Genomic DNA, 57,461 nt, shown 5'->3' with positions numbered 1-57,461 from the left:
ATCTTCTTTGAAAGTTCCAAAATCTTTTACCGTTTGGCTTAATTCTACATCATTTCTTATAGGAAATTCATAATTACTATCAGTAAGAATTTTTTGAATTTCAGGACTTAACATAAATTCCATAAATTTTTTAGCCGCATCTTGATTTTTACTTGATTTTGTCATAGCAATACCGCTAATGTTAATATGCGTTCCTCTATTGTCTTGATTAGGAAAAATAATACCCAAAGAATTCCCCACTTCTACATCTTTTAGATTTTTAGAATTCTTTAAAAGCCCTATATAATAAGTATTCATAACTGCAAATTTAGCTTCGCCTGCAAATACTTGTCTAGCTTGATCTCTATCCCCACCCTTTGGGTTTGTCGCAAGATTCTCAAGTACACCTTTAGCCCATGCTTTAGCCTCTTTACTTCCATCATTAGCTATAATAGATGCTAAAAGAGTTTTGCTATAAGGAGCTGTAGCACTTCTCATGACAATTTCTCCTTTAAATTCAGCTTTTGCTAAATCTTCATAATTTTTCATTTTGCTAATGTCGATATTTGCGTTTTTATTGTAAGCAATAATTCTTGCTCTTTTTGTAATCGCAAACCATTCTTTATCCTTATCTCTTAAATGAGCAGGTATAAATTCTTCTAAATATTTTGATGAAACAGGGGATAAAAGTCCTAAATTTTTAGCTTCTGTAAGATTTGAAATATCAGCTGTGATGAAAATATCAGCAGGAGAGTTATTTCCTTCAAGAGAAAGCCTTTTAATAAGTTCTGAAGCTTTAGCTTGAGTATGATTGACCTTAATGCCTGTTTTTTCTTCGAATTTTTTTATGATTTCAAAATCAGCATCATAATGTCTTGCTGAGTAAATATTAAGCTCACTAGCACCTAAAAATGAAACAGCTGTTAAAAACATAAAGAAGATTTTTTTCATATTTTATCCTTTATTGAGAATTATACTCGGTTTTATTAAGATCTTTAAAATCAGTATGAGAATGTTCAGAGCAAGCAAAAGCAAAGCCAAAGCATAGTAAAAATAAAATTATTTTTTTCATAGGCATTAATTCCTTTTTAGATATTTTGATAAGAAATATTAATATTAAAAAGTAAATATGACGTAATCTTTATATTTTTATATTTCTTTAAAGAATAAAGAAGTTTATTTTTGACACATGTGTTGATAAATTTATGATTTTTAATAAACTCTTGATTAAATAAAGTTGATTAAAATTTTTCTTTTAAAAGGTGGTAGCATGTTTTCTTCATTTTTTGCAAGTAAAAAATGGGCTTTATGGGCTTATTTAGGACTTTTTTTACTCTTATTTTTTCTTTTTATTCAAACAAGTCTTAATGTTGCTATAAATTCATGGTATAGTGATTTTTACAATGTTTTACAAAAGCCAAAAATAGAACTTTTGGATTCTAATTCTACGCAAAAAATAGAAACTAATTTCGAAAATAATGCCACTTTAATCCAAGAGGCTAATCAAAGAGCTGAGCAAAATTTCCAAAAAGCTAATTTTATCAATAAAGGCGCATTGTATTATTATCAAAATTTATTAGAATATTTTTTCAACTCTAGGGCTATGATTGAAAAGCCGAATTATTCAGCAAATGATTTTTATGCTTTGATTTTAGTTTTTTTAGCTATTGCTATTCCTTATGTTTTAATCGCTACGATTAATATTTATTTTGCTAGTGTATATGCTTTTAAGTGGCGTGAGGCTATGACTTTTTCTTATTTAAAATTTTGGAAAAATAAAGATGATAATATAGAAGGAAGTTCACAAAGAATTCAAGAAGATACTTATAATTTTTCTAAAATCGTAGAGAGTTTAGGACTTAGTTTTATAAAAGCTTTGATGACCCTTGTAGCATTTATTCCGATTTTATGGAGTTTAAGTGATGTTGTGAGTAAAGCTTTATTTGCAAATTTAAGTGAAAATTCTTCTTTTTATTTTTTAAAAAACATTGATGGTTTGCTTGTTTATATTGCACTTTTGATTTCTTTAGGAGGCTTGGTTGTGTCATGGTTTGTAGGTATTAAGCTTCCTGGACTTGAATACAATAATCAAAAAGCTGAAGCAGCTTTTAGAAAAGAGCTTGTTTATGCTGAGGATAATCGCAAAGAATACGCTAAAAATGAGACTATGATAGAGCTTTTTACAGGACTTAAATTTAACTATAAAAGACTTTTTTTACATTATGGATATTTTAATATTTGGCTCATTTTATTTGAGCAAATGATAGTTATAGTGCCATTTTTAATCATGGCACCAGGGCTTTTTGCTGGAGCTATAGGACTTGGTATTGTAATGCAGATTAACAATGCTTTTGATCAAGTACGAAGCTCTTTTAGTGTTTTTATCACAAACTGGACAACTATCACTCAACTTAGAAGCATATATAAGCGTTTAAAAGAATTTGAGAAAAATATTTCTTATAAGTCTTAGCTTTTATCTTAATAAGATACAAGAAAAAATTCAAATATTAAATTTACTTTTAATTGTGTATAATAAGGTTTAATAATATTTTATTTCTTAAGGAGCTTCATTGGACCCCAGTCAGGTTTTGGATTTAAACCAAACTTCTACAGCATCTTTTGATGCAGGATATTCTATACTTATGGTTGTTGTTGCACTTGCTCTAGTGTTTTTAAATGGTTTTTTTGTTTTGTCTGAATTTAGTATTGTTAAAGTACGTCGTTCCAAGCTTGAAGAGATGGTAAAAGAAAAAAAAGCTGGTGCTAAGAAAGCTTTGGAGGTTACTTCAAGACTTGATACTTATCTTAGTGCTTGTCAATTAGGAATCACTTTAAGTTCTCTAGCTCTTGGTTGGATAGGTGAACCCGCTATTGCAAAAATGCTAGAAATTCCGCTTATTAATCTTGGTTTTAGCACTGTTATTATCCATACTATAGCTTTTATTATTGCTTTTAGTATTATTACTCTTTTACATGTGGTTTTAGGAGAACTTGTGCCAAAAAGTATAGCTATTGCAGTTGCGGATAAAGCGGTTTTATTTATAGCTAGACCGCTTCATTGGTTTTGGATACTCTTTTTGCCTTGTATTAAAATTTTCGATTTTTTAGCAGCTATAAGTTTGAAACTTTTTGGAATAAAACCTGCTAAAGAAAGCGAACTAACTCATAGCGAAGAAGAAATTAAAATCATAGCAAGTGAGAGTCAAAAAGGTGGAGTTTTAGATGAATTTGAAACAGAGATCATACGCAATGCTGTTGATTTTTCAGATACTGTTGCTAAAGAGATTATGACTCCTAGAAAAGATATGATTTGTCTAAATAAACAAAAAAGTTACGAAGAAAATATGCAAATCATTTGTGAACATAAACATACTCGCTTTCCTTATATTGACGGTTCTAAAGATACTATTTTAGGGATGATACACATACGAGATATAATACAAAATGAATTAAGCCATAAAAGTCAAAATTTAGATACTTTTGTTAAACCTTTGATTTTGGTTCCTGAAAATATCAGCATTTCAAAAGTACTTGTAATGATGAATAAAGAACGCTCTCATACTGCATTAGTAGTTGATGAGTATGGTGGAACTGCTGGAATTTTAACCATGGAAGATATCATGGAAGAAATTATTGGCGAAATTAAAAGCGAGCATGAAGAAGACAGCTATAAAAAACTTGCTGAAAATATTTATGAATTTCAAGGACGATGCGATATAGAAACTGTTGAAGAAATGCTTGTAATAAACTATGATGAGGATTTAGAACAGGTTACTATAGGTGGATATGTATTTAATCTTTTAGGACGCTTGCCTATAGTAGGAGATCGCATTGAAGATGAACTTTGTTACTATGAAGTTAAAAAAATGGATGGGAATTCTATAGAGCGTGTTAAGGTAGTTAAAAAAACAAATAAAGATGAAGAATAAGCCTCTTTAGGCTTATTTCTTTTTGTAAATTTGATTTTTAATTTCAATACACTCAAAACCTTTTTTATCTAGTGTAACTACGCGTAAATATCCACCATCATCTATTTTACCCTCGCATAAAAATACTCTTTTGGCTATTTTCATAGGAAGTTTTTCTTTATTTCTGTGTCCAAAGATTTGATAAAGATTGTCCGAGGTGAAATTGCAAAATTGATTTGCTACTTTTTGACTGTCTTCATATCCACCTACACCATAAATAAAATCATGGCTTGGTATAAAACTTATTTTTTCAGGTTTGGAGGGTATAAAATTTACTCCTCCATGTGAACAAAATATGAATTTATTTTGGAATTTGTAGTATAAACATTCTTTTAGATGAGGATAGAGTTTTCTAGCATCTCTTGGAGTAAGTTTTTCTTTTCTAAAATCCTTTAAAGTATTTTCATTAAATTCTTTGGAATTTGACAATTCTCCATTAGCCCATTTTATAAGATGTCTTTCGTGATTTCCTTCTAATAAGCATACATTTTCTTTTTCGCAAATTTTTAAAAGAAATTTTATTACTTTGCCATTTTCTATACCTCTGTTGATATAATCTCCTAAAAATATATAAAATTCATCTTCTTTGATTGTTTTAATGTATTCTTTTAAAACACTATAGCAACCTTGTAAATCTCCTATATGATGAATTTTTTTGTATTTGCTTAAATTTGGCATTTGGTAAAGACATTTTTTCCAGTCACTTGAGTCTAAAATTGGGTATTTTTTTAGATTTTTTTTGAGCAAATCTTGAGTTTTTTCCAAAAGAGCATAAGGGATGATATATCCATTTTTTTTAGCTTCTAAAAGATTTTTTTCTTGACATTGTTTTAAAGAGCTATCAAAAACAATAACATACATTTTATAGCGATGTTGTTTAGCTAAGTCTTTATAAATTTTTAATGTTTCATTGTAAGCGTTTATGATGCAAAACTCACCTTTTTGCATACGCATTTCTAGAAGTTTGAGTAAAATTTTACTCAAATCTTCATCATTTTTAACATTTAAAATTTTATATTCACTGACTATATTTTTAACGCTTCCTGATAAAAGACGCAAAGCATTTAAATCAAGTGTATAATTTTGAAGTTTATTATTTTTGATAAATTCTTCTTGTCCTGCGTAATAATTCCCTCTTAAAACAAGTAAGATTCGCACATTCTTTGCCTAGATTTTCTTTAAAAATTCAGTTTTTAAAACAATAACGCCAAATTTATCTACTCTAGCCTCAATTTCACCTTCTTTAGAAGTGAGCTTAATATTTTTTATAGTAGTTCCACGTTTTAAAGTTGTACTTGCACCTTTAACCTTAAGATCTTTTATTACACTCACGCTATCACCTGCGTTAAGTTCTGTTCCATTAGCGTCTTTAGCCATTTTTTTCCTTTCTTTGATCTAAAATATTTAAAATTTGCACCACTAAAGCAAAAGCCATAGCAGTATAAATATATGCCTTATCAATATGAATATCAAAACTTTCAGCAACTAAAACTACGCCTATTAACACCAAAAAAGCTAAGGCTAAAATTTTAATGCTTGGATATTTTTCAACAAAATCTGCTATAGGTTTAGAAGCAAAAAGCATCACAGCTACTGCGATAATAACAGCGATAATCATGATGGTTACATCTTGAGCAATTCCTACTGCGGTAATCACACTATCAAGCGAAAATACTATGTCAATCACAGCAATTTCAGCTACAACTATCCAAAGTTTATTGCTTGCTTTAAAATGACTTTGACTTTCTTCTTGATGAGAAATTTGCACTTTAATTTCTTTAATAGACTTTACAATCAAGAAAAGCCCACCTAGTAAAAGAACTAGATCTCTACCTGAAATTTCATTGCCCAATACGCTAAACAAAGGTGTTACAAGTTTCATCACCCAAAAAAGAGACAAAAGAAGTAAAATTCTTGTAATCATTGCAAAAGCTAAACCTAAGATACGTCCTTTATCACGATGTTCAGGGGGTAGTTTACTTACTAAAATAGCTAAAAAAATGATATTATCTATCCCTAGTACAATTTCAAGAGCACTTAAAGTAGCTAAAGTAATCCAAGCATCAATACTAAATATCCATTCAAACATAAATTTCCTTGAAAATTTTAAAATTTTTTTAAAGCGATATTTTATAGTTTTAAAGCAAATACCTTTAATTCTTTAAGAAAAAATTTCAATCACACTTAAGGGTAAAATTTCATGTTCTAGGCTATGAATTTTTTCTTCAAATTCTTCAAAACTCAAATTTCTTTTTTCAAAAGCTTTTTGAGCTATAATCATCCCACCATCAAGTTCTTCATTGACCCAATGCACACTCACGCCAGCTACTTTCATATCACTTTCATAGCTTTCTTTAATCGCATGTGCTCCTTTAAAAAGTGGCAATAAAGAAGGATGAAGGTTAATTGCCTTAATATTTTTTGTAAAAACAGGACTTAAAATTCTCATAAAACCTGCTAATACAGTAAGATTTGCTCCACTTTCTTTGATTTTTTGTACTAAAATCGTATCAAATTCTTCACGAGTATTATAAGCCTTATGATCAACAATGATAGTATCAAGACCAAATTTTTTTGCCCTTTGTATACCAAAAGCATCTTTTTTATTGCAAAGGCAAAGTACTACTTCATAGGTATTTTCCCCTATGGTTTTTTTATGAAGTTTTTCTAAAATATTTTCTAAATTACTTCCATTTCCACTAAAAAGTATAGCTAATTTTACAAGCATTTTAATCCTTTGATAAGTTTTAAAGCATCAAAGCTATTTTTATTAAATTTATATTTTTTTGCAACAAGCCCATGAGCTAAAGTAGCATTTTTTGCTGCTTCTAAAGCACTAAAACCAAAACCTAAATGCGTAGCAATCATTCCACTTAAAACATCTCCACTCCCACCTTTAGCTAAGGCTTGATTTCCCAAATTTACAACAAATAATTTTTCTTTTTGCACAATAATAGGATTTGCTCCTTTTAAAACAAGAACACAATCATAATTTTGCGAAAATTTTCTAGCATAGAAAAAGCGATTTTTTTGCAATGCTTCTATATCTAAATCCTCATCAAAGCACATTTTATAAAGTTTTATAAATTCTTTTGGATGAGGGGTTATAACAACATCTTTTCTGTTTAAATACCAAAGCAAAGCTTCACTTAAAAAGCAGTTTGCATCCAAGATCAAAGGAGTGTTTTGCAAAATTTCATCTTTTAGAAAATCCAAATTTTCAAGCCCCATACCTAAAGCAATAGCACTTGCATTATTTTCAATTTTTTCTTTTAACATCAAAAGAGGTGAGAAGCTTTTTTGTGCTACTAAAGAAACAAGACCTGCTCCAAAATTTAAGGCTCCAAGTCCTGCTAAAGTTCCAGCGCTTGCATTGGCAACTATATAAATATGGCCAAAATTTCCTTTATTAGCGTTGATTTTTCTATCTATAGTTTTTAAATCTTTTTTTTCAAGCAAAAAAGCTTGAGAATTAGGGTAAAATTTCTTAGAGCTAATGCCTAAATTGGCTATTTTAATCCTTCCTACAAATTCCTTAGCAAAATCTTCAAGTAAAATTTCCTTTAAAGCTCCCATGCAAAGTGTAATATCAGCTTTAAAACAAGGATAAAATCCCAAATTTGTAGGCATATCGCAAGCTATTTTTAAAGCCTTGCTTTGATTAACTTTTTGAATTATTAAACTTGTTTTTTCATCTAAACAACGATTTAAGCCTGTGCCTAAAATACAATCAATAATAATATGAAATTTTTTAAAATTGGGTTCTTTTTTACAAAATTTAAAAGCATAATTTTGTAAAATTTGCTCTTGTTTTTTAAAAAGCGTATTTTCTTTAAATCCTATTTTATAAGCTTTAGCGTGTTTTAAATTTCTTAAAGCCACCAAGCCATCTGAAGCGTTGTTACCCCCGCCTAATAAAAAAAGTATTTTTACTTTTTTAATCTTGCGTTGAATGCAGATTTTTTTAGCTTCTTTTTTAATTAGTTTGGCTAAATTTAATCCCGCATTTTCCATTAAAATAAGATCATCTAAGCCTTTATTTATAGCATTTTGTTCTAAAATATTTATATTATCAATAATAGCTTTCATAATCTTTTTTCACCAAAAAATATATATTTTTTTCTCTTTCTTCTTCAAATTTTTTCATTTTAGGTAAAAATTTCTGGATCAAAGCACGAAAATTCTTAAAACCATAATTTTGCGGATGAAAATCCGAGTATTTGCGGTTCATATTAGTGCGGATTTGTGCGTATTCGGCACGCCCCTTTTCATCGATGAGCTGTTCGGTGATATTGATTAAAGCTCTTAAATAATCCTTACTTAAAATATCTTCTTTTTTACTCTCATCTTTATCTAAATAAAAAAATTCACTAAAGGCATTTACATAGGATTTTATAGATTTTTCAAGCCCCATTCCTACAACCTGTTTTTTATTTTCTCTTAATTTTTGAATGAGTGAAGTATAATCGCTATCGCTTGAAACAATAACAAAAATATCTATATTTTTTTCATAAAATATGGACATGATTTCAGTGATTAAATACATATCGCTTGAGTTTTTGTTGGCTGCAAAATTAAATTGTTGCATAGCGATTAAAGAATATTCAGCAATTTGCTCTCTCCAACCTTGTATATTTTTTTGAGTCCAATCCCCATAAATGCGTTTAATGATAACCTCTCCATAATCTGAAGCGATATCAAAAATACTTTTAGCGTATTTTGCAGGGATATTTTCTGCATCTATAAAGATAGCTATACTTTTATTTTCCATTTTAATTCCTTGCTCTAAAGCTTAAAGCTTCTAAAATATGGGTTTTGTTAATATTAAGACTTTGTTCTAAATCCGCTATACTTCTTGAAACTTTTAAAATTTTATTAAGCGATCTCAAAGAAAGATTATAACGTGAAATTGCTAAATCTAGCGTATCTTTAGCATCTTTTTCCAATACACAAAAACGACTCAAATCTTCATCTTTTAACTTCCCATTAAATTCTTTTTGCCCTCGTTTTTTACCAAAAATAAAAGCTTGTAAAATTTTTTCACTCATTTCTTTAGAACTTATACTCGTTTTATCATCCTTACTAATCTCATCCATAGCTACATAAAGATCAATCCTATCAATAATAGGAGCTGAAATGTGATTTTTGTATTTTTTAATCTCATTTTCACTACAAACACAAGAAAGATTTTTAGAAAATAAATTTCCGCAAGGACAAGGATTTTGAGCGGCTATAAAGCTAAATTTTGTTTCATAAGTGATTTTAGAATTTACTCTTGAAATATGAATTTTATAATCCTCTAAAGGTTCTCTTAAACTCTCTATGATTTGCTTGTTAAAATGTGGAAATTCATCAAAAAACAATACTCCACCATTTGCAAGTGCGACTTCTCCAATTCTAGCATTTTTTGTTCCTCCGCCAAAAATACTTGCTCTTGTAGAAGTATGATGAGGATGACGAAAAGCACGAATTTTAGTAAATTCACAATCTTTTGAATCTAAAGACATATAAGCATTTTGCATTAAAATTTCACTTAAACTTTGAGGAGGCATGATATAAACAAGGCGTTTAGCACACATACTTTTACCACTTCCTGGACTTCCTTCAAATAAGATATTATGCATACCTAAAGCAGCTATTATACAAGCTCTTTTAGCTTTTTCCTGCCCTTTGATATCTTTAAAATCAAGTTTAAAATCCATATTTTGTAAAAAAATTTCATTTTCTATTTGTAAAGGACTTGCGAATAAAGGATGATTGTGAGAAAAACGAAAATTTTCATAATTTTTTTCTTTAAAAAACTCTATTGCTTCATTTAAATTTTCAAGTCCATAAACCTCCAAATTTGGTATCATGGAAGCTTTTTGTGCTATACTTTTTGGAACAACGATTTTAGCTTTTTTAATTTTAGCAGAAAGAAACAAAAGCAAAGAAAAAAGCTCATTTGTGCTTTTAATACTTCCATCAAGTCCTAATTCTCCTACTACAAAAAAGTCATCTAATTCTTCATTTTGCAAAAGGATTAATAAAGCGATAGCCAAATCAAAATGCGATCCCTTTTTTGGGATGCCTGAAGGACTAAGATTGATAGTAATTTTTTTAGCAGGAAAAGCAAAATCACAACTTAAAAGCGTGGCTTTGATGCGTTCGACACTTTCCTTAATCGCTACACTTGCAAGTCCTACTATGCTTAAATTTGGCAAACCTCTTGTAAAAGTGGATTCTACCTCTATAATGTCTAAGCCTTCATGAAAGCTTATGCACTTTAGTTTTTTCATTTCTCTTTTTTATGATTTTTCTTCTTTTTCTTAAATTCTTTATCGAATTTTTGACGCTTAGCAAAAGAAATTTTTTCTATAAATAAATGTCCATTTAAATGATCATTTTCGTGTTGAATGGCCACAGCTAAAAAACCTTTTGCTTCAAGTTCTTTAAATTCTCCAAAGCGATCTTGATATTTAAGTAAGATATGATTATAGCGTTTTACTTCTTCGAAAAAATCTGGCACACTCAAACACCCTTCTGTGCAAGTGATCATTTCTTCATCTAAAGGAATAATTTCAGGATTAATAATCTCTAGCAAATCTTCTTTTTTTTGTTCATCATTTTCATCAAAAATATTCACAAGTAAAGCACGCAAAGGAATATCCACTTGAATAGCTGCTAAACCTACTCCATTACTTGCTATCATAGTTTCATACATATCATCAAGCAAGGTGTGAAGTTCTGTATCAAATTTATTTACAATTTCAGAGTTTAAAAAAAGTCTAGGATTAGGATAAGTGATAATTTTTCTAACCATTAAAAAACCTTTGTTTTAAATGATCTCCAAAGAAATCATTTAAAACTTTTTTCCAAAACCTTATCAATCAGTCCATATTCTTTAGCTTCTTGTGCTGACATGAAAAAATCTCTTTCTGTATCTTTTGCTATTTTTGTAACTTTTTGCTTAGTATTTTTTGCCAAAATATCATTAAGTATAGTTTTAAGTCTTAAAATTTCTTTAGCTTGAATTTCAATATCTGTGGCTTGACCTCTAGCTCCACCTAAAGGTTGATGAATCATAATGCGTGAATTAGGCAAAGCAAAACGCTTTCCTTCTGCGCCACAACTAAGCAAAAATGCTCCCATAGAAGCAGCTTGTCCTATGCAAATCGTACAAACATCAGGTTTGATATAGTTCATAGTATCATAAATACTAAAACCACTTGTAATGACACCGCCTGGAGAATTAATATAAAGATAAATATCTTTTGTAGGATCTTCAGCTTCTAAAAAAAGAAGTTGTGCTACGATAGAAGCAGCAAGTTCATCATGAATTTCGCCACTTAGCATAATAATTCTATCTTTTAAAAGGCGTGAATAAATGTCATAACTTCTTTCACCACGACTGGATTTTTCAATAACATAAGGAATAAACATTATTTATCTTCTTTCTCTTTTTTGCTCGCTTTTTCCGATTTTTCTGTTTTTGGCATAAAAATATCATTAAAAAGTTTTTCTTCAATCAAAGCCATTTTCACAGCAGGTAAAGCTCCTTGTTTTTTATAGTTTTCTAAATGCTCTTTTGGATTCATACCATAGCGATATGCTTCAAAATAAATCGCTTGAATCAATTCTTGATCATTTACCTCAATCTTACGTAATTTTGCAAGCTCATCAATAATAAAAGTAAGTTTTACACTTTTTTGCGCTTCTTCTTTAAAAGAATCACGTTTTTCTTGGTATTTTTCTTTACTTGCTTTAAGCTCTTCGATTTCTTTTTCACTAAAAGTATTAAAAGCTGCACGCATTTGCATATCAGTTTCTTGTTCTACTATGCCTTTAGGTAAATCAAAATTATATTTTTCAATCAAAGCATCTGCAAATTTACCTTTTAATTCGTCATTTACAAGTTTAAAAAGCTTTTCATTTTTGATTTGCTCTTTTAATTTTTCATCTAAAACTTCAACACTAGCTTTTTCTTCTCCTGGTAAAAGTTTTTTAAGCATTTCTTCATCAAGTTCTGGAATTTTAAGCTCTTGAATTTCATGTAGTTTTACTTTAAATACGGCATCTTTACCCGCTAAATGCGCTGCACCGTATTCTTTAGGGAAAGTTACTTTGATATCTTTTTCTTCACCTATTTTCATTCCTACCATACCATCTTCAAAACCTGGAATAAATTGCTTAGAACCAATTTCTAAAACATAATTTTCAGATTTACCACCTTCAAAAGCTTTATCATCTACAAAACCTTCAAAATCAAATTTTGCAAAATCACCTTCTTTTAAAGCTCTTTTTGTTTTTATAGCTTCAGGAGTAGCAAAACGCTTTAAAAGTTCATCTTTTTTCTCATCAATTTCTTTTTTACCTACTTTTGGAGTTTGGTATTCAGGAATGAGCTTTTCATAACCCTCAAGTTTGATTTCAGGTTTAAAAGAAAGTATTAACTCAGCAATAATTTCTCCATCTTTACGATCAAATTTTTCAAAATATGGCTCACCTACAAGCTCTTTACTTTCTTTTTTAAGTTCTTGTAAAGCACTATTTACAGCAGATTTAAAAAGATTTTGTTCCGCGTCTTGAGTGAGTTCTCTTTCATATCTTTTAAGTACAGCACTTACAGGAACTTTTCCTGGTCTAAACCCATCCATTTTTACACTTTTAGAAGCTTTTTTTGCTAAATTTTCTACTTCACTTTTGATCATTCCTGAAGGAATTTTTACACTAGCAGTCGCATTAACAGAATCTAGTTGCTTTGCCTTTACTTCCATAGTTTTTTTCCTTATAAAATAAAATTTGCTTTCAATGATAGCAAATTTTTCCTTATTGCTTGCATAAAATTTTAAAGTAATTTATGATAAAATTGCAATATTACATTATTATTAAAATATAAAAATATTTTTGGAGAAAAATTTGCAAAAAAAATTTGAAGATTGTGTTAAAACTATGCTTGAAATTATAGGAGAAAATCCAAATCGTGAAGGACTGATTAAAACACCAAATCGTGTTTTTAAAGCTTATGAATTTCTTACTAGTGGTTATACGCAAAATGTCAAAGAAATTTTAAATGACGCTTTATTTGAAAGCTCTAATAATGAAATGGTTTTAGTGCGTGATATAGAATTTTATAGTCTTTGCGAACATCATCTTTTACCTTTTTTTGGGCGTGCTCATGTAGCCTATATCCCTAATAAAAAAGTAGTAGGTTTAAGTAAAATTCCACGCCTTGTAGAGGTGTTTGCAAGAAGACTTCAAATTCAAGAACAACTTACCGAACAAATCGCACAAGCTTTAATGGAAAATGTCGATGCAAAAGGTGTGGGTGTAGTCATAGAAGCAAGACATATGTGTGTTGAAATGCGTGGAGTGCAAAAAGCTAATTCCACCACTACAACTTCAGCTTTGCGTGGAATTTTCTTGAAAAATGAAAAAACCAGAGAGGAATTTTTTTCTCTCATAAACTCTGCTAAACAGGTAAGATTTTAATGAATCTTGAAAAACTACGCTCCAAACTTGGTAAAGAAAATTTAAGTGCTATCTTTGGAGAGATTACAAAAATTTCTGCTACAAGTATAGAAATTCGTGGGCTTAAAACAGGGGTTGGAGATATAGTGAAGTTAGTTTCCAATGAAAATGAAAATTTAAACACTCTAGCTATGGTCGTAGAAATCAAAGAACAATTTAGCTATTTAAGCCCTTTTTCTTTTATAGAAGGTTTTAAAATAGGCGATCGTGCTTTCATAAGTGATGCAGGTATGCAAATAGGCGTTAGCGATGAACTTTTAGGCAGAGTAGTAGATCCTTTTATGCGTCCAAAAGATGGTAAAGGAGCTATAGAAGTAAGTAAATATATGCCTATAATGCGTGCACCTATTGATGCGATGAAAAGAGGGCTTATAGAAGAAGTTTTTCCCGTGGGTGTTAAAACCATAGACGCGCTTTTAACTTGTGGTGTAGGGCAAAAACTTGGTATTTTTGCAGGAAGCGGGGTAGGAAAATCCACCCTTATGGGAATGATAGTTAAAAATTCCAAAGCTCCTATAAAGGTAGTGGCGCTCATAGGAGAAAGGGGGCGTGAAATTCCTGAATTTATACAAAAAAATTTAGGTGGAAAGCTCGATGATACAGTGATTATTGTTGCTACAAGTGATGATAGTGCTTTAATGCGTAAATACGGTGCTTTTTGCGCAATGAGTGTGGCAGAATACTTTAAAGAACAAGGTAAAGATGTACTTTTTATCATGGATAGTGTAACGCGTTTTGCTATGGCGCAAAGAGAAATAGGACTAGCTCTTGGAGAACCTCCTACAACCAAAGGTTATCCACCAAGTGTTTTAAGTCTTTTACCTCAACTCATGGAAAGAACGGGTAAAGAAGAAGGTAAAGGTACTATAACAGCCTTTTTTACCGTTTTAGTAGATGGAGATGATATGAGTGATCCAATCGCCGATCAAAGTCGTTCTATCTTAGATGGACATATTGTTTTAAGTCGTGAATTAACAGACTTTGGAATTTATCCTCCTATCAATATACAAAACTCCGCTTCAAGGGTAATGAGCGATATTATAAGTGCTGAGCATAAACTTTGGGCAAGAAAATTTAAGCGTTTAAACTCGCTTTTAAAAGAAAATGAAGTATTGCTTCGCATCGGTGCTTATCAAAAAGGAAGTGATAAAGAACTTGATGAAGCTATTTCTAAAAAAGAATTTATGCAAAAATTCTTAGGACAAAATCCTGAAGAAAGCTTCGAATTTAATCAAACTTTAGAGCTTTTAAGTCAAATTGATACACCAAATACTCCTTTGCCACCAACTCAAAATATAAATGTAGGAAGTGCAAGTGCAACCTTGCCTAATCCTAATTTAAAATAAAATTATTTAATAAAATAATCTCCATCAAAACTGATTAAAGAATATTTCCTTTCATCGCCTATGCTTTGGGTTAATTCTTCTATGCTTAAAAAGCTTAGCGTATCAGCTTCTACATATTCACGCACTTCTTCAGCATTTTTATTTGCACTGATAAGTTCTTCAAAAGTTGGAGTATCTATGCCATAAGTATCAGGAAACTTGATTTCAGGACAAGCTATGGCAAGATGGATTTTGCTCGCTCCTGCAGCACGAAGTAAAGAAATTATTTTTTTAGAAGTAGTGCCACGCACCAAGCTATCATCAATGACTACTATTTCTTTGCCTTCTAAAACTTTACGCATAGGATTAAGCTTTAATTTTACTTTTAAATTTCTAAGCTCTTGAGTTGGCTCTATAAAAGTTCTTCCTACATAATGATTTCTTACTATTGCCATTTCAAGAGGGATTTGTAAATATTGCGCAAAACCTATAGCTGCACTTACTCCACTATCTGGCACAGGCACGACAAAGTCTGCTTTATAAGCAAATTTTTTAGCTAAAGCTTCGCCCATTTTTTTACGCACTTCATACACGCTTTTGCCTTCTACTATACTATCAGGTCTAGCAAAATAAATGTATTCAAAAGCGCAAATTCTAGGAGTTTGAGAAAAAAGTTCTATGCTTTCAAATTTATCATTTCCCTGAGTAAAAATAAGCATTTCCCCTGGTTTAACATCACGAATAAATTCAGCCTCTATAAGATCAAAAGCACAAGTTTCACTAGCAACTATATAGCCTCCATCTTTTAAACGCCCTAAAGACAAAGGACGCACCCCATGAGGATCTCTTACAACATAAAGTTTATCTTTGCTTGCTAAAACAAAACAATAAGCTCCTATACATTCTTTTAAACTCTCAATAAATCTATCTTTTAGACTTTCTTGCTTACTTCTTGCGATAAGATGGACAACATTTTCTGTATCCATATTGGTTTGAAAAATAGCCCCATCTTGAATAAGTCTTGATCTTACTTCTTCTTTATTAACTAAATTTCCATTATGCGCTAAAGCAATATCACCTAAAACCGAAGTAGCTGCTATGGGCTGAGCGTCATTTAAACTTGAATTTCCTGCTGTAGAATAGCGATTATGCCCTATAGCGATTTTACCTTCTAAAGTTTTTAGATTATCAGGATTAAAAATTTGACTCACTTCACCTTTAGCTTTAATAGTCTTAATATTTTTACCATTACTCACACTAATACCACTTGCCTCTTGCCCACGGTGTTGCATAGCAAAAAGCGCATAATACGCATAAGTGCTAGCATTTTTTGAATTGATAACTCCTACAACTGCACACATTTTAAATTCCTAAAAAATCATTGATTGAATACATTTTTGCTTCTTGCTTACTAAGCCAAATAGCGATTTTAATCGCACCTTTAGCAAAAGTCGCCCTTGAAGTAGCGGTATGATTAAGTTCTAAAAATTCTCCATCTTCATAAAAACCTACTGTATGGCGTCCTACTATATCGCCACCCCTTAAACTCATCACGGCAATCTCATCTTTGCTTCTTTCACCTATAATGCCATCTCTTCCACTTACTCTTACTTTTTCAAGTTCTAAATTTCTAGCTTTTGCTACACTTTGGGCTAAAGTCATAGCTGTACCACTTGGGGCATCTTTTTTATGGCGATGATGCATTTCTAAAATTTCTATATCAAAATTTCTTAGCATTTGACTCGCTTTACTAGCAAGATAGTTTAAAACTGCAACACCTAAAGACATATTGGTCGCATAAAAAATCGGCATCACTTCACTAGCACTTTGCATCAAATGTAAAATTTTCTCATCAAGTCCTGTTGTACCTATTACCAAAGGTTTAGGCATAGTTCTTGCATAATTTAAAAGTTCATGAGTTCCACTTGGGGAAGAAAAATCAATAATCACATCGCTTTTTTCAAAAAGCTCTTCTAAATTTCCACCCTTATTATAAAGTATCGAAATTTGTGCTTGCGTTTCGCTTTTTAAACATTCTTCAATCTGTTTTCCCATGCGTCCTTTAGCGCCATAAATTCCTATTTTAATCATCTTTTTCCTTGAAAATAAAATATTGATTTTAGCATTTATTTTGTAAATTTTAAATAATAAAATTAAGCTTTATAATTTTTTAATTTATATAAATTATCTAACAATTTTGCTTCTTCTCCTAAGCCCTTGCTATGATAAAATTTTAAATTTTTACTAAGATATTTTTGCTCTACCCAGCCACCAAAATCATGTGGATAAAGATAGTTTTGTTTTTCTTGATGATTGTTGTTAAGATAATTAGGTATTTCTAAAGCTTCATTATTTTTTACATAGTTTAAAGCTTCATTGATAGCTTTGTAGCTTGCATTAGATTTGATTGTGCTTGCTAAATAAACTACGCATTGGGCTAGGATAATTCTTGCTTCAGGATAACCTATATTTTTAACAGCCTCTAGAGTCGAAACCGCTAAATTTAAAGCATTTGGATCGGCATTTCCGACATCTTCACTTGAAAAAATCACCAAACGCCTAGCGATAAAATCCGCACTTTCTCCTGCATCAATAAGTCTTGCAAGATAATAAATAGCTGCATCAACGTCACTTCCGCGTAAACTTTTTATCATTGCACTTGCTAAAATATAATGTGTATCTTTTGAGCTAACACCTTCACTATTTATGGTGTTGCGAAGTTTTTTAAGATTTTCAAGACTGATATGTTTTTCATCTAAAACCAAGACAAATTCAAGCAAATTTAGCATAGCTCTTGCATCAGCACTTTTAAGTAGAAAATCTTTAGCTTCTTTATCAATACTAAATTTCATTTTTTCTTGTACACGCAAAAGTAAAGTTTCAAGTTCCTTTACCCCTAAAGATTTAAATTCGAAAAGCATGGAACGACTTCTTATGCCAGAACTTAAAACAAAATAGGGATTTTCAGTGCTTGCGCCGATTAAAATTAAACGGTAATTTTCCATAGGAATTAAAAGCATTTCTTGTTGGGTTTTGCTAAGGCGGTGAATTTCATCAATAAAAATTAAAGGCTTATAAAGACTATTTTTATAATTATCTAAAATTTTTCTTAGTTCTTCGAGTTTAAAATTTCCTCCATCAAATTCATAAAAATCTAAGCCAAATTCTTTGGCTACAACTCTAGCAAAAGTTGTTTTTCCAGAACCTGCTGTTCCAAAAAAAATACTATGAGGAAGTTTTTGTAAAGCAGTAAATTTTTTGAAAATTTCTATAAGCTCATATTGTCCTAAAATATCATCAAAATTTTCAGGGCGAAAGGTTAAAGCTAGGCTCATTAATTTAAATCCATATTTGAAAATTCACTACCATTAATTTTTAGCTGAGGATTGGCTAAGCTATCATAAGATAAATTTAGAAAAAAGTTATTATTTTCTTTTAAAAAATATTGATTTAAACCTCCATAATCCTTTGTCCAAGGAAAAATTTCATCTGGCTCATCTGAACTGATAACTTGTAATTTTGCTTGATAAGAGTTGTTAATATTTAAATTGCCTTGTAGACTGATATTTTGTTTATTTTTTTCAAGAATTAAATTTTGTATTTTTAGATCAAGATTTTTTTGAATAAAATGAGAGATATTGAAATTTGAGTTAAGAAATTTATTTATGGTTATGTTAAATTTTGTTTTGTCAAAATTCAAATTCTGACCCAATAAAGATTTAAGATCAATATTAATTTCATTGGATTTTCCTTGTATGTTTAAGTTTATTGTTGAATTTTCTTCATTAAAATTTACTTGGTTTTTGCTATAAAAAGAATTGATTTTATTGTTATCTAGCACAAGATAATCAAAGTTGATCTCTTGTTGGCTATCGCTAAATAAATTTAACTCATAAAATTGTACAGGATTGTTAAAAAATTGTTCGTAATTTAAATTTTGCAATACAAATTTAGTATAAAATTGAGAAAAATCAATCATATCAAAATGTATTTTAATGTTTTTAATTTCTAAATTTTTATTCATTAAAGCTTCAATATATCCGCCGTTTATGATGGTATCTCCACCTTCATTGCTTAAATTTATATCTTTAATATTTAGAAATATTTTAGAGTTGTTATCGTGTAATTTAAGAGTAAAAGTTCCTAATTTATTGTTTTTTAATGCTTCATCTAAAAAATCAAAAGGATTTGTAAAATTTCCTTTTATAATTTTATTTAAGAAAAAATAATTATTAAATTTAAGGTTGATTTTGGTTGAAAGCTGTGTATGAGAGTGATTTAAAGTAAAACTTCCTTTAGAAGTTAAAAAACCTTTTTTGAAGTAAATATCTGTAATTGTATAATCAGGATTGCTGTTTTTAATAAATTTATTAAATAAAAGTTCGTTAGTGTATCCTATATAAAATATATGAATAATAAAACCTAATATAAAACAAAAAACAATAAAAATCCATTTTTTCATTATTTGCCTTAGATGAAAATATAAGTGTTATTTTATAAATTGCTTGTTAAAAAAGAGTTTAAATTTTTATTTAAGAGTGATGAAGTAGTTTAGTAAAGAATGATTTTTATAAATCCCTTGTTAAGGGATTTATATTAATAAGCTTTTTTATAACATTGAATTTCAATTTTTCTAGCTACTGGAATAGCCTGAGTATTTGGTGTAGCAGGTGTTCCATAAGAAATTTTACTTTCTAAAAAATTTCCAACCTGTAAATCTTTAAAAGTTCCATCTTTATCTGTTCCAAAAATACCACAATCATCCATTTCTATTTCGGTATTTGGTAGAACTTTTATAGCCATTTGTCCGCCATAAATAGAGTCAATAAGCAAGGTTTTATTGTTATCATAAATTTGTGCAATAGTACCTTCAAGTTTTAGACTATCTGCAAAAAGCATTGAGCTAGCTAAAAGTGCTGATGTAAATAAAATACTTTTTTTCATAATTATTTCTCCTTCAATGTAAAGTGATAACATTATAAACTTTTTAAGTGAAGTGAATGTGAAGTTAAAATTTTGACTTTTTAGTTTTGATAATATTATGCAACTTATTATATTTTGACTATCGTTACTTCTAGTTGTAAATTTAAAAGAGTGAATACTTTATCAAAAATAATTAAAAATTATTTTTTATTCTTGTTTAAAATAGTTACATTAAAAAATATATTTTTTCCAAAAAGCTATAAATTTAAACACATATAAGTTGGACTTAAAATATCCATTTTATTATTGAATAAAAATGATACAAAAGGATAGGATATGGAAATTTTTTTAGCTTTATTGGGTTTTTTCTCATTAGGATTGATAGTTTGGCTTTTGCTAAAAGATTATACTACTCCAGCATTAGCTTTTATAAGTGTAAGTATTAGTGTAGCTTGTATTTTACTTATTCTTGAACAGCTTGGTTTTGGCGTGGGTGCAGCTTTAGGGGTTAAAGAAGGAGGTGTTTTTGATATTAAAACATTGGTTGCTTTTATTAAAGATGGAGTCAAAAGCGTAACGGATACGGCAGCTTTGTTTGTTTTTTCTATACTCTTTTTTAGTGTTTTAAATGCAAGTGGTTTTTTTACTAAAATTTTAAATGCGTTTTTATCAAAAATGAAAGCTAATGTATATCAAGTTTGCATTCTTACTGTTTTTATTACTGCTGCTGTGCATTTAGATGGTTCAGGTGCTTCTACTTTTCTTATTGTAATACCTGCATTATTACCTATTTATGAGCGTCTAGGTATAAGAAAGACTTCAATGTTATTGATTATTACTTCGGCTATGGGGGTTATGAATGTTATTCCTTGGGGTGGTCCTACTTTAAGAGCGGCTACTAATATAGGAATGGATGCAAATTTGCTTTGGCACCATATTATACCTATTCAGATTGTAGGTTTGGTATTATCCCTTCTTTTGGCAATTTGGATTGCTAAGATAGAAATAAAAAGAGGTGCAGGCGCAGGTAACTTGTCGGGAATAAATTTAAATATAGAAAAAAGCGAACACCATAATGAAAAATGGTTTTGGTTAAATTTACTTGTAGCTATTGGGGTTATTGGGCTTTTAATTAGTGGTATTTTTCCTAGTTATATTTGCTTTATGATAGGACTTGCAATAATTTTACCGCTTAATTATCCTAATTTAAAAATAGCTAAAAAAGTTTTAGATCGTGCAAGTGCTGGTGCAATGCTTATGTATATTACTTTAATTGGTGCTGGGATATTAATAGGCGTATTTGATAAAAGTGGTATTATGGAGAAAATGGGTGTTTTGATTTTAAATTTTGTTCCAGATTATTTAGGCGCTTATATTCCTTTGATGGTAGGGATATTAGCTGTTCCAATGGCAATTATTTTTTGTACAGATTCTTATTTTTATGGAGTGATGCCTATAGTTTTGAGTGTAACTAAGGCTTTTGGCGCTGAACCTTTGACTATAGCTATTATCATGGTGATAGCAAGAAATTGTGCGACATTTATTTCTCCTGTTGTGCCTGCAACTTTGCTAGGTTGCGGTTTAGCAGAGGTTAATATTAAAGATCATATCAAAAGAAGCTTTTTTTATATATGGGGTATAAGTATTATTTGCTTGATTTTTGCTGAGGTAGCTGGGATAATATAATTAAAATAAAAAAACTTTTGATTTTTCAATGATTGGTTCATTGTTTTATGATATTTTTGAGTCAAAAATTTATAAAAGTATAAGCGTTTTTTTGTATTATTTTATTTTGCTTTAGAGAAAAATTATAAATTTAAACTTATAAGAATATTTTTTAACGTTGAAAGTAAATTTTAAAACGGAGAAATGATGTACAAAAAACAAAATTTACCAGAACTTACCTTAAGGGGTTTGATTTTGGGAAGTATTTTAACTATTATTTTTACAGCTTCAAATGTATATTTGGGGTTAAAAGTGGGACTTACTTTTTCATCATCAATTCCAGCTGTGGTCATCTCCATGGCGGTTTTGAGTCTTTTTAAGACTTCAAATATTTTAGAAAATAATATGGTTCAAACTCAAGCTTCAGCAGCAGGAACTTTATCATCAGTTATTTTTGTTATCCCAGGACTTTTTATGTGTGGGTATTGGAGTGAATTTCCACTTTGGCAAACTTTTATGATATGTCTTTGTGGTGGTGGACTTGGAGTGCTTTTTACTATACCATTAAGAAGGGCTATGGTAGTTGAAAGCAAACTTGCTTATCCTGAAGGTAGGGCCGCAGCTGAAATTTTAAAAGTAGCCAATAAAGATCAGAGTAATAAAAAAGGAAAACAAGGTATTAAAGAAATAGCATTAGGCTCTTTTATAGCTGCTATTTTTAGTTTATTAAGCAATGGTTTTAAACTCACTGCAAGTGAGAGTAATTTTGCTTTTATTTGGAATAAAATGGCTTTTGGTTTTTCTATGGGATATTCTTTGGCACTTTTAGGAGCAGGTTATTTAGTCGGTTTAGCAGGTGCTATAGCTCTTTTTGTAGGTATGTTTTTAGCTTGGGGTATTTTTACTCCTTATCTTTCAAATTTTGAATTCGATAGTGCAAAAAATGCCGTAGATTTAGCTTCTAGTGTATGGAGTTCTAAAGTAAGGCTTATAGGAACAGGAGCTATTGCTATAGCAGCGCTTTGGACTTTAATAGAACTTTTAAAACCCGTTATTGAAGGTATTAAAGAAATTGTTAAAAATGTTAAAATTACTAATCAAGAAAAAAATGAAAGAACAAATATAGATCTTTCTTTAAAAAGTATTTTTATACTTTTTGTTTTAATGGTTGTGGGTTTATTTATTACTTTTTATAGTTTTGTTGAAGATGCTAACTTAAGCATTTATTATCAAATGCTATTTTCATTTGTTGGAACTTTAGTTTCTGTTTTAATAGGTTTTTTTGTTGCAGCAGCTTGCGGATATATGGCAGGACTTGTAGGATCTTCTTCTAGTCCTATTTCTGGAATCGGACTTATTGGTGTTATTATTTCTTCTATTGTTTTTTTGGTTTTAGGTGTGGAACTTTTTCAAGATCCTATGCTTTCTAAATTTGCAGTAGCGTTAGCTATTTTTACTACTAGTGTTATTTTGGCTACAGCTGCTATTTCGAATGACAATTTACAAGATTTAAAGACAGGGCATTTAGTCGGAGCTACTCCTTGGAAGCAACAAGTTGCTTTACTTGTAGGCTGTGTTTTTGGTGCTTTGGCTATAGTTCCTGTTTTAAATTTGCTTTATCAAGCCTATGGTTTTGTTGGGGCAATGCCAAGAGAAGGTATGGATGCTTCATCGGCTTTAGCAGCACCGCAAGCGAATTTAATGAGTACTATCGCTCAAGGAATTTTTCATCACAATATAGAGTGGGGTTATATGGCTTTTGGTGTATTTGTAGGAATTTTAATGATTATTATAGATAAAATTTTAAGAAGAACACAGAAAATGTCTTTGCCGCCTTTAGCCGTTGGAATAGGTATTTACCTTCCGCCTGCTGTAAATATACCTTTAGTTATAGGCGGAATTTTAAAATATATTGTAATGCAATACTTGACTAAAAAATATGCAAAAAATTCTCATAAAGAAGAAAAACTTGCGAGTTGTGAGCAAAGAGGCACGCTTTTTGCTTCAGGGCTTATAGTGGGTGAAAGTATTTTTGGGGTAATTATCGCAGGAATTACTGTATTTTCAGTAAGTATGGGTGGTAGCGAAAATCCTTTAGCTTTAAATTTAACAAATTTTCATGATAGCGAGCTTTTCGCGCTTATCTTTTTTGTTGGCGTTGTATTATATTTCATTAAGCGTATTGTTAAAAAAGATGCTTAATTTTTGGGGTTAAAACCCCATTTAATCCATTCTGATATAATTTTTCTTTTGCAATTATCATTCAAGGATTAAAATGGAAAATTTATATGCTTTAATACTTGGAATTATAGAAGGTCTGACTGAGTTTTTACCTGTTTCTTCAACAGGACATATGATTTTAGGTGCGACTATTTTAGGTATTGATATAGATGAGTTTTGGAAAAGTTTTTTGATTATTATCCAGCTTGGTTCTATTTTGGCGGTAATTTTTGTATTTTGGCGTAAATTGTTTCAAGGGCTTGATATTTGGTTAAAACTTGCAGTGGGATTTTTTCCTACTGGAGTTATAGGGCTTTTTGTGGCAAAATACTTAAATGCTTTATTTAATGGTTGGGTTGTGGTTGGAATGCTCATTTTTGGTGGTGTTGTGCTTATTCTTATAGAACTTGCGCACAAAAATAAACAATATCGTATCAATTCTTTAGAAGAAATAAGCTTTAAACAAGCTTTTTGTATAGGTATTTTTCAATCTTTAGCCATGATTCCTGGAACTTCAAGAAGTGGAGCAAGTATTATTGGTGGACTTTTGCTAGGATTTAATAGAAAAGTTGCGGCTGAGTTTAGTTTTTTGCTTGCCATTCCAACGATGATTATCGCTACAGCTTATAGTATTTATAAAGAGCCTGAATTACTGAGTAACGCAAATTCTTTAATTCCTTTAAGCATAGGTTTTATCACTGCTTTTATTGTTGCAGTTTTAGTTATAAAATTTTTCTTAAAATTTATTTCTAAATTCGACTTTATCCCTTTTGGAATTTATCGTATTATTTTAGGATTTGTTTTCTTTTATTTGTATTATAGTGGGATTTTAAATGCTGGAAGTGAGTTTAAGCTATAAATAAATATTAAATTTATTCTAAGATTTTTTTAAAAATAAGCTGAATTTCAAAAATAATTAAGTCTTAGAAAGTTAAAATTAGAACTTTATAAACACTCACAGGGTAAGTGAGCGACAAAGGGTTAAAAATATGGAAAAAGAAGTTATTGCGTATTTGGACAATGAGACAATAATTGACTCTCAAAGTGTAAAAGATACAAATTTAAAAGAAATTTATTTTGATAATTCTAAAGAAAGTTTAGAAGTAATCCGCCATTCTTGTGCACACTTAATGGCACAGGCGATTAAGAGTTTGTATCCTGAAGCTAAATTTTTCGTTGGTCCTGTTATAGAAGATGGATTTTATTATGATTTTCGTGTAGAAAGTAAGATCGGCGAAGAAGATTTAGTAAAAATTGAAAAAAAGATGAAAGAACTTGCTGAAGCAAAGATTGAAATTTCAAAATATGAAATCACAAAAAACGAAGCTTTGGCTAAATTTCAAAATGATGATTTAAAACAAGAAGTTTTATTGCGTATTCCTGATGGAGCTGTAAGTATTTATAAACAAGGTGAATTTGAAGATTTGTGTCGTGGTCCTCATGTGCCAAATACGAAATTTTTACGCTTTTTTAAACTCACTCGTGTTGCAGGAGCGTATTTGGGTGGCGATGAAAAAAGAGAAATGCTTACTCGAATTTATGGGACTGCTTTTGCAGATAAGGAAAGTTTAAAAGAGTATTTAACCATTATTGAAGAAGCTAAAAAACGCGATCATAGAAAGCTTGGAACAGAGCTTAAACTTTTTACTTTTGATGATGAGATCGGAGGTGGTCTTCCTATTTGGTTGAGTAACGGTGCAAGACTTAGATCTAAACTTGAACATATGCTTTATAAGATCCATCGTTTACGTGGTTATGAGCCTGTGCGTGGGCCTGAACTTTTAAAAGCAGATGCATGGAAAATCAGTGGGCATTATGCAAACTATAAAGAAAATATGTATTTTACACAAATTGATGAACAAGAATATGGCATTAAGCCTATGAACTGTGTGGGACATATTAAAATTTATCAAAGTGATGTAAGAAGTTATCGTGATTTGCCTTTGAAATTTTTTGAATACGGCGTGGTACATCGTCATGAAAAAAGTGGCGTTTTGCATGGACTTTTTAGAGTGAGAGAATTCACTCAAGATGATGCACATATTTTTTGTATGCCAAGTCAGATTAAAGAGCAGGTTTTAGAAATTTTAGCTTTTGTGGATAATTTGATGAAATTATTTGATTTTAGCTATGAAATGGAAATTTCAACTAAACCTGAAAAAGCCATAGGTGATGATGAAATTTGGGAAATAGCGACTAAGGCTTTAAAAGAAGCTTTAGATGAACAAGGTTTAAAATACGGTATTGATGAAGGTGGCGGGGCTTTTTATGGGCCAAAGATTGATATTAAAATCACCGATGCTTTAAAAAGAAAGTGGCAATGTGGAACCATACAAGTAGATTTTAACCTGCCAAGTCGTTTTAAACTCGAATATACTGATAGTGATAATGAAAAAAAACAACCTGTAATGTTGCATCGTGCGATTTTAGGTTCTTTTGAAAGATTTATAGGAATTTTAACCGAGCATTGTGCGGGTGAGTTTCCATTTTTTATCGCACCAACCGCAGTGGGTATAGTGCCAATAGGCGAAGCACATATTGCTTACGCAAAAGAAATTCAAAAAGAATTATTAGAGCTTAATATCGATAGCGAGGTGTATGAAAAAAATGAGAGCTTAAGTAAAAAAATTCGTATCGCTGAAAAGCAAAAATTACCTATGATTTTAGTTTTAGGCGATGATGAGGTGGCAAAGCGTAGCGTTGCTTTAAGAGATAGAAGAGCTAAAGAACAAAAAAATCTTAGCTTGGACGAATTTATTAAATTAGTTAAGGAGAAAATGAGTGAGGTACACTTTTGAGTAAAGAAAAAGAAGTATTGCTCAATGAAGAAATAAGAGCGGATGAAATCAGATGTGTTGGCGATGATGGCAAAGTTTATGGTATTATCAGTAGTGATGAAGCTTTAGAAATTGCAAATCGTTTAGGACTTGATCTTGTAATGATAGCTGCAGATGCTAAGCCACCTGTTTGCAAGATCATGGACTATGGTAAATTCCGTTATCAACAAGAGAAAAAACAAAAAGAAGCAAAGAAAAAACAAAAAGTGATTGATATAAAAGAAATCAAACTTTCTGTAAAAATTGCTCAAAATGATATTAATTACAAGGTAAAACATGCTTTAGAATTTTTAGAACAAGGTAAGCATGTGAGATTTCGTGTGTTCTTAAAAGGACGTGAAATGGCAACTCCTGAAGCAGGTGTAGTTTTGCTTGAAAAAATTTGGACTATGATAGAAAATGAAGCTAATCGTGACAAAGAGCCAAATTTTGAAGGTCGTTATGTAAATATGCTTGTAACTCCAAAAAAAGCTTAATCCACTTTTGTGGATAAGGCTTTTAAAGGTTTTAAATTTTGAAAGAAAATCCTTCTTTTTTAAAAGAGCAAATTATAACTTATCTTGGAAATAAAAGAGCACTTTTAAGTTTTTTAAATAAGGGCTTTAAGGTAGCTAAAAAAGAACTTGGTAAAGATAAATTTAGTTTTTGTGATATGTTTAGTGGCTCAGGTATTGTAAGTCGCTTTGCAAAGGCATACTCGAGTTATATTTTAGCTAATGATTTAGAAGATTATTCAAAACTCATCAATGAGTGTTATCTTGCTAATAAAGACAAAGATTTACTCCAAAATCTAAAAAAGTGTTATAAAAATTTAACCCAAAATTTAGATTTTCAAAAAGGTTTTATCAGTGAGCTTTATGCTCCAAAAGATGATGATGATATTAAAAAAAATGAAAGGGTTTTTTATACTTTTAAAAATGCTTTATATCTTGATACTATGAGACAAAGAATTGAAAATGAAATTCCAAAAGAATTAAAGCATTTTTTTATAGCCCCTTTAATTTATGAAGCTAGTGTGCATTCAAATACTAGTGGAGTTTTTAAAGGTTTTTATAAGGGTAAGGATGGTATCGGAAAATTTGGTGGCGAAGGACAAAATGCACTTAAACGCATTAAAGGAGAAATAGAGCTTAAAATGCCTATTTTTTCAAATTTTTCTTGCGAATTTGAAGTGATGCAAAAGGATGCAAGCATGCTTGCAAAAGAACTTGATTTTTTTGATGTGGTTTATCTTGATCCTCCTTACAATCAACATCCTTATAGCTCTAATTACTTTATGTTAAATTTAATCGCAAATTATAAAAAACCTGAAGAAATTTCCAAAATCAGTGGCATTCCAAAAGATTGGAATCGTAGTACTTTTAATAAGTCAAAATTTGCCCAAGACGCTTTATTTGAACTTATTAATGATTTAAAAGCAAGAGTGATTTTACTTTCTTATAATTGCGAAGGTTTTATAAAAAAAGAAATTTTTTTAAAGCGTTTAAGTACTCTTGGAAAATGTCGTATTTTAGAACAAAAATATAATACTTTTAGAGCTTCTCGCAATCTTAAAAATCGTAATATTCATCTTCATGAACAACTTTATATTTTAGTTAAAAATTAAATTCTTGTTGCTAAAATTATTTTTTATTTTGCATGATTAAATTAATTTTATTTTTTCAGATGTTTTGATTTTCGAGCAATAAAGATAAGGTTAAAGAGAATAATAGTTAAAATTTTTAACTTTTTTTGTTTATAATATTTGCTTTTACATTTAAAGGATAAAGATGAAAATAAAAGTTGGGATTTTAGGAGCGAGTGGTTATGCAGGTAATGAGCTTGTACGCATTTTGCTTAATCATCCCAAAGTTGAAATTTCTTATTTAGGTTCGAGTTCTAGCGTGGGACAAAATTATCAAGATCTTTATCCTAATACCCCTTTAAATTTATGTTTTGAAAATAAAAATTTAGATGAACTTGAACTTGATCTTTTGTTTTTGGCTACTCCGCATGAATTTAGCGCTAAGCTTTTAAATGAGAATTTGTTAAAAAAGATGAAAATCATTGATTTAAGTGCAGATTTTCGTCTTAAAAATCCTAAAGATTATGAGCTTTGGTATAAATTCACTCATCCTAATCAAGAGCTTTTGCAAAATGCAGTTTATGGACTTTGCGAGCTTTATAAAGAAGAGATAAAAAAAGCAAGTTTGGTGGCAAATCCAGGTTGCTATACCACTTGTTCTATCTTAAGTCTTTATCCGCTTTTTAAAGAAAAAATCATCGATTTTAACTCAGTTATCATTGATGCAAAAAGTGGAGTAAGCGGAGCAGGAAGAAGTGCAAAGATGGAAAATCTTTTTTGCGAAGTTAATGAAAATATCAAAGCTTATGGTTTGGCTTCGCACCGCCATACTCCCGAAATTGAAGAGCATTTAAGCTATGCGGCCAAAGAGAAAATCACTCTACAATTTACCCCTCATCTTGTACCTATGCAAAGAGGAATTTTAATCAGTGCTTATGCAAATTTAAAAGAGAATTTGCAAGAACAAGATATACGCGATATTTATACAAAATACTATCAAAACAATAAATTCATAAGGCTTTTACCGCCGCAGTCGTTTCCGCAGACTCGGTGGGTTAAATCAAGCAATTTTGCGGATATAAATTTTAGTATAGATCAACGCACAAGGCGTGTTATTGTGCTTGGTGCTATTGATAATTTAATTAAAGGCGCAGCAGGACAAGCTGTTCAAAATATGAATTTAATGTTTGATTTTGATGAAGATGAAGGACTTAAATTCTTTGCAAATTTGTAAAGGATAAAAATGATAATACGAGCTATGCAAAAAAGTGATTATGAAGTCGTTTATAAGCTTTGGTGCGAGATAAAAGGCTTTGGGATAAGAAGCATTGATGATAGCAAAGAAAATATAGAAAATTTTTTAGATAGAAACCCAAATCTTAGCGTTGTAGCAGTGATTGATGAAGAAATTGTAGGAAGTATACTTTGCGGGCATGATGGACGCACAGGGGGATTTTATCATGTATGTGTGCATAAAGATCATAGAAAAAAGGGTATAGCACACGAGATGACAAAATTTTGTCTCGAGGCTTTAAAAGCTCAAAAGATCAATAAAATCGCCTTAATCGCTTTTAAAAACAATGATTTAGGCAATGAGTTTTGGAAACATTATGGTTTTACTTTAAGAGAGGATGCGAATTATTACGATCTTTCTTTAAATGAGTATAATCAAACCAGCTTTAATGTTTAAGGAATGATCATGCAAAAATATTTAGAAAAAGCCAATGTCTTAATCGAAGCTTTACCTTATATACGCAAATTTAATTCTAAGATTATACTTATAAAATACGGTGGATCAGCTATGGAAGATGAAGAGCTAAAGCATTGTGTGATGCAAGATATAGCTCTTTTAAAACTTGTGGGTTTAAAGCCTATCATTGTACATGGCGGGGGAAAAGATATTTCTGCTATGTGTGAAAAATTAGGCGTAAAGAGTGAGTTTAAAAACGGTCTTAGAGTTAGTGATAAAGCCACTACTGAAGTAGCAAGCATGGTTTTAAATCATATCAATAAAAATTTAGTTCATAGTTTGCAAAATTTAGGAGTTAAAGCCATAGGGCTTTGTGGTAAAGATGGTGCACTTTTAGAATGTGTGAAAAAAGATGTAAATTTAGCTTTTGTTGGCACGATACAAAAGGTAAATTCGAAAATTTTAGAAGAGCTTTTAGAAAAAGATTTTTTACCTATCATTGCTCCTATTGGCATGGATGAGGATTTTAATACTTATAATATTAACGCTGATGACGCAGCTTGTGCGATTGCTAAGGCTTTAAGGGCTGAAAAACTTGCTTTTTTAACCGATACTGCAGGGCTTTATGAGGATTTTAATGATAAAAATTCTTTGATTTCTAAAATCAGTCTTGAACAAGCTAAAATTTTAGCTCCTAAAATAGAAGGCGGTATGCATGTAAAATTAAAATCTTGCATTGATGCTTGTGAAAATGGAGTTAAAAAGGTGCATATTTTAGATGGGCGCGTGAAGCATTCTTTGTTGCTTGAGTTTTTTACTGATGAAGGTATAGGCACTTTGGTGGGTTAAAGAATGAAAATGGATTATAAAGAACAAAGTCATATTATCCCTACTTATAAGCGTTTTGATATAGTTTTAGAAAAAGGGCAGGGGGTTTATCTTTTTGATGATAAGGCTAAAAAATATCTTGATTTTTCAAGTGGTATAGGCGTTTGTGCTTTAGGATATAATCATGCTAAATTTAATGCTAAAATCAAAGCTCAAGTGGATAAGCTTTTACATACTAGCAATTTATATTATAATGAAAACATAGCCGCTGCAGCTAAAAATTTAGCCAAAGCTAGTGCTTTAGAGCGTGTTTTTTTTACAAATTCTGGCACAGAAAGTATAGAAGGAGCGATGAAAACAGCTAGAAAATACGCCTTTAACAAAGGTATTAAGGGCGGACAATTTATCGCTTTTAAGCATTCTTTTCATGGGCGTACTTTAGGGGCTTTATCGCTTACTGCTAATGAAAAATATCAAAAGCCTTTTAAACCTTTAATTTCAGGGGTTAAATTTGCAAAATATAATGATATTTTAAGCGTTGAAAAACTAGTAAATGAAAAAACTTGCGCCATTATCTTAGAAAGCGTGCAAGGAGAAGGTGGGATAAATCCTGCAAATAAAGATTTTTACAAAGCCTTAAGAAAGCTTTGCGATGAAAAAGATATATTATTAATCGCTGATGAAATTCAATGTGGCATGGGTAGAAGTGGAAAATTTTTTGCCTATGAGCACGCACAAATTTTGCCTGATATTATGACTTCAGCTAAGGCCTTAGGTTGTGGGCTTAGTGTGGGTGCTTTTGTAATAAATCAAAAAGTAGCAAGCAATTCTTTAGAAGCAGGCGATCATGGTAGCACTTATGGGGGAAATCCTTTGGTTTGCGCAGGAGTGAATGCAGTTTTTGAAATTTTTAAAGAAGAAAAAATTTTAGAAAATGTTAATAAACTCACGCCTTATTTAGAGCAAAGTTTAGATGAGTTGATAAAAGAATTTGATTTTTGTAAAAAACGCAAAGGCTTAGGGTTTATGCAAGGGCTTAGTCTTGATAAAAGTGTAAAAGTGTCCAAGGTCATTCAAAAATGCCAAGAAAATGCACTTTTGCTGATAAGTTGCGGGGAGAATGATTTGAGATTTTTACCTCCTTTGATTTTGCAAAAAGAACATATTGATGAAATGAGTGAAAAGTTAAGAAAGGCTCTAAAGAGTTTTTAATAAATTTTGTAAAAAAAGTTTATTCTTTTCCATCTACTATAGGCACAAATAAACATTCTTCTAAAATTTCTTTTTGTAAATTTGTGCCATTTTTTCTAAGGCGTGTGATGAATTGTTTGCCATTGTGTAAAATAGGAGCGACTAAAATCCCGCCATCGCTTAATTGATCGAGTAAAATTTCAGGAATTTGTGTCGCATAAGCAGAAAATAAAATTCTATCATAAGGAGCATAATTTTTCCAGCCATTTTGTCCATCATCAAATTTTACATTGATATTAAAAAGTTCTAATTCTCTGAAAGTTTGAGCGGCTTTTTTGGCTAAATTTTCTATGCGTTCTATGGTAAAAACCCTTCTTATAACCTTGCTTAAAATCGCAGCTTGATAGCCGCTTCCACAACCTATCTCTAAAATACTATCAGCATTTTTAAAATCTAAAGCCATAGTCATTTTAGCTACAGTTAAAGGTGAACTAATCCATTGAGAATTTGCCAAAGGCAAAGCATCAAGGCGATAAGCATGGGCTTTTAAAGGAGAAAAAATTTCACGCGGAATTTGACAAAAAGCATTAAAAAGCTCTTCATTGATAAAAACTTTTTGTGCAATTTCTTCAGCCATATTTTGACATCTTTTTTGTTCAAATGCGTTCATTACTTCTCCTATAAATTTAAATAAAAATTGTAACTAAAAAAGTTGAAATAGAGTTAAACTTAGCTATACTTAAATAAAAAGGAAAAAAATGCTTATAAAATTTAAAAATCATAGTCCCAAACTAGGTCAAAATGTTTTTGTTGCAGAGGGAGCTAAAATCATAGGAGAAATAGAAATAGGAGATGAAAGTAGCATTTGGTTTAATTGTGTTTTAAGAGCTGATGTTAATTTTATAAAAATTAGCAAAAGAACCAATATTCAAGATCTTAGCACGGTGCATGTTTGGCATAGGGAATTTGACGAAAAAGGAAAGTTAAAAGATGCTGGTTTTCCTACAATAATAGGAGATGATGTAACCATAGGACATAATTGCGTTATCCATGCTTGTGTGATAAAAAATCGTGTTTTAATCGGAATGAATGCTGTTGTCATGGATAATGCTTTGATAGAAGAAGATAGCATAGTGGGTGCTGGAAGCGTTGTAACAAAGGGTAAAAAATTTCCGCCACGCTCTTTGATACTTGGAAATCCTGCAAAATTTGTGCGTGAATTAAACGATGAAGAAATAAGCTTTCTAAAACAATCCGCTTTAAATTATGTGGATTTTAAAAACGAGTTTTTAAAAGATCTTCAGTGATATTTTGAAGTTTAGGCGAGAGTTTTACTTCAAATTTCACAAAACGATCAAGATCTAAAAAACTCTCATCGAGTTTTGAGATTTGCTCTTTTGTATAATCTTGAATAGTATTTAAAGATGACTTTTTAAGAAGTCTTTTTTCTTTGTAGACTAATTCTAAAAGTTCTTTGCGTTCTAAATTTTCATCTTGATTTGGGTTTTCGTCAAAAACATAAAGCTCATCAAAAAGGATTTTTTGCGTGTTTTTATCATAAACTCTAAAAAGTTTTTTAAAATGAGGTAGGGTTGATTTTTCGTTATTTTCACTGATTTTTATTTTAGGTTTTATACCTTGATCTTCTAAGGCTGCGAGTTTATAAACACAACTAAAAATAGGATCGCTTGAAGCAGTGATCAATCTTTCGCCTACACCAAAGATATCAATAGGTGCGTTTTGTTCTTTGAGTTTTTTAATGCTCCATTCATCAAGGGCGTTAGAAACTATGATTTTACATTTTTGAAGTCCTGCTTGATCAAGTTCTTGTCTGATTTTCAAACTCAACTCAAATAAATTTCCAGAATCTATTCTCACACCGCCTTCTTGGATACCAAATTCTTTAAAAACTTTAATTGCATTTTTAAGTCCGCTATTTAGACAATCATAAGTATCAATCAAAAAAACAGGATTTTTTGGATAAATTTTCACATAAGCTTTAAAAGCTTCAAGTTCATTTTCAAACATTTGCACCCAAGAATGTGCCATAGTTCCATTGATAGGGATATTATAAATTTTTCCTGCTAAAGTACAAGCACTTCCTATGCAACCTCCTATAAAAGCTGCTCTTGCCCCTTTTAAGGCCGCTTCACTTCCTTGTGCTCTGCGTGAGCCAAATTCTAAAATTTTACTGTTTTTAGCTGCACGCACGATACGATTGGTTTTGGTAGCAATAAGGCTTTGGTGGTTTAAACTTAAAAGTAAAAAAGTTTCTAAAAGCTGTGCTTCTATGGTTGTAGCTTTAATACATAGCAAAGGTTCGTTTGGAAAAATCACTTCTCCTTCACGCATAGCATAAATTTCACCTTTAAATTTAAAGTTAGCTAAAAAATCTAAAAATTCTGTATCAAAAATACCTTGTTTTCTTAAAAATTCTATATCTTCTGCATCAAAACTCAAATTTTCAACAAAGTCTAAAATATCTTCAAGACCTGCAAAAATAGCAAAAGATCCTGAATCTGGAATTTTTCTAAAAAATATATCAAAATAACAAATTTGATCTTTTTTATTGTTTTTGAAATAGCCCTGAGACATTGTAAATTCATAAAAATCACAAAGTAAGGCTAAAGAAGTTTTAGAAGTCATCAAAGCTTATACTACCCTTAGAATAATTCGTTACTTTACTTTCAAAGAAATTGCTCTTTTGATCGTTAAATTTTGAAAAATCATCTACCCATTTAATAGGATGTTTTGCATTGTATAGCTTGTCTAAATTGATTGCGCTTAATCTTTGATCTACAAGATAATGGATATATTCTTCTATGATATCATCAGTAAAGCCCATGATTTGATTTTGAGTGATGTATTTACCCCATTTGATCTCAAGATCTCCAGCTTTTTTAAACATATCATAAATTTTATTGATATTTTCATCATGGAACAAATCAGGTCTTTCTTTGCGTACTGAATTGATCATATTTTGAAATAATAAAAGATGTGTGATTTCATCTCTTTGGATAAAGCGGATCATTTGTGCTGAACCTAGCATTTTTCCTGCACGTGCAAGTGCGTAAATAGCAGTAAAACCACTATAAAAATATACTCCTTCTAAAATTTGATTTGCCACCATAGCCAAAAGAAGTTTATTATCATCTACATCGCCTGCTAATTCTTCGTAAATGCTTGAAATAAAGTCATTTTTTTCGCGCAAAGTTTCATCATGCTTTTCCATTTCATAAATCAAATCTGTATTATCGCAAATCGCTTCTACCATAACAGCGTAAGATTTTGAATGGTTTGCCTCTTCATAAGCTTGGCGTGCTAAAACCGCATTGATTTCAGGAGCTGTGATATAAGGGTTGATATTATCTGCTAAATTATTGGTTTGAAAACTATCCATAGAAATAAGCTGACTCCAAACCAAATCATACATTCTTTTTTCACCTGCAGTTAAATTACAGCGATAATCAAGTGCATCTTTAGTTGTATCCACTTCTTTTGGAAACCAAGTATTTGCTTCCATTAAATCCCAAAGTTTTAAAGCCCAAGTATATTTTGCCTTAGTGAAATTTAAAATTCCATGTGGGTTACCATCAAAAACTTTACGATCTCCTAGGGTTTCGTTTGAACTTGGATTGTAAATTCTTTTTCTTTGCATTTTTAACCTTTCTTTATGCTTTAGTAGCTATACAACTTTGAGTTAAAATATCGTGTAAATTTAAACGATCTTTTCTTACAAAACTGACAAATAAACCAAAGAGTAAGCCAAAACTTATAATAAATATCACATATCTTAGTAAAATTCTAAGAAAACTTAGTTTCTTTCCCGTTTTTATATCAATAAGATATAAATCATATGCTTTAAGACCTGGGCTTTGTGCCTTTTTTGTTAAAAAAATAGCTTGAATCAAACCAAATAAAAAAGTACATAAAGTTGTGATAAAATGGTTGTTTAAAAAAGCTTCTTTAGAGCCTAATAGAAAATAAAATAAATACAAAATAGGAACATAAATAAGAAAAATATCTATAAGCAAAGCTCTAAATCTTAGCCATCTAGAGCTAATTTTTGCTTTAGTTTTCATTTAATTTCCACGACTTCCTGGTTTTATGGCTTTGCTCCCTTTTTTACAAAACGGACAATTTGTTTCATCATAAATTTCAAATTCAAAATTTCCTAGAGTAAAGAGTGGTAAATTTTCAGGTAATTTCGCATTATCTTTTCTTGGAGATTTTAAATTTTCTACTGCACAAAAACCACGATTTGCCAATGCTGCAAAACCTACGACAATGCCACCTAAACTTTCAATGATTTTTGCACTCTCTAAAGCACTACCACCTGTAGTAATGATATCTTCACAAATTATAAATTTTTCACCCTTTTTTACTTCAAAACCACGTCTTAAAGTCATTTCTTTATTTACTCTTTCAGTGAAGATAAAACGTTTGCTACAAGCTCTTGCAAGCTCATAACCTGCTAAAATTCCACCTAAAGCAGGAGAGCAAATGCTATCAAATTCTATCTTATAGCTTGCAATAATCTTTGCAAGTTCATCACAAAGTTTTGCTGCTAATTTTGGATCCTCTAAAACTTTTGCACTTTGAAGATAAAATTGCGAATGTTTACCTGAACTTAGTAAAAAATGCCCTTCTAAATAAGCACCACAATCTTTATAAATTTGCTCTAAATTCATCGTTAAACCTTTAAAAGTTCACTTTCTTTGCTTTTTACACTCTCATCAATTTTTATTGTGTAGGCGTTGGTAAGTTTTTGCACTTCATCATAAGCTTTTTTTGCTTCATCTTCGCTTATTGCCTTATCTTTTTCTAGTTTTTTAACTGCATCGTTGGCATCTTTGCGTATATTTCTTATAGAAACTTTTGCCTTTTCACCCATAGCTTTAGCTTGTTTTACATTTTCTTCTCTTTGCTCTCTAGTCATCGGAGGGAAAAATAATTTTACACTTTCGCCATCATTGTTTGGATTGACACCGATATTTGCAGCTGCAATAGCGCTTTCTATGGTTTTTAGTAAAGGTTTTTCCCAAGGAGTGATGCTAATAGTTGAAGCATCGCTTGCTAAAACAGTTGCTACTTGATTTAAAGGAGCTTGAGTTCCATAATAATCCACTGTAATATGATCTAAAATATGGGTATTAACTTTTCCAGTTCTTAAAGTGGTGAAGTCTTTTTTTAAGGCTTCTAAAGATTTTTCACTTTGGGTTTTTTGTTTGTTAAAAATTTCACTTAGCATGATCATTTCCTTTAATTATTTACTTAAATTAACATCGCTTGGAAGTTGTGGTGCACTTGGAGCGATAGAATTTGTGTTTGGGGTAGCAGGTGCAATAGGAGCACTTGGAATAGTAGTGTTGTTTTCTACTTTAATTTTCTCTGCTAGAGAGTCCTTGCTAGCTTTATTGTATAAATAACCAAGACCAATAGTATTTGCAATAAGTAAAATTCCCATAATAAAGGTAAATTTTGCTAAAAATCCAGCCGGTCCTTTGGCGCCAAATAAACTTTCATTGCTTCCACTATAAGCTCCAAGTCCTATACTTGAACTTTTTTGAAGTAAAACTGCTATACAAATAACTACAACGATGATAAATTGCAAAATGATTAAAAGAGTGATCATTGAAAATTCCTAAAAGTTAATTTTTAAATGATTATTTTAGCTAAATAAAACTTGAAAAGTTTTGAAACTTGATAAGTTTTTGTGAGAAAAATCCCACAAAAACTTATCTGCTATTGAAGCTTCTTAAGATATTAAGTAAAGATACGAAAAGATTAACAAAATCAAGATAAAGTGCTACTGCACCTTCGATTGGAGTTTCATAATTTCCGCGGATAATATTTTGCGTATCATAAAGAATGTAAAATGAAAATAATATTGCAGCTACTGCTGAAATAGCTAGATTAACTATACTGCTTTGGAAGAAAAGGTTTAGTAAAGATGCTGCTACAATAACGATTAATACTATAAATAAAGCTTTGCCCATAACAGTAAAATCTTTTTTTGTATTCATAGCAAATACACTAAGTCCTGCAAAAGCAACCGTTGTTAAAGCAAAAGCTTGAGCGATGATAATTCCTCCAGCTGGTAGAGCTAAAACTGAAATAAGTAAAGGTGTAAGCGTTAAACCTGAGCAGAAAGTAAAACCAAAAAGTAAAACAAGATTTAATGGAGCCTCTCTTTTTTTCCATTGCAAAGCAAATAAAAGTCCGATTTCAACAGCAAAAAGGATCCAAAAAGTTACTTGTGATTGTATAAAAAATGATGCTAAAGCAAAAATTCCTACATATGCACCTACTGTTGCAGCTAATAATGAAGCAGCAAAAAGTTGATAAGTTTGTTTAATAAAAATACTTAATTCGCTTGAGCGTGTATTTTCAAATTCTTTTGATCTTGAGTAGTCTCTATCATAAAGACTCATAAAATTCTCCTTGCAAAATTGTTAGATTTTTTAAAATCTTGAGCGAAATCTAACATATTAGACTAAATAAAAAGTTAATTTATATAATATCTTAATGCTTAAATGAAATCTTTGCTGAAATTTTGTTATAATTTCAAGATTTTAGTTTTAGGTTGGTTTTATGGAAAATCTTATTAGCGGTGCGATTAAGTTTATGCAAGAAGACTTTAAGGAGCATGAAGAACTTTTTGAAAGTCTAAAAAATAAGCAAAATCCCCATACTCTTTTTATAGGTTGTTCTGATTCTAGAGTAATTCCAAATTTGATCACTAATACGGGTCCAGGTGAGCTTTTTGTAATACGAAATATTGCAAATATAGTTCCACCTTATCGCGTTGGAGAAGATTACTTGGCGACAACTTCAGCAATAGAGTATGCTTTAAATTCATTGCATATTAAAAATATCGTCGTTTGTGGCCATAGTAATTGTGGAGGTTGCAATGCTCTTTATTATTCTGATGAAGAGTTAAATAAAATTCCTAACGTGAAAAAATGGCTTACTATGTTAGATCCGATAAAAAAAGATGTGATGATTTTTGCAAGAGACGATTTGGCTATGCGTTCATGGCTTACAGAAAAATTAAATTTAGTAAATTCTTTGCAAAATATACTTACTTATCCAGGCGTGCAAGAAGCTTTAGATGAAGGAAAAATAGAAGTACATGCTTGGTATTATATTATAGAGACAGGTGAAATTTATGAGTATGATTTTAAAGCAAAAATTTTTACTTTAATACAAGATAGGAAAGTTCAATGAAGAAAATTATTTTTAGTTTATGTTTTTTTATTTTATACCTTGGAGCACAAGAATTTAAATTTATTGATGCGAATATTAGTAAAGAAGATGAAGGAATTTATGCTTTAGTTGAAAAATATGTTGATCTTAACAATCAAATTAAAGAATTTAAGAAAAACAATGATGAAAATTCAAGCACTTTTAATGGTATTTTAAGTGAATTTGAAAAAGACAAAAAGACTATTTTAGCAAAAATACCCGATATGATAGTAGGACAAAAGATTAATGAAGAGGCAGTGGCTAGATTTTTAAAAGCAAAAGAAAAATTACTAGATGTTCAAAAAAAGAATATTAATAAGCCTTACATTTATACAGATGCCACTCTTAATCTAGTTTATTTTAACATTGTGGAAAGTTTTTATTCTTCTTTGTTTGAAGTGGAAAAACTTTTTAAAAATACAGCAAGTAGTGAAGATTTAATTGCTACTGTTGATAAGGCAATGGAAAATTTACAAAATTCTTCTAGTGTAAATTTAGATAGTTTTAAAAGCAAAATTACAAATCCAGAAGAATTGGAAAAAATTACCCTAAAAGAAAGATATATTGGTAACGCTCTAGATTCTTATTCTGAAATTCTTAAGTATTTACGATCAAATGCAGATTTGCTTGAAAGTAATTATATTTTTTCACTACTTGAGCTTCAAGTTTGGATAGATCGTATAAATGAGGCAATTGGGGTAAGTTTTGTTAATATCGGAAAAATAGTAATTTCTGCTTTGGTTTTAGTATTTTTTATATCTTTAAGACGTTTTTTTGCAAATATAGTATATTTTTTCCTTGTTCGGCTTTTTTATAGAAATAAAAATGATGTAGATGATATTAAAGTTATTTTTATTGAGAATATTAAAAAACCAGTGAGTTTTTTTCTGATTGTTTATGCTATTTCGATTTGTCTTACTATAGCAACTTATCCTGCACCTTTAAGTATTAATTTGAGTAATTTTTTCCACATAATTTATGCGGTTTTGATTGCATGGCTTATTTTAAAAATGCTTGATGGTTATGGAATGGTACTAGTTTCTAAGCTTGCTCAAAAAAGCGGAAAAAAAGAAGTTGTAAATTTAATTATTAAAATTTTATATTTTGTTATTATTATCATAGCTTTATTATATATCCTTGCTCAGCTTGGTTTTAATATTTCAGCTATTATTGCATCTTTGGGAATTGGTGGTTTAGCTGTTGCTTTAGCAGCGAAAGATATAATTGCAAATTTCTTTGCTTCTATACTTTTACTTTTTGATAATAGTTTTAATCAAGGAGATTGGGTAGAGGTTTCAGGTATAGAAGGAACAGTAGTTGAAATAGGACTTAGAAAAACTACTATTAGAACTTTTGATAATTGTCTCGTATTTTTGCCAAATTCAACTATTATGGGAGCTAATATCAAAAATTGGAGTAAAAGACGCATGGGTCGCCATGTTAGAATGTATTTGGGTGTTGGTTATGATGCTACTCCTGAAAAATTAGATCAATGTGTAAAAGATTTGAAAGAATTTTTGGATACAAGTGATTTGGTAGCTCACGATGAGGATAGTGCATTAAAATATGGTGATCATACGACAAAATATCGTCAAAATCTTGTATCTATTAACGATTTAGAAGGCTATAAAAATGCTTGTTATGTGGCTTTAAGCGAATTTGCAGATAGTAGTATTAATATAGAGCTTTATTTTTATACCAAAAAAATAGGCGCAAAAGATTTTAGGGAAGCTAGACAAAGCTTAATGCTTGAGTTTATGCGTATAATCGAAAAAAATGGTTTAACTTTTGCTTTCCCAAGTCGCAGTATTTATATAGAAAATTTACCACCTCTTGATTTGCAAGCAAAAGCTATAAAATAGCAAGATTTTATCTTGCTATTTTTTAAACCGGCATAACGCGTATATTTGGACTTAATTCTTCTTGTAAAATCGTTTCAATAGCATAAAGTGTCGCACCACTTCCACTAGAACAACCACTACAAGCACCAAGATAACGAATATAAACGTCAATTGCTGCACCTTCAGCCTTTTGTATATCAATCACTTCCAAATCTCCACCATCATTATGAAGCATAGGGCGAATTTCAGCATCTAAAACACTTTCAACTGCTTTTAATTGTCCTACTACGGTCATTTCATCAAAAGCCACATCACTTTTCATTGTATTTTTGAGTTTTTCTCTATCCATCTCGGCTCTGGTTTCAGCTAAAATATCTACAAGGTAATAATCTCTTTTTTCATGTCCGCCTGGTTTGATACAGGACTTGCAAAAAGCACCTGCTTTAGTATATTGTGTGATTTCTTCTACACTATGCAAATCATTAAGTTTAATCACTTCTTTAATGGTTCCAAGACTTACTCTAGCGCACTCACAAACTATAATTTGATCTTCAAAATCTTCAGGACTTATACCTTTATAATGAGCTGCTGCTTGTTTGATTACATCATAAGCCATAACCGAACAGTGCATTTTTTGAGGTGGAACAGCTGGAGTTTCTGGATTATCACGCATAGCAAATTCCACATCTAAATTTGTGATTTTTACTGCTTCATCTACAGTTTTTCCTATGCAAAGATCTACCATAGTATCACTACTTGCTATAGCTGTACCACAACCAAAACTTTTAAATTTTGCATCGATAATTTTATCAGTTTTTTCATCTACAAGCCAAAAAAGTCTTACTGCATCGCCACAACTTTCTGCGCCAAAATCAGCTACGATCAATTTTGCATTGCGTGCTTTAGCATCTTCTTCGCTAAATTCTCCCATATGTTGAGGATTATTCATTCTATCTTGAACTTTTTGTGAATACTCATCCCAAATGGATCCACCAATTAAACTATTTTTTCCCATTTTCCATCCTTATTTGTAATTATTTGGATTATAAGCATAAGTACAAGAAATTGCTCTTAATCTCTGTGTTGCATTTTTAATTTGTTTTGCTGCATAATCAATTTCTTCTTCAGTGTTAAAACGTGACAAAGAAAGTCTTAAAGCTGTATGCGCTAAATCATGCTCCGCACCGATAGCTTCCATAATAGGATTGCTTTCTAAAGCTTCACTTGCACAGGCTGAGCCCGTACTTGCAGCTATACCATTTTTATTTAAATCCCAAAGCATTGCTTCGCCTTCAACACCTTTAATACTTGCTAAGATTGTATTAGGCACACGGTGTTCCCTTTTTCCAACCACTGTTGTATCAGGCAAGGCTAAAATTTGATCTTCTAGTTTATCTCTTAAACGGCGTATATGAGAATCTTCAAAATCAAGCATAGTATTTGCAATACGCAAAGCCTCGCCCATAGCTACTATATAAGGCACATTTAAAGTTCCACTTCTACGGCCACCCATGTGTTCTCCACCGTGTAAAAGTGGAGTAAGTTTAAGTCCTTTTTTTATAAAAAGTCCACCCACACCCTTTGGTCCATGAAATTTATGTGCCGAAAATGAAGCAAAATCAACTCCTACTTGAGTTAAATTAACCTTTATTTTACCTACTGCTTGAGTAGCATCTGTATGAAAAAGAGCACCAAATTCATGCGCAAGTTCTGCCATCGCTTTAATATCAAAAATCATACCTGTTTCATTATTTGCCCACATAACACTTACAAGTGCTGTTTTATCGCTAATCACTTTACGCAAATTTTCTACAGTAGAAACCCCTTCTTCATTTACAGGAAGTTCTATGACTTTTACTCCAAGACTTTTTAAAAAATAAGCAGCAGCAGTAACAGCAGGGTGTTCTACACTAGAAATAATCACTTCATTGCGTTCTTTATCTAAAATATGATCAAAATACACACCCTTAAGCACCCAGTTAATGCTTTCTGTCGCACAGGAGGTTACAACTATGTCATCTAGGTCATTTGCTCCAAGTCCTGCATAAAGTTTATCCAAAGCTTCTCTTAAGGCAGGATGTGTTGCGCTACCATATTGATGAAGGCTATTTGGATTTCCATACATATCCTTTAAAAAAGGTAGCATCAACTCATAAGCATTAGGATCAAGCATTGTCGTTGCGTTGTTATCTAAATATACTTTCACTTTAAAATCCTTAATTTATCCTTAATTTTAATTAGGATATTTTTTATCTTTATTTCGAAAATGGATAATAACAAAAATTTATAAAAATTAGGTTAAAAATTATAACAAAAATAAAATGTTAAAGTAAAATTTTAAAGTGAAATATTTTGTGAATTTTATATAGCAAAAATGAGAAATACTATTTCTTAAATTTTTCTTCGTAATACTTTACTATTTTTGAATCTTCTTTGACTGTATGTTTAAAGATAAAATCTTGAACAACGAGATCTAGCTTTTCAGTCATTATATTTACAAATTTAGCTTCACTGATGATAATTTCTTCAATTTCTAAGATAATTTTTCTGTGAATTCTTGTATGATGGTTGATATAAGGATATTCTATTTCTCTCATAAAGGCTTCTTTGTCTATTGATCATTATCAACAACTCTCTTAAGACAATTTTTAATTCTTTTGTTTCAACATGACGTTGGCTCATTAAAGAAAGTTTTTTAGAAATTTCAAAAAGTTCTTTATGTTGATGATCTAAAAGATCATTATTCATTGAAATAATTTTTTCATTATAAATCATGGTTTTGAGTGCTTTTATATTTATATTTTTTCGGGAGCGGATTATAATGTTATTATATAAATTTTTATTAATTACTCATATAAAAATTATTATTATTGAAATATTTATAATTTGTATATTTTTTATAAAAATTATTTTAAACCATCACAGACATATAAGAGTTTAGAATTTTATTTATATTTGCTTGTTTTTGACGACGATCTAGAAAATTTTCTATAGAGCTAGAACGTAGTTGATTTACTTCTTCTAATCTTTGTGTGTCTTGACCTTGGTTTTGATATTGTTTTTTAAGAGTATCAAAATCATTGCGATTTTGATCGATATAAATTTGAAATATTGAGCTTGAATTTGCAAATTCTCTTAAATCCATATCTTTTTGGTAGTTAATATATTGTTGAAAAAATACAGATAGTTTGTCTTGAGTACTTGTTTTTTTATCTATACCATTAACATAAAGATAAAGATCAAAACTCATCTTTTTTTCATTTTCTTTTTTGATGTAATCTTCTATATCCATCTCGCCTTTAAGAATTTTTTGTAAATTTTGATGAGAGCTCAGTTCTAGAGTAATAGGTTTCATAAAAAAGTTAAATTCTTTTTCATTTTGGGTTTTTATATCATGGTATATAAAATTCATTAAAAGACCAGATTTTGATACTTCTGCGTTTTTAGTTAAATAAGGTTTTAAAATTTCATTAGAAGAAGTATTTTCTATGGCTTTATTAAAGTGAAAATTAGTTATTTTGTTATCTAACATTAAGGTATTTAAATTTGTGATATTGCTTAGTGCTAAATCAATTTCTTCTTGATTGTTGTAAATTCTTGAAATTTGGCCTAAAAATTTTCCATTGTCTGTTGAAAAACCTGATGATAGTTTTGAAATAAAATCGCGACTTAAATAAGCATTATCATCTTGTAAAAATTCTGAATTTATAGATTTTAATGAACTATAATAGCTATTTAAAAGATAAGGTAGATCAATTTTATTGTAATTTAAAATTTCATCTTGTTTTGCGAGTTCTTTTGCTATGCTTCTAACGCTTTTAATGTTGATGTCATAAGATTCTGGTATATTGGCAATTTTATTTAAATCTTTATCAAAAAAACCTTCTTCATTGATTCTAAATCCAAATTCACTGGCATAAGTGGTATTGTTAAAAATATAACTTAATTGTTCTAAGCTATTTTCATTTCCTTCTTGTTCTAAAGCTTTGTTATCTTTAATTAAATTTAAAGCAGAGCTATTCTGTAAAGGATTAGATAAGGTTAAATTTTGATACGGATTTGCCGAATTTATAGTCATTTTAAATCTTTCCAAAATATTGCTGATTTTTTATAAGCAAAAGGTGTGCCAAATTTTTTTAAAAATTAAATTCAGTCAAAAATTAGAAAAAATTTGATAGTATTTAGCTTTTCTTTTAATTTGAAAAATAAAAATTTATCTAAATAAGGAAAGCGTATGCCAAAGATGAAAAGCGTTAAAAGCGCAGTTAAACGCTTCAAAGTAGGTAAAAATAAAATCAAAAGAGGCTCAGCTTTTAGAAGTCATATTTTGACTAAAAAACCTGCAAAAAGAATGCGTGATCTTCGCACAGCTAAATATGTGCATAGCACAAATGTAAAAGCTGTTGAAAAAATGCTAGGAATTTAAGTTTTTGACTAAAAGTCATTCAAACTCCCCTTTGAAATAAAATTTCAAGGGCAAGCTCCAAATTTGGACGCCACTTTATGAAAGGAAATAAAAATGGCAAGAGTAAAAACAGGTGTTGTTAGACGCCGTAGACATAAAAAAGTTTTAAAATTAGCGCGTGGTTTTTATAGTGGACGCCACAAACATTTTAGAAAAGCAAAAGAACAATTAGAAAGAAGTCTAGTCTATGCTTATCGTGATAGACGCCGTAAAAAAAGAGACTTCCGTCGTCTTTGGATTGTGCGTATCAATGCTGCTTGCAGGCTTAATAATTTAAGTTATTCAAGATTTATCAATGGTCTTAAAAAAGCAGGTATTGAACTTGATAGAAAAATTCTAGCAGATTTAGCTATGAATGATGCTGCTGCTTTTGCAAAAATTGCAGAGGCTGTAAAAAAAGCACTTTAATTTTTTTAGTGTAAGAATTTCAAGATTTTTGATTTCTTGAAATTCTTAATTTTTTAGTATTGATTTAATTTAGCTAGAACATCTTCATAACATTTGAGTTGATTTACATTTTTTTCAAAATCTTTGCCGACATTGCTTCTTTGTTTTAATTTATCTGAAATTTCTTTACCTGAATTTATAAGATTTGAAATGATTTTGGAAAATTCATTGGATTTATCCCTTATAAAATTCATTTCTTGAGTACTAGAATTGGAACTTTTTGCAATGGATTGTATGGTCTGAATAACTAATTTAATGGCTCCTTCCATTTCACCTAGACCCATTTGGGTATTTTCTGAAAGTTTTCTAACTTCATCAGCTACAACTGCAAATCCACGACCAAGTTTTCCAGCTCTAGCAGCTTCTATACTTGCATTTAAAGATAAAAGGCTAGTTTGTTCAGCAATCCCTGAAATAAGATCTAAAATACTATTTAATTGATCTATATTTTTCAAAGAAGATTGCACTTCTTTTTCTAAATTCATTTTTTCTTCGCTTTGGTAAAGGTTGTATTCTAAGTAGTTAGTGAAATTGGTAAAACTTTCACTAATAGTTATAAGACTTCTTCTTATATTTTCAAGTTCTTCAAAAATTTCTTTAAATATACTTGTATTTTTATCAATTTCTGATGTATTTTGTTTGAGTTGATTTAAAATTATTTTATTAATCTCATTTGTCATTTCTAGTTTTTGAGCTCTTATATTAAGATAATAGTATTTAAAATCGCTGTATTTTTGTATGAAAGTTTTTAAATATCTAGGTTTGAAATCATTAAAATTTTCAACTTCATAAAAAAATATTGCCACTAAACTTTTTGCAATTCCCACTCCATAAATTTCCCCAAAACTAGAAAAACCAACTATAGGAAAATCATTAAAATGGATTTGATTTAAATGTTCTTTGTTGTGAAGTCTTCTTAAGATACAATCATTAAAAATTGCTCCTAGTGGTTTTGGTTTATTAAGAGAAAATTTTTCGTAATCTTTTTTATGGCTTCAATAAAATTTGTTTTTTTAAGCAAGCTTAATTCTTGAGCGCTTTCTATATCACAATAACTAAATAATGTTTTATCTGGGTTGATTTCCATAGGGGAAATAAGATAGTCTTCTCCAATTTTTAAAGCAAAAGTATATTCTTGCATTTTATTTTTAAGTTCTTCAAAAGTACAGTTAAAATAATTGCATAAAGCTTCAACCGCGTTGATGGATTGAAAGGTTTTTTTATCAATAAATTCACGTATCGTCCTATCATATAAGCTTGCATCAAGTATGGTAAAGGTAATGTTGCTTTGAGGATTGAAATTTTGAGACTTCATTAAATCAAAACGATATTTAGATTTAAATTGAACATGTATGCTTAAAGCTTGATTTTTTAATATTTCTCCGTTATAAAATATAAATGTTCCACTAAAGTCCATATTTCCACTAGATCCACCTCCTACTAAAGCACAAGGATAGGGGTTGTGTTTGTATAAAAGTTCCAAAAGAGAACTTTCGCTTTGACTTAAACCATCATAAATTAAATAATGCAAAGTATTTGTGCAGTGTGCTTCAAAAGGTATATTTATAGATAAAACTTCTTTTTCTATCAGTTTTTTTCTTTCTGTATGATCTTTTATATTGCTAAAAAGCTTGATTTTATTTGTGCAAAGATTTTCTATCATATCCTCGCTAAAAAGCATCAAACTTATTCCTTGGATATTTTGTTTATAGGGACTGTTTTCAATATTTGAGTTAGAATCAAGGTTACATAATAAATCAGTAGCACTGCTTAAGATGATATCGCATTGCTCATTTATAGAATTTTGAATCTTATTTCCTATGATCGCTAGATTAAGTTGATATGATGCAAAGCCTATGATTAATTTTGGCTTGATATTTATTTTTTTTAATTTTTCTTCAAGTTCATTTTCTTGAAGATATAGAGCTTCTAAAACTTTTTTACTTTCTTCTTTTTTTGTTGAGCTTTTATTTTTAAAATTAAAAAACATCAATTTAACTCCATTAAAACTATTTTTAATTACTAGTTAACTAAATCAAAATACCATAAATTCAGTATTTATTTGTAATTTTATTATACCTTAAGTAATAAAAAAATGCAATAAGTAAATTAAATTTTAGATATAATTGTAAATCTATGAAGAACATTGAATATTAAATAAGGATGTATTAAATATGATCGGAGATATGAACGAGCTTTTATTAAAAAGCGTCGAAGTTTTGCCACCTTTGCCTGATACTGTAAGTAAGTTAAGAAAATATGTGAGCGAGGCTAATTCAAATATAGAAACCATGAAAGTTGCTGAAATAATTTCAAGTGATCCGTTGATGACGGCTAAGCTTTTGCAATTAGCAAATTCTCCTTATTACGGTTTTACAAGAGAAATTACAACCATAAATCAAGTGATTACTTTATTAGGCGTTGGTAATATCATCAATATAGTTACGGCTGATTCCATTAAAGATAGTTTTAAAATAGATGTTTCACCATATGGTTTGGATACTCAAGTTTTTTTAAGAAATTGCAACGAAGAGGCAACTTTTATCACAAATTGGCTCAATGATGAAGATAAAAAACTTTCTCATCTTTTAGTTCCTTGTGCAATGCTTTTAAGACTTGGCATTGTTATTTTTTCAAATTTTCTTATACAAAATCACAGAGAGAAAGAATTTTTAACTTTTTTAAATGAAACTAAAATTGAAAATATTGCTTTAGCGGAGAATGAATTTTTAGGTGTAGATCATATTTCTTTCTTGGGATTTTTATTGCATCGTTGGAATTTTGATGATGTTTTGATTGAAAGTATATGTTTTGTTCGCACTCCTCACGCTGCTCGCGAAGAAGTGAAAAAATCCGCTTATGCTCTAGCAATAACAGATCATCTTTTTGCTCCACATGATGGCTCTTCTCCATTTAACGCAAAAGCTGCAGTTGCTTTACTTGAAGAGGCAAAAACTCAAGGAATTAATTTTGATTTAAATAATCTTTTATCTAAGCTTCCTAGCAAAGCTAAGGAAAATTTAAACAAAGAAGATTAAAGAGCTCTTTTAGGGCTCTAAATTGTAGTGATGAAAAGTTTAATCTTGCCTCCTAATGAATTTTTAGATCACTATATTTTAAACGCTGAATTTCATCGTTTTGCTGGAATTTCAAAAAATGCTTATAAATTTTGGAAAAATGTAGAAATAGGTAGATATCAAGGAACAAGAATTATATTTTTACATAGAAATTGCATTTTAGAAAAACATCAGCAAGCTTTAAGGCAATGTAGTGATTTAAATGGTTTTGTATTGGCAAGTGCTTTTTGTTCTTTTACTGGATTAGCCCCGTCTCATTTAGTGGAAAAAAATAATTCTTCTATTTATAAACTTTTAGAGCTTAAGGAGATTTGTGGGATTAAATTTGTTAATCTAAAAAAATTTTATGATTTTTTAGGGCTAAATTATCATCAGCATATTTATATAGAAAAATGCCATTTTTTTAGTCCAGCCCCTTTTGAAAAGCGTATTAAAATCACTGAGAGTATGTGCGTTGGGTATTATTAAGATATAAATTACAAGCCCTGTAAAGACATTGCTTGTAATTTAAAGATGAAAATTTTGTATTTTAATCCATCTCATAAAAATCATCATCATTGTTATCATCATCGTATTCATAATCATCATCATCGTAATTATAATTTTTATGGTGATTTTGTGGATATTCTTCATCTTCGTTTTCATAATCATCGTAATTTAAATCTTCTTCATCTTCATAAGCCATTGTTTTCTCCTTAAATAAAAATACAAAGTTTATTTTATCTTAAATTTGTTTGGTTTTGCTATAATTTTTATAATTTTTTAAAAGGTGAATTTATGAAATTAAGTCATTTAGATGAAAAAAATCATCCTAAAATGGTAGATGTAAGCGATAAAAATATTACTTCAAGAATAGCCACAGCCAGTGGTATGATATATATGAGTCAAGAAGCTTTTGATGTAATTAAAAACAATACCGCAAAAAAAGGTCCTGTTCTTCAAACAGCTATTGTTGCGGCTATAATGGGGGCTAAAAAAACAAGTGAAATTATTCCTATGTGCCATCCTTTGATGCTTTCTAAAGTCGAAACTGATATTGTGGAATTTGTTAAAGAATGTGCATTTAAGCTTATTGTAACAGTTAAGTGTGAAGGTAAAACAGGGGTTGAAATGGAAGCTTTAAGTGGGGTTAGTATAGGACTTTTAACTATATATGATATGATCAAGGCTGTAGATAAATCAATGAGGATTATGGATATAGTGCTTGAAAGCAAAGAAGGAGGCAAAAGTGGTAAATTTGTGCGATCTTAAAAAAGAACCTCAAATCAATTATCCTACTTTTTGGGATTATAAGGTGATTTTTGAGGTGCATGTTAAGCCAAGTGAAATTTTTCAAGAAATTTTAGGTCAAAGAGAATATAAATTTGAGCATTCGAATTCAAGTGCGAGTGGAAAATATACAAGTTATTTATTAAATGTTTATGTTGATAGCAAAAAAGATCGTTTGGATATATTTGATAAATTAAAAGCTAAAGCAAAATTTGTACTTTAAGAAAGAAGGAAAAATGAAAAATACTTTAATTATTTTTGAAAATTCTTTATCAAATCTCGGTAAATATGAAGCAAGTGATTTACTTGAAGACTTAAGTTTTAATCTTGCATATAAGCAAATTTCACATAATCCTCATGAAACAAAAAAAATTTTAAATTCTCTTTTGGTTGAATTTTTAACTATTTTAAAAAAACTTGATTTTTGTGACGATGAAAATGTTTCAAAGGTTATTAAGGCTCTCGTAAAAGCAAGTGTCGCAGATGCTCAAAATTCGCTTTATGAGTATATTAGTGAAGCTGAATTATTAAACAAACAGATTGAAAATCAAAAGAATTTGATTAAAAATCAAATCAGCGATAATTTTTTTGAATTCGAGAGTATTTTACAAGAATGTTCTTTTTGTAATGAATTTAGCGGTGGTTTAAATGATGCTATTTTATTTGATATAGAAATGCTTGGAATTTTAAAAGAAACTGCTGAAAGTGCTTTTTTAACCACATTAGAAAAGGCTGAAGATATAGAACTTACAAGTAGCGAAATAGCTAAAAATCTCGTATATAATGCCATTTGTGAAGCTCATTTTGAAAAAGAAAGAATTTTAAAAATTTCAAGTATTATTTTAAATACTGCTTTTGAAATAGCTAATGAATCTATGGCTTATGCAAAAGATCTTTGTTTAGGTGTGATTAAAGGTACAAGAGATGGTATTGTTTTAGCAATGGAAAAATTTAAAGCTTCATTAACTTATGCAAATTTTGAAGAAGATGTTAGTTTAAAAAGTAAAGAACTAATAGGTATAGAAGATGATTTTATTGCTCTTTTAAAAAAAGAGATTCAACTGCAAAATGATCCTTGTAGGAGTATAGTTGAGAATTTGCTAGAACATGAACTTGATAATCTTTTTGCTAAATTTAGACGTCTTGCGAGTGAAAGTAGAGAACAACTAATACTAGTTTTAAATGATATTAAGAGAAATCCAAAGATTAATGATTTTAACAAACTTACTCAAAGAAAATTAAATCATTTTAAACAAGAAATTTTTGAATTAGAAAAAATTGCTAGTGAAAAATACAAAGATTTAAATTCCAAAAAAGCTAAAAAGCTCGGTGTAAGACTTTGGGAAAAAGCAAAAAAATTTGTTAAAAAATAATATCCCATTTTTGGGATATTAAATATCTATTTCTATGCCTACAGGTGCGTGATCAGAGCCAAAAATATCATCTCTTATGAAAGCGTTTTTAAGTTTATCTTTTAAACCTTTTGAAATGAAAAAATAATCGATCCTCCAGCCTACATTTCTTTCTCTTGCTTTCATTCTATAGCTCCACCACGAGTATTTTTCTTTGATTTCACCATTAATTTCTCTAAAAGTATCTATAAAACCAAGTTTTAGCAAATCATCGATCCAAGCTCTTTCTATAGGTAAAAAACCTGAAGTGTTGACATTGGCTTTTGGATGGGTAAGATCGATTTCTTTATGAGCGGTATTGACATCACCGCAAATGATAATTTCAAACCCATCTTTTAAAAGCTTATCCAAATACGCTAAAAAATCTGCATAAAATTTCATTTTAAAATTTAAACGCTCTTCATCTTTTTGACCATTTGGAAAATAGATATTAAAAAGTGCGATATTTTTAAAACGGTGTTCTAAAACCCTGCCTTCTTCATCATCAAAAAATTCACATTTTTTTACTTCGCTATCAAAATTACAAAGACTCATTACTCCAGAATATCCCGCTCTTTTGGCAGAATTAAAATACATGTGCTTAAAAGGATATTCATAAATTTTTTTAGGAAATTTATCTTCATGTGCTTTGATTTCTTGAAAACCTATAAAATCAATTTTTTCTTGTGCTATCCAATCAAGTGCATTTTTATCACAAATGGCTCTTAAGCCATTGACATTCCATGAAAGTAGTTTCATTATTTTCCTTAAAATTGTCATTAAAAGTGTAAATCATAACATAAAAAGATTTAAAACTACAATCCATTTAAAAAAATTCAATAAAATTAAAACCTTAAATTTGAAGGTGGGATTTATATGCTTAGATTAACTTGGTTTCAGTTTACTTTTTTTAATTCTTTGATGATTGTATTATTGAATTTTAATTTATTTTATTTTGTGTATGAAAAAAATACACAAAACTGGTTTATAACTTTTGTTTTTATTATAGCTTATTTTGCATTAGTTCACGTGGTTTGCTCTTTACTTTTTATAAAGTTTTTTACTAAATTTTTTTCTATATTATTTATAATAGCATCTTTTTTAAGTGTTTATTTCATTAGTTTTTATGGAGTGCTTATAGATTCTGATATGATACAAAATGTTGTTCAAACAGATATCAAAGAAGTAAAGGATTTGTTAAATTTAAAATTAATCTTATTTGTTGTTTTAGCTTTATTATTGGTTTTTTATGTTGTTAAAGTAAAAATTGATTATTATGGTAGTTTTAAATCCCATATAAAAATTAAAATTATCAATATAATATCAGGTTTGATTGTTGTTTGTGCGATTTTAATCCCTTTAAGTAAAACTTTCTTACCTTTTTTTAGAAACTATAATGAAATAAGAATGTATAATACTCCTTTTTATCAATTTTATGCCGTATATCGCTATTATGTTCGTTTTGTAAAAGCTAAACCAGAATTTAAAACTATAGCTAATGATGCTTATAGAGAAAACAATCACACTAAAAAACTTTTAGTTTTGGTAGTGGGGGAAACTGCTAGAGCGGCAAATTACTCTTTGGGTGGATATACTAAAAATGATACCAATTTTTATACCAAAAAAGATAATGTAGTCTTTTTTGATAATTTTTCATCATGTGGAACAGCAACAGCGGTAAGTTTACCTTGTATGTTTTCTATATCTAAGCGTAGAGATTATTCGAGTTCAGAATTTCAAGAAAATGCCATGGATATACTTTATAAAACAGGTGTAGATGCTGCATGGTTTGATAATAATTCTGGTGGTTGTAAAGGGGTTTGTGATAGATTAGCTTATAAGCAAAAACTTTCTAGTGATTTGGATGAAAATTTACTCACTCCTTTTAAAGAAAAATTAAATCATTTAAGTGATCAAAATATAATAGTTCTTCATTTGCAAGGTTCTCATGGGCCAACTTATTATAAACGCTATCCAAATGAGTTTAAAAAATTTACTCCAACTTGTGATACCAATGAACTTTCAAAATGTGATAGTAAGGCTTTAATCAATACTTATGACAATACTTTACTTTACACAGACTATCTTTTAAGTGAGATTATAAAACTATTAAAAGAACAAAAAGATTATGAAAGTTCTTTGTTCTATCTTTCAGATCATGGTGAAAGTTTGGGCGAAAATGATATTTATCTTCATGGTATGCCTTATGCTATAGCGCCAAGTTATCAAACTCATATTCCTGCTATTTTTTGGAGTAATGATGAAAAATTAATGAATTTAGCTAAAGAACATAAAGGTTTAAAACTTTCTCAAGATAATCTTTTTAGCACTCTTTTAGGATATTTTGATGTAAAAACAAGTGTTTATGAACCAGAATATGATTTATTAAATCCTAAACTTAAGGCAAATCCATGAAGCCTAAATATCATTTTTTAAATAACGCAAGATATGCTTTAGAAGGGATTTTTACTTTATTTAAAAATGAAATGGCGTTTAGAATTGAACTTTGCATTATTATCTCTGCGATAGTTTTTAGTTTTTTCTTAAAAGTTAGTTTTTTGGAACATTTGTTATTGGTAAGTGTTTTAATGCTTATCTTAATTATAGAAGCTTTAAATTCGGCTATTGAAGCTTGTGTTGATTTAGTTACTAATGAATGGCACGAAAAGGCAAAAATCGCTAAAGATTGTGCGAGTGCGGCAGTGTTTTTTAGCGTGCTTTTAGCTCTTTTTGTTTGGGGCTTTATTTTATATAATATTTACTTATGAAATTTGAAAATTTAATACGAGAAATTTTAGGAAAAAAGCGTTTTGAATTGTTAAAATTTTTATGTGAAAATGCCGATGAAAATGGTTTTATTATGATTAAAATTAGTGAGCTTGAAGAAAAATTACATCAAAGCAAACCCACTATCATTGCTACTTTTAAATTTTTAGAAGAAAAAAAGCTTTTTAAGCGCCTTAAAAATGGATTTTATCAGCTAAATATAGGAGATAAAAATGATACTTAAAAATCCTTTAGATATGCATTTGCATTTAAGAGATAATCAAATGTTAGAACTTATCGCACCTTTTAGTGCAAGAGATTTTTGTGCAGCTGTGATTATGCCAAATTTAATCCCTCCACTTTGCAATTTAGAAGATCTAAAAGCTTATAAAATGCGTATCCTTAAGGCTTGTAAAGATGAAAATTTCACTCCTTTAATGACGCTTTTTTTTAAAAATTATGATGAGAAATTTCTTCAAATTGCCAAAGATGAAATTTTTGGCATTAAGCTTTATCCAGCAGGAATTACAACAAATTCAAATGGTGGAGTTTCAAGTTTTGATATAGAGTATTTAAAACCTACTTTAGAGGCTATGAGTGATTTAAATATTCCTTTGCTAGTGCATGGTGAAACAAATGATTTTGTAATGGACAGGGAAAGTAATTTTGCTAAAATTTATGAAAAATTAGCCAAACATTTTCCACGACTTAAGATTGTTATGGAGCATATTACCACTAAAACTTTATGTGAACTTTTAAAAGATTATGAAAATTTATATGCGACAATCACTTTACATCATTTAATCATCACTTTAGATGATGTTATCGGAGGTAAAATGAATCCTCATCTTTTTTGTAAGCCTATAGCCAAGCGTTACGAAGATAAAGAAGCACTTTGTGAGCTTGCCTTTAGTGGTTATGAAAAAGTTATGTTTGGAAGTGATAGCGCGCCTCATCCATTGCACACTAAAGAATGTTGCGGTTGTGCTGCAGGTGTATTTAGCGCCCCAGTGATTTTACCTGTTTTAGCTGAATTATTTAAGCAAAATAGCTCCAAAGAAAATTTGCAAAAATTTTTAAGCGATAACGCTTGTAAAATTTATGATTTGAAATTTAAAGAAGATAAAATTTTAACTTTAGAAGAAAAAGAATGGCAAGTGCCAAATGTTTATGAAGATAAATACAATCAAGTCGTGCCTTATATGGCCGGAGAAATTTTAAAATTTCAATTAAAACATTGATTTTCCACCCTAAAGGTGGAAAATTTAAGCTTTATTTACAAGAGTATCTCTGATATCTATAACAAGATAGATCACAAAAAAACTTAAAAATAAAGCAATAAAACTGACTATCAGCGACAATAAACCAGCTAAAAATCCAATGCTAAACATCATAAAAAGAGAATAAAGCAAAGCTACAACAAAACTTATCGCTGTAATTGCATCAAGAATCAAGCGTCCAAATTTGATGATTAAATTTTTAACCATTAAAAACTCCTTTTAAATAATCGGTGAAATTGTAATAAGTATAAGCTTAATGTTTTTATAAGTTATTTATAATTAAAAGTTTTATTTTGGATTCTATAGTTTCAATAATATCGTTTTCAACAAAAGAACTTACAGTTTCTTTAGAAGCTGTGATTTTATTCATACTTAAATGCCATAGAGCATTTTCTATAGCCTCTTCTTTTGTCCTTTGGACTTTGCGTGTTTCATCAAAAACAATCTTATGAAAAAATATATTTTTTTCTAGTAAATAATTTTCTAAATCTTTTTTATAAAAACCTTTAAATTCAGTATTAAAATATTTAAAAATCGGATCTAAAAAATCACTTTTTCTATAATCAGCCCAACCAAGATAAATTTTTATTTTAGCTAGATTTAAGAAATTTGCATAATCTTTTTCATTTTGCAAAGCAGGGGACATGCTTAAAAATGCAAGATCAAATTTAGCATTAGGATTGTTTTGCATCCAAGTTTCAAAGCTCAAATTTTCGCATTTTATATTGTTAAGATTTAGTTTTTTAGCATCTTCTTGTAAAATTTCAAGCATAGTATTTGCACTATCTAGGGCTAAAATTTCTTTAGCTTCTTTAGCTAAGTGTAAAGTCCAAACCCCAGTTCCACATCCTATATCTATAATGCTTTTATTTTGAAAAGAAATATTTAAATTTTGTAAATATTCAAAAGTTTGCTTTTGTATGGTGTTTAAAGTGTTTTGATATCTTGCGTAAGTTTTGGCCTTTTTATCCCATAAATTCATATATTTTCCTTGATAAAATATATAAAATCATAGCATAAATTTTTAAAATTCAAGCCCAAAGAAAGGGCTTGAATGACTAATTAAAACCTCTTCTTCTTAACATCTTCTAAGATATTATTAGCTATATCGCTTACTGTACTAGAAATAATAGCTGATTCATTAGCAATTTCAACATTATCTTTAGTAGTTTGATCAATTTGTGCTACGCTATCATTGATTTGAGTAATACCTGCAGTTTGTTCTTTAATACTTTCTGCCATATCATTGATAGATTGAACAAGTAAGTTAGTATTAGCTTCTATTTCAGATAAAGACTTTTGAGTTCTCTCAGCTAGTTTTCTAACTTCATCAGCCACAACAGCAAAGCCTCTACCATGTTCTCCAGCACGAGCTGCTTCAATAGCTGCATTTAAAGCTAGAAGATTGATTTGATCTGCGATATCTCCTATAATACCTGTAACATTTTTAATCTCTTCAGATTGAGTGATAACATCACTAGTTTTAACTGAAACATTTTGCATAGAAGAAGTGATCTCTTCTAAAGCTGCTGCAGTTTCTTCTAAAGATTGAGCTTGAGAATTTGAAGAAGTGGTTAAGCTTTGAACAGCAGTTTGTAATTTTCCACTTTCATTAGCTAAAGCATTAGCAAAGTCTGAACTTTGTTTTAGCATTTTAACTATTTCATCGCCTAAAGCATTAGTAGTTAATTCAACACTTCCTGAAGCATTAGAGATTTTATTTCTAAAATCTAAGCTTTTGTATTCTTCAAATATTTTATGAATAACATTCATATCAGAACCTACTCTAGCTTGTAAAACATCAAGAAGTTTATTTAGAACATTTTTAAGTTCAATAAGTTGTGGGTTTCTTGGATTAGCAGTAATTCTTGCTGTTAAATTACCACCTTCTACAACTGATACGGTTTGAACTGATTCTTTAACAGCTTGATTGTCTTGTTCTAAACCTTTTTTAGTAGCAAGGATGTTTTCGTTGAT

Annotated in this window: 59 protein-coding genes and 5 pseudogenes (1 of these 64 running past the window's edge); 28 read left to right on the top strand and 36 right to left on the bottom strand. The window is 29.9% G+C overall.

Translation table 11 applies throughout. The annotated features are described in order from the left end of the window. A protein-coding gene (locus tag AJ888_RS03070; protein ID WP_002860992.1) for a Fe(3+) ABC transporter substrate-binding protein crosses the window boundary here: on the bottom strand, positions 1–930 show its 5' portion. 75 nt of this gene lie to the left of the window's left edge; the window shows 930 of its 1,005 coding nt (coding positions 1–930); the start codon lies at positions 928–930; its stop codon lies off the left edge, out of view. After that, a pseudogene (locus tag AJ888_RS03065) lies at positions 927–1,057 on the bottom strand (hypothetical protein). The gene AJ888_RS03070 and the pseudogene AJ888_RS03065 overlap by 4 nt, the downstream one beginning before the upstream one ends. A gap of 192 nt (positions 1,058–1,249) precedes the next feature. Between AJ888_RS03065 and AJ888_RS03060 the strand changes: the two are divergent. Both AJ888_RS03060 and AJ888_RS03055 read left to right on the top strand, forming a co-directional pair. After that, positions 1,250–2,449, top strand: coding sequence for a putative transporter (locus tag AJ888_RS03060; protein WP_002860994.1), 1,200 nt, complete (start codon positions 1,250–1,252; stop codon positions 2,447–2,449). A 100-nt stretch (positions 2,450–2,549) separates the two neighbouring features. Then, on the top strand, positions 2,550–3,908 hold the full coding sequence (locus AJ888_RS03055; RefSeq protein WP_002860995.1) for a hemolysin family protein: 1,359 nt from the start codon (positions 2,550–2,552) through the stop codon (positions 3,906–3,908). A gap of 12 nt (positions 3,909–3,920) precedes the next feature. On the opposite strand, the gene AJ888_RS03050 is transcribed toward AJ888_RS03055, so the two are convergent. From AJ888_RS03050 to tig, 10 genes are all read right to left on the bottom strand, one after another. Continuing rightward, on the bottom strand, positions 3,921–5,105 hold the full coding sequence (locus tag AJ888_RS03050; RefSeq protein WP_002860996.1) for a metallophosphoesterase: 1,185 nt from the start codon (positions 5,103–5,105) through the stop codon (positions 3,921–3,923). Between the two features lie 9 nt (positions 5,106–5,114). Continuing rightward, positions 5,115–5,324: an alkylphosphonate utilization protein gene (locus tag AJ888_RS03045; RefSeq protein WP_002857271.1), complete on the bottom strand. Its 210-nt coding sequence runs from the start codon at positions 5,322–5,324 to the stop codon at positions 5,115–5,117. Next, positions 5,317–6,036 (bottom strand): TerC family protein, encoded by a 720-nt coding sequence (locus AJ888_RS03040; RefSeq protein ID WP_002860997.1) that lies wholly within the window; start codon positions 6,034–6,036, stop codon positions 5,317–5,319. The genes AJ888_RS03045 and AJ888_RS03040 overlap by 8 nt, the downstream gene beginning before the upstream one ends. A gap of 72 nt (positions 6,037–6,108) precedes the next feature. Further along, complete coding sequence (purN, locus tag AJ888_RS03035) at positions 6,109–6,675, bottom strand: phosphoribosylglycinamide formyltransferase (RefSeq protein ID WP_002860998.1); 567 nt, start codon at positions 6,673–6,675, stop codon at positions 6,109–6,111. After that, the gene (locus AJ888_RS03030) at positions 6,666–8,036 is read right to left on the bottom strand and encodes a bifunctional ADP-dependent NAD(P)H-hydrate dehydratase/NAD(P)H-hydrate epimerase (RefSeq protein WP_002860999.1); all 1,371 of its coding nucleotides are present in this window, start codon (positions 8,034–8,036) and stop codon (positions 6,666–6,668) included. The genes purN and AJ888_RS03030 overlap by 10 nt, the downstream gene beginning before the upstream one ends. Next, a complete protein-coding gene (locus AJ888_RS03025; protein ID WP_002861000.1) occupies positions 8,020–8,718 on the bottom strand; it encodes an NYN domain-containing protein in 699 nt (232 codons plus the stop codon). The genes AJ888_RS03030 and AJ888_RS03025 overlap by 17 nt, the downstream gene beginning before the upstream one ends. A gap of 1 nt (position 8,719) precedes the next feature. Further along, entirely contained in the window at positions 8,720–10,225 is a 1,506-nt protein-coding gene (locus AJ888_RS03020; protein WP_002861001.1) for a YifB family Mg chelatase-like AAA ATPase, read from the bottom strand. Further along, a complete protein-coding gene (gene def, locus AJ888_RS03015; protein WP_002861002.1) occupies positions 10,222–10,749 on the bottom strand; it encodes a peptide deformylase in 528 nt (175 codons plus the stop codon). The genes AJ888_RS03020 and def overlap by 4 nt, the downstream gene beginning before the upstream one ends. A 35-nt stretch (positions 10,750–10,784) precedes the next feature. Beyond that, positions 10,785–11,369: an ATP-dependent Clp endopeptidase proteolytic subunit ClpP gene (gene clpP, locus AJ888_RS03010; RefSeq protein WP_002861003.1), complete on the bottom strand. Its 585-nt coding sequence runs from the start codon at positions 11,367–11,369 to the stop codon at positions 10,785–10,787. Then, on the bottom strand, positions 11,369–12,703 hold the full coding sequence (tig, locus tag AJ888_RS03005; protein WP_002861004.1) for a trigger factor: 1,335 nt from the start codon (positions 12,701–12,703) through the stop codon (positions 11,369–11,371). Before tig ends, clpP begins: the two co-directional genes overlap by 1 nt. A 142-nt stretch (positions 12,704–12,845) precedes the next feature. Here tig and folE point away from each other — a divergent pair, with 142 nt between their 5' ends. Both folE and fliI read left to right on the top strand, forming a co-directional pair. Continuing rightward, positions 12,846–13,418 (top strand): GTP cyclohydrolase I FolE, encoded by a 573-nt coding sequence (gene folE, locus AJ888_RS03000; RefSeq protein ID WP_002851990.1) that lies wholly within the window; start codon positions 12,846–12,848, stop codon positions 13,416–13,418. Beyond that, the gene (gene fliI, locus AJ888_RS02995) at positions 13,418–14,803 is read left to right on the top strand and encodes a flagellar protein export ATPase FliI (protein WP_002861005.1); all 1,386 of its coding nucleotides are present in this window, start codon (positions 13,418–13,420) and stop codon (positions 14,801–14,803) included. Before folE ends, fliI begins: the two co-directional genes overlap by 1 nt. Positions 14,804–14,805: 2 nt before the next feature. Here the strand turns inward: fliI and purF are convergent, their stop codons facing one another. From purF to AJ888_RS02970, 5 genes are all read right to left on the bottom strand, one after another. Further along, positions 14,806–16,143 (bottom strand): amidophosphoribosyltransferase, encoded by a 1,338-nt coding sequence (purF, locus tag AJ888_RS02990; protein ID WP_002861006.1) that lies wholly within the window; start codon positions 16,141–16,143, stop codon positions 14,806–14,808. A 1-nt stretch (position 16,144) separates the two neighbouring features. Further along, complete coding sequence (gene dapB, locus AJ888_RS02985) at positions 16,145–16,873, bottom strand: 4-hydroxy-tetrahydrodipicolinate reductase (RefSeq protein ID WP_002861007.1); 729 nt, start codon at positions 16,871–16,873, stop codon at positions 16,145–16,147. Between the two features lie 62 nt (positions 16,874–16,935). Then, positions 16,936–18,117 carry a replication-associated recombination protein A gene (locus AJ888_RS02980; protein ID WP_002861008.1) on the bottom strand — a complete coding sequence of 394 codons (1,182 nt, stop codon included), beginning with the start codon at positions 18,115–18,117 and terminating at the stop codon, positions 16,936–16,938. Then, positions 18,117–19,244, bottom strand: coding sequence for a hypothetical protein (locus AJ888_RS02975; protein ID WP_002861009.1), 1,128 nt, complete (start codon positions 19,242–19,244; stop codon positions 18,117–18,119). The genes AJ888_RS02980 and AJ888_RS02975 overlap by 1 nt, the downstream gene beginning before the upstream one ends. A 134-nt stretch (positions 19,245–19,378) precedes the next feature. Beyond that, a complete protein-coding gene (locus AJ888_RS02970) occupies positions 19,379–19,726 on the bottom strand; it encodes a hypothetical protein (RefSeq protein WP_002861010.1) in 348 nt (115 codons plus the stop codon). A 315-nt stretch (positions 19,727–20,041) separates the two neighbouring features. On the opposite strand from AJ888_RS02970, the gene AJ888_RS02965 reads away from it, so the two are divergent. From AJ888_RS02965 to AJ888_RS02920, 10 genes are all read left to right on the top strand, one after another. Then, positions 20,042–21,391 carry a CitMHS family transporter gene (locus tag AJ888_RS02965; protein WP_002861011.1) on the top strand — a complete coding sequence of 450 codons (1,350 nt, stop codon included), beginning with the start codon at positions 20,042–20,044 and terminating at the stop codon, positions 21,389–21,391. Between the two features lie 183 nt (positions 21,392–21,574). Then, positions 21,575–23,572, top strand: a complete 1,998-nt coding sequence (locus AJ888_RS02960) for an OPT family oligopeptide transporter (RefSeq protein ID WP_079396353.1) — start codon at positions 21,575–21,577, stop codon at positions 23,570–23,572. Between the two features lie 73 nt (positions 23,573–23,645). Then, positions 23,646–24,449, top strand: a complete 804-nt coding sequence (locus AJ888_RS02955) for an undecaprenyl-diphosphate phosphatase (RefSeq protein ID WP_002861013.1) — start codon at positions 23,646–23,648, stop codon at positions 24,447–24,449. A gap of 130 nt (positions 24,450–24,579) precedes the next feature. After that, positions 24,580–26,388, top strand: a complete 1,809-nt coding sequence (thrS, locus tag AJ888_RS02950) for a threonine--tRNA ligase (RefSeq protein ID WP_002861014.1) — start codon at positions 24,580–24,582, stop codon at positions 26,386–26,388. After that, on the top strand, positions 26,385–26,903 hold the full coding sequence (infC, locus tag AJ888_RS02945; RefSeq protein ID WP_002861015.1) for a translation initiation factor IF-3: 519 nt from the start codon (positions 26,385–26,387) through the stop codon (positions 26,901–26,903). Before thrS ends, infC begins: the two co-directional genes overlap by 4 nt. Positions 26,904–26,941: 38 nt before the next feature. Continuing rightward, a complete protein-coding gene (locus AJ888_RS02940) occupies positions 26,942–28,033 on the top strand; it encodes a DNA adenine methylase (RefSeq protein WP_002861016.1) in 1,092 nt (363 codons plus the stop codon). A 163-nt stretch (positions 28,034–28,196) separates the two neighbouring features. Beyond that, complete coding sequence (gene argC / locus AJ888_RS02935; RefSeq protein ID WP_002861017.1) at positions 28,197–29,225, top strand: N-acetyl-gamma-glutamyl-phosphate reductase; 1,029 nt, start codon at positions 28,197–28,199, stop codon at positions 29,223–29,225. 9 nt (positions 29,226–29,234) lie between these two features. Further along, positions 29,235–29,681 (top strand): GNAT family N-acetyltransferase, encoded by a 447-nt coding sequence (locus tag AJ888_RS02930; protein ID WP_002861018.1) that lies wholly within the window; start codon positions 29,235–29,237, stop codon positions 29,679–29,681. A gap of 3 nt (positions 29,682–29,684) precedes the next feature. Then, on the top strand, positions 29,685–30,530 hold the full coding sequence (gene argB / locus AJ888_RS02925) for an acetylglutamate kinase (protein ID WP_079396354.1): 846 nt from the start codon (positions 29,685–29,687) through the stop codon (positions 30,528–30,530). Positions 30,531–30,533: 3 nt separating this feature from the next. Continuing rightward, positions 30,534–31,721 (top strand): aspartate aminotransferase family protein, encoded by a 1,188-nt coding sequence (locus tag AJ888_RS02920; protein WP_079860136.1) that lies wholly within the window; start codon positions 30,534–30,536, stop codon positions 31,719–31,721. Between the two features lie 19 nt (positions 31,722–31,740). Here the strand turns inward: AJ888_RS02920 and AJ888_RS02915 are convergent, their stop codons facing one another. Next, positions 31,741–32,370, bottom strand: coding sequence for a protein-L-isoaspartate(D-aspartate) O-methyltransferase (locus tag AJ888_RS02915; protein WP_002861021.1), 630 nt, complete (start codon positions 32,368–32,370; stop codon positions 31,741–31,743). An 88-nt stretch (positions 32,371–32,458) separates the two neighbouring features. Between AJ888_RS02915 and AJ888_RS02910 the strand changes: the two genes are divergently transcribed. After that, complete coding sequence (locus tag AJ888_RS02910; protein ID WP_070296121.1) at positions 32,459–33,007, top strand: gamma carbonic anhydrase family protein; 549 nt, start codon at positions 32,459–32,461, stop codon at positions 33,005–33,007. Here AJ888_RS02910 and AJ888_RS02905 read toward each other — a convergent pair. From AJ888_RS02905 to AJ888_RS02875, 7 genes are all read right to left on the bottom strand, one after another. Next, a complete protein-coding gene (locus tag AJ888_RS02905; RefSeq protein ID WP_074470018.1) occupies positions 32,976–34,349 on the bottom strand; it encodes a nicotinate phosphoribosyltransferase in 1,374 nt (457 codons plus the stop codon). The two genes, AJ888_RS02910 and AJ888_RS02905, sit on opposite strands and share 32 nt — an antisense overlap. Continuing rightward, complete coding sequence (locus AJ888_RS02900) at positions 34,336–35,358, bottom strand: ribonucleotide-diphosphate reductase subunit beta (protein ID WP_002851758.1); 1,023 nt, start codon at positions 35,356–35,358, stop codon at positions 34,336–34,338. Before AJ888_RS02900 ends, AJ888_RS02905 begins: the two co-directional genes overlap by 14 nt. A 13-nt stretch (positions 35,359–35,371) precedes the next feature. Next, positions 35,372–35,782, bottom strand: coding sequence for an RDD family protein (locus AJ888_RS02895; RefSeq protein ID WP_002851998.1), 411 nt, complete (start codon positions 35,780–35,782; stop codon positions 35,372–35,374). Continuing rightward, positions 35,783–36,391, bottom strand: coding sequence for an orotate phosphoribosyltransferase (gene pyrE / locus AJ888_RS02890; RefSeq protein ID WP_002861024.1), 609 nt, complete (start codon positions 36,389–36,391; stop codon positions 35,783–35,785). A 2-nt stretch (positions 36,392–36,393) separates the two neighbouring features. Next, positions 36,394–36,957 carry a ribosome recycling factor gene (frr, locus tag AJ888_RS02885; protein ID WP_079861009.1) on the bottom strand — a complete coding sequence of 188 codons (564 nt, stop codon included), beginning with the start codon at positions 36,955–36,957 and terminating at the stop codon, positions 36,394–36,396. 9 nt (positions 36,958–36,966) lie between these two features. Next, a complete protein-coding gene (gene secG, locus AJ888_RS02880; protein WP_002861026.1) occupies positions 36,967–37,335 on the bottom strand; it encodes a preprotein translocase subunit SecG in 369 nt (122 codons plus the stop codon). Positions 37,336–37,438: 103 nt separating this feature from the next. Then, positions 37,439–38,134 (bottom strand): Bax inhibitor-1/YccA family protein, encoded by a 696-nt coding sequence (locus AJ888_RS02875; protein ID WP_002851668.1) that lies wholly within the window; start codon positions 38,132–38,134, stop codon positions 37,439–37,441. A gap of 160 nt (positions 38,135–38,294) precedes the next feature. On the opposite strand from AJ888_RS02875, the gene AJ888_RS02870 reads away from it, so the two are divergent. Both AJ888_RS02870 and AJ888_RS02865 read left to right on the top strand, forming a co-directional pair. After that, positions 38,295–38,930, top strand: a complete 636-nt coding sequence (locus AJ888_RS02870; RefSeq protein WP_002851887.1) for a carbonic anhydrase — start codon at positions 38,295–38,297, stop codon at positions 38,928–38,930. Next, on the top strand, positions 38,927–40,810 hold the full coding sequence (locus AJ888_RS02865) for a mechanosensitive ion channel family protein (RefSeq protein WP_002861027.1): 1,884 nt from the start codon (positions 38,927–38,929) through the stop codon (positions 40,808–40,810). Before AJ888_RS02870 ends, AJ888_RS02865 begins: the two co-directional genes overlap by 4 nt. 22 nt (positions 40,811–40,832) lie before the next feature. On the opposite strand, the gene AJ888_RS02860 is transcribed toward AJ888_RS02865, so the two are convergent. From AJ888_RS02860 to AJ888_RS02845, 4 genes and pseudogenes are all read right to left on the bottom strand, one after another. Next, on the bottom strand, positions 40,833–41,804 hold the full coding sequence (locus tag AJ888_RS02860) for an iron-sulfur cluster assembly scaffold protein NifU (protein WP_002861028.1): 972 nt from the start codon (positions 41,802–41,804) through the stop codon (positions 40,833–40,835). A 9-nt stretch (positions 41,805–41,813) separates the two neighbouring features. Then, positions 41,814–42,995 (bottom strand): NifS family cysteine desulfurase, encoded by a 1,182-nt coding sequence (locus AJ888_RS02855; RefSeq protein WP_002861029.1) that lies wholly within the window; start codon positions 42,993–42,995, stop codon positions 41,814–41,816. 178 nt (positions 42,996–43,173) lie between these two features. After that, positions 43,174–43,564 (bottom strand): annotated as a pseudogene (locus AJ888_RS02850) (hemerythrin domain-containing protein). A 136-nt stretch (positions 43,565–43,700) separates the two neighbouring features. Continuing rightward, complete coding sequence (locus tag AJ888_RS02845; protein ID WP_070296120.1) at positions 43,701–44,867, bottom strand: hypothetical protein; 1,167 nt, start codon at positions 44,865–44,867, stop codon at positions 43,701–43,703. 156 nt (positions 44,868–45,023) lie between these two features. On the opposite strand from AJ888_RS02845, the gene rpmI reads away from it, so the two are divergent. Both rpmI and rplT read left to right on the top strand, forming a co-directional pair. Further along, a complete protein-coding gene (rpmI, locus tag AJ888_RS02840; RefSeq protein WP_002777995.1) occupies positions 45,024–45,215 on the top strand; it encodes a 50S ribosomal protein L35 in 192 nt (63 codons plus the stop codon). Positions 45,216–45,308: 93 nt separating this feature from the next. After that, on the top strand, positions 45,309–45,662 hold the full coding sequence (gene rplT / locus AJ888_RS02835) for a 50S ribosomal protein L20 (protein ID WP_070296119.1): 354 nt from the start codon (positions 45,309–45,311) through the stop codon (positions 45,660–45,662). A gap of 53 nt (positions 45,663–45,715) precedes the next feature. Here the strand turns inward: rplT and AJ888_RS09610 are convergent. Both AJ888_RS09610 and AJ888_RS02820 read right to left on the bottom strand, forming a co-directional pair. Next, positions 45,716–46,132: pseudogene (locus tag AJ888_RS09610) on the bottom strand (methyl-accepting chemotaxis protein); the annotation flags it as partial. Between the two features lie 685 nt (positions 46,133–46,817). After that, positions 46,818–47,691: pseudogene (locus AJ888_RS02820) on the bottom strand (FIST N-terminal domain-containing protein). Positions 47,692–47,875: 184 nt separating this feature from the next. Between AJ888_RS02820 and cheP the strand changes: the two are divergent. Both cheP and cheQ read left to right on the top strand, forming a co-directional pair. Continuing rightward, complete coding sequence (cheP, locus tag AJ888_RS02815; RefSeq protein WP_002880896.1) at positions 47,876–48,739, top strand: cheVAW transcriptional regulator CheP; 864 nt, start codon at positions 47,876–47,878, stop codon at positions 48,737–48,739. A 27-nt stretch (positions 48,740–48,766) separates the two neighbouring features. After that, positions 48,767–49,246, top strand: coding sequence for a cheVAW transcriptional regulator CheQ (gene cheQ / locus AJ888_RS02810; RefSeq protein ID WP_079264411.1), 480 nt, complete (start codon positions 48,767–48,769; stop codon positions 49,244–49,246). Positions 49,247–49,307: 61 nt separating this feature from the next. Here the strand turns inward: cheQ and AJ888_RS02805 are convergent, their stop codons facing one another. Then, positions 49,308–49,463 (bottom strand): highly acidic protein, encoded by a 156-nt coding sequence (locus AJ888_RS02805; RefSeq protein ID WP_002851965.1) that lies wholly within the window; start codon positions 49,461–49,463, stop codon positions 49,308–49,310. A 92-nt stretch (positions 49,464–49,555) separates the two neighbouring features. Between AJ888_RS02805 and moaC the strand changes: the two genes are divergently transcribed. Genes moaC through AJ888_RS02790 form a run of 3 tightly spaced genes read left to right on the top strand, consistent with a single transcriptional unit; the run spans position 49,556 to position 51,420 of the window. Continuing rightward, positions 49,556–50,029 (top strand): cyclic pyranopterin monophosphate synthase MoaC, encoded by a 474-nt coding sequence (gene moaC, locus AJ888_RS02800; protein WP_002861037.1) that lies wholly within the window; start codon positions 49,556–49,558, stop codon positions 50,027–50,029. Next, positions 50,007–50,270, top strand: a complete 264-nt coding sequence (locus AJ888_RS02795) for a DUF493 domain-containing protein (RefSeq protein ID WP_002861038.1) — start codon at positions 50,007–50,009, stop codon at positions 50,268–50,270. The genes moaC and AJ888_RS02795 overlap by 23 nt, the downstream gene beginning before the upstream one ends. Next, positions 50,260–51,420: a hypothetical protein gene (locus AJ888_RS02790; protein WP_079861012.1), complete on the top strand. Its 1,161-nt coding sequence runs from the start codon at positions 50,260–50,262 to the stop codon at positions 51,418–51,420. The genes AJ888_RS02795 and AJ888_RS02790 overlap by 11 nt, the downstream gene beginning before the upstream one ends. Positions 51,421–51,438: 18 nt before the next feature. Here the strand turns inward: AJ888_RS02790 and AJ888_RS02785 are convergent, their stop codons facing one another. Continuing rightward, positions 51,439–52,197: an exodeoxyribonuclease III gene (locus AJ888_RS02785; RefSeq protein WP_002861040.1), complete on the bottom strand. Its 759-nt coding sequence runs from the start codon at positions 52,195–52,197 to the stop codon at positions 51,439–51,441. A 117-nt stretch (positions 52,198–52,314) separates the two neighbouring features. Between AJ888_RS02785 and eptC the strand changes: the two genes are divergently transcribed. The 4 genes from eptC to pyrC are packed head-to-tail and all read left to right on the top strand — an operon-like array spanning position 52,315 to position 55,445. Then, positions 52,315–53,853 (top strand): lipid A/FlgG phosphoethanolamine transferase EptC, encoded by a 1,539-nt coding sequence (gene eptC / locus AJ888_RS02780; RefSeq protein ID WP_002861041.1) that lies wholly within the window; start codon positions 52,315–52,317, stop codon positions 53,851–53,853. Further along, positions 53,850–54,206 carry a diacylglycerol kinase gene (locus AJ888_RS02775; protein WP_070296118.1) on the top strand — a complete coding sequence of 119 codons (357 nt, stop codon included), beginning with the start codon at positions 53,850–53,852 and terminating at the stop codon, positions 54,204–54,206. The genes eptC and AJ888_RS02775 overlap by 4 nt, the downstream gene beginning before the upstream one ends. Beyond that, on the top strand, positions 54,203–54,448 hold the full coding sequence (locus AJ888_RS02770; RefSeq protein WP_002861043.1) for a replication/maintenance protein RepL: 246 nt from the start codon (positions 54,203–54,205) through the stop codon (positions 54,446–54,448). Before AJ888_RS02775 ends, AJ888_RS02770 begins: the two co-directional genes overlap by 4 nt. Continuing rightward, positions 54,438–55,445 carry a dihydroorotase gene (pyrC, locus tag AJ888_RS02765; RefSeq protein ID WP_002861044.1) on the top strand — a complete coding sequence of 336 codons (1,008 nt, stop codon included), beginning with the start codon at positions 54,438–54,440 and terminating at the stop codon, positions 55,443–55,445. The genes AJ888_RS02770 and pyrC overlap by 11 nt, the downstream gene beginning before the upstream one ends. Positions 55,446–55,476: 31 nt before the next feature. Here pyrC and AJ888_RS02760 read toward each other — a convergent pair. From AJ888_RS02760 to AJ888_RS02750, 3 genes and pseudogenes are all read right to left on the bottom strand, one after another. Continuing rightward, positions 55,477–55,691: pseudogene (locus tag AJ888_RS02760) on the bottom strand (hypothetical protein). A 55-nt stretch (positions 55,692–55,746) separates the two neighbouring features. Further along, entirely contained in the window at positions 55,747–56,466 is a 720-nt protein-coding gene (locus AJ888_RS02755) for a class I SAM-dependent methyltransferase (RefSeq protein ID WP_052776845.1), read from the bottom strand. 80 nt (positions 56,467–56,546) lie between these two features. Continuing rightward, the coding region (locus AJ888_RS02750) for a methyl-accepting chemotaxis protein (RefSeq protein WP_002934477.1) at positions 56,547–57,461 on the bottom strand (915 nt) is incomplete at its 5' end.

Origin of the sequence: Campylobacter sp. BCW_6467, assembly GCF_001762855.1 — a bacterium.
Lineage (GTDB): Bacteria > Campylobacterota > Campylobacteria > Campylobacterales > Campylobacteraceae > Campylobacter_D > Campylobacter_D jejuni.
Note: the sequence above shows the minus strand (reverse complement) of the source record. Positions and strands in the feature narration are given on the sequence as shown.

Excerpts from the sequence above, each read along its gene's own strand:
- AJ888_RS03060 (WP_002860994.1), top strand. The coding sequence starts at position 1,250 with ATGTTTTCTTCATTTTTTGCAAGTAAAAAATGGGCTTTATGGGCTTAT.
- AJ888_RS03045 (WP_002857271.1), bottom strand. The coding sequence starts at position 5,324 with ATGGCTAAAGACGCTAATGGAACAGAACTTAACGCAGGTGATAGCGTG.
- AJ888_RS03040 (WP_002860997.1), bottom strand. The coding sequence starts at position 6,036 with ATGTTTGAATGGATATTTAGTATTGATGCTTGGATTACTTTAGCTACT.
- purN (WP_002860998.1), bottom strand. The coding sequence starts at position 6,675 with ATGCTTGTAAAATTAGCTATACTTTTTAGTGGAAATGGAAGTAATTTA.
- AJ888_RS03030 (WP_002860999.1), bottom strand. The coding sequence starts at position 8,036 with ATGAAAGCTATTATTGATAATATAAATATTTTAGAACAAAATGCTATA.
- AJ888_RS03025 (WP_002861000.1), bottom strand. The coding sequence starts at position 8,718 with ATGGAAAATAAAAGTATAGCTATCTTTATAGATGCAGAAAATATCCCT.
- AJ888_RS03020 (WP_002861001.1), bottom strand. The coding sequence starts at position 10,225 with ATGAAAAAACTAAAGTGCATAAGCTTTCATGAAGGCTTAGACATTATA.
- def (WP_002861002.1), bottom strand. The coding sequence starts at position 10,749 with ATGGTTAGAAAAATTATCACTTATCCTAATCCTAGACTTTTTTTAAAC.
- clpP (WP_002861003.1), bottom strand. The coding sequence starts at position 11,369 with ATGTTTATTCCTTATGTTATTGAAAAATCCAGTCGTGGTGAAAGAAGT.
- tig (WP_002861004.1), bottom strand. The coding sequence starts at position 12,703 with ATGGAAGTAAAGGCAAAGCAACTAGATTCTGTTAATGCGACTGCTAGT.
- fliI (WP_002861005.1), top strand. The coding sequence starts at position 13,418 with ATGAATCTTGAAAAACTACGCTCCAAACTTGGTAAAGAAAATTTAAGT.
- purF (WP_002861006.1), bottom strand. The coding sequence starts at position 16,143 with ATGTGTGCAGTTGTAGGAGTTATCAATTCAAAAAATGCTAGCACTTAT.
- dapB (WP_002861007.1), bottom strand. The coding sequence starts at position 16,873 with ATGATTAAAATAGGAATTTATGGCGCTAAAGGACGCATGGGAAAACAG.
- AJ888_RS02980 (WP_002861008.1), bottom strand. The coding sequence starts at position 18,117 with ATGAGCCTAGCTTTAACCTTTCGCCCTGAAAATTTTGATGATATTTTA.
- AJ888_RS02975 (WP_002861009.1), bottom strand. The coding sequence starts at position 19,244 with ATGAAAAAATGGATTTTTATTGTTTTTTGTTTTATATTAGGTTTTATT.
- AJ888_RS02970 (WP_002861010.1), bottom strand. The coding sequence starts at position 19,726 with ATGAAAAAAAGTATTTTATTTACATCAGCACTTTTAGCTAGCTCAATG.
- AJ888_RS02965 (WP_002861011.1), top strand. The coding sequence starts at position 20,042 with ATGGAAATTTTTTTAGCTTTATTGGGTTTTTTCTCATTAGGATTGATA.
- AJ888_RS02960 (WP_079396353.1), top strand. The coding sequence starts at position 21,575 with ATGATGTACAAAAAACAAAATTTACCAGAACTTACCTTAAGGGGTTTG.
- AJ888_RS02955 (WP_002861013.1), top strand. The coding sequence starts at position 23,646 with ATGGAAAATTTATATGCTTTAATACTTGGAATTATAGAAGGTCTGACT.
- thrS (WP_002861014.1), top strand. The coding sequence starts at position 24,580 with ATGGAAAAAGAAGTTATTGCGTATTTGGACAATGAGACAATAATTGAC.
- argC (WP_002861017.1), top strand. The coding sequence starts at position 28,197 with ATGAAAATAAAAGTTGGGATTTTAGGAGCGAGTGGTTATGCAGGTAAT.
- AJ888_RS02930 (WP_002861018.1), top strand. The coding sequence starts at position 29,235 with ATGATAATACGAGCTATGCAAAAAAGTGATTATGAAGTCGTTTATAAG.
- argB (WP_079396354.1), top strand. The coding sequence starts at position 29,685 with ATGATCATGCAAAAATATTTAGAAAAAGCCAATGTCTTAATCGAAGCT.
- AJ888_RS02920 (WP_079860136.1), top strand. The coding sequence starts at position 30,534 with ATGAAAATGGATTATAAAGAACAAAGTCATATTATCCCTACTTATAAG.
- AJ888_RS02915 (WP_002861021.1), bottom strand. The coding sequence starts at position 32,370 with ATGAACGCATTTGAACAAAAAAGATGTCAAAATATGGCTGAAGAAATT.
- AJ888_RS02910 (WP_070296121.1), top strand. The coding sequence starts at position 32,459 with ATGCTTATAAAATTTAAAAATCATAGTCCCAAACTAGGTCAAAATGTT.
- AJ888_RS02900 (WP_002851758.1), bottom strand. The coding sequence starts at position 35,358 with ATGCAAAGAAAAAGAATTTACAATCCAAGTTCAAACGAAACCCTAGGA.
- AJ888_RS02895 (WP_002851998.1), bottom strand. The coding sequence starts at position 35,782 with ATGAAAACTAAAGCAAAAATTAGCTCTAGATGGCTAAGATTTAGAGCT.
- pyrE (WP_002861024.1), bottom strand. The coding sequence starts at position 36,391 with ATGAATTTAGAGCAAATTTATAAAGATTGTGGTGCTTATTTAGAAGGG.
- frr (WP_079861009.1), bottom strand. The coding sequence starts at position 36,957 with ATGATCATGCTAAGTGAAATTTTTAACAAACAAAAAACCCAAAGTGAA.
- secG (WP_002861026.1), bottom strand. The coding sequence starts at position 37,335 with ATGATCACTCTTTTAATCATTTTGCAATTTATCATCGTTGTAGTTATT.
- AJ888_RS02875 (WP_002851668.1), bottom strand. The coding sequence starts at position 38,134 with ATGAGTCTTTATGATAGAGACTACTCAAGATCAAAAGAATTTGAAAAT.
- AJ888_RS02870 (WP_002851887.1), top strand. The coding sequence starts at position 38,295 with ATGGAAAATCTTATTAGCGGTGCGATTAAGTTTATGCAAGAAGACTTT.
- AJ888_RS02865 (WP_002861027.1), top strand. The coding sequence starts at position 38,927 with ATGAAGAAAATTATTTTTAGTTTATGTTTTTTTATTTTATACCTTGGA.
- AJ888_RS02860 (WP_002861028.1), bottom strand. The coding sequence starts at position 41,804 with ATGGGAAAAAATAGTTTAATTGGTGGATCCATTTGGGATGAGTATTCA.
- AJ888_RS02845 (WP_070296120.1), bottom strand. The coding sequence starts at position 44,867 with ATGACTATAAATTCGGCAAATCCGTATCAAAATTTAACCTTATCTAAT.
- rpmI (WP_002777995.1), top strand. The coding sequence starts at position 45,024 with ATGCCAAAGATGAAAAGCGTTAAAAGCGCAGTTAAACGCTTCAAAGTA.
- rplT (WP_070296119.1), top strand. The coding sequence starts at position 45,309 with ATGGCAAGAGTAAAAACAGGTGTTGTTAGACGCCGTAGACATAAAAAA.
- cheP (WP_002880896.1), top strand. The coding sequence starts at position 47,876 with ATGATCGGAGATATGAACGAGCTTTTATTAAAAAGCGTCGAAGTTTTG.
- AJ888_RS02805 (WP_002851965.1), bottom strand. The coding sequence starts at position 49,463 with ATGGCTTATGAAGATGAAGAAGATTTAAATTACGATGATTATGAAAAC.
- moaC (WP_002861037.1), top strand. The coding sequence starts at position 49,556 with ATGAAATTAAGTCATTTAGATGAAAAAAATCATCCTAAAATGGTAGAT.
- AJ888_RS02785 (WP_002861040.1), bottom strand. The coding sequence starts at position 52,197 with ATGAAACTACTTTCATGGAATGTCAATGGCTTAAGAGCCATTTGTGAT.
- eptC (WP_002861041.1), top strand. The coding sequence starts at position 52,315 with ATGCTTAGATTAACTTGGTTTCAGTTTACTTTTTTTAATTCTTTGATG.
- AJ888_RS02775 (WP_070296118.1), top strand. The coding sequence starts at position 53,850 with ATGAAGCCTAAATATCATTTTTTAAATAACGCAAGATATGCTTTAGAA.
- AJ888_RS02770 (WP_002861043.1), top strand. The coding sequence starts at position 54,203 with ATGAAATTTGAAAATTTAATACGAGAAATTTTAGGAAAAAAGCGTTTT.
- pyrC (WP_002861044.1), top strand. The coding sequence starts at position 54,438 with ATGATACTTAAAAATCCTTTAGATATGCATTTGCATTTAAGAGATAAT.
- AJ888_RS02755 (WP_052776845.1), bottom strand. The coding sequence starts at position 56,466 with ATGAATTTATGGGATAAAAAGGCCAAAACTTACGCAAGATATCAAAAC.